Source organism: Streptomyces sp. NPDC060000 (assembly GCF_042737375.1).
In the GTDB taxonomy this organism is placed as follows: Bacteria; Actinomycetota; Actinomycetes; order Streptomycetales; family Streptomycetaceae; genus Streptomyces.
The window spans coordinates 1-57,671 of record NZ_JBHWUU010000037.1 but is presented as its reverse complement, the minus strand read 5'-3'; the positions used below and the strand labels follow the sequence as shown (position 1 = coordinate 57,671).

The window sequence follows — 57,671 nt, the reverse complement described above, 5'->3', positions numbered from 1 at the left end:
CGTCGCGCCGAGTGGCTCACCCGGATCAGCAGCGCCACGATCGCCCAGTTGGTGACGAGCGAGGAACCGCCCTGCGCCAGGAACGGCATCGCCATGCCGGTCAGCGGGATCATGCCGGTCACCCCGCCCGCGATCACGAACACCTGGAGCGCCACGATCGAGGCGAGACCGGTCGCCAGCAGCCGGCCGAACGGGTCGCGCAGGGAGAGGCCCGCCCGGTAGCCCCGCTCCACCAGCAGGCCGTAGAGGAGGAACAGGGCCGACAGGCCCACCAGGCCCAGTTCCTCGCCCGCCGTCGCCAGGATGAAGTCCGACTTCGCGGCGAAGCCGATGAGGACGGAGTGGCCGAGGCCGAGCCCGGTGCCGGACATCCCGCCGGCCGCGAAGGAGAACAGCGACTGCGCGAGCTGGTTGGGGCCCTGACCGGCCTCGATCGTCGCGAACGGGTGCAGCCAGTCCTCGACCCTGCTGTGCACGTGCGGCTCCAGGCGGCCGACGGCGACCGCGCCGAGCGAGGCGAGCAGCAGCCCGACGGCGATCCAGCCGGTGCGGCCGGTGGCGACGTAGAGCATGACCACGAACAGGCCGAAGAAGAGCAGCGACGTGCCGAGGTCCCGCTCCAGGACCAGCACGCCGACGCTCAGCAGCCAGATCGTGACGATCGGGCCGAGGACGCGTCCGGTGGGCAGCTGCAGCCGGTCGAAGCGCCAGATCCTGCGGCCCGCGTACGCCAGCCCCGTGCGGTTGGCCGCCAGGTACGCGGCGAAGAACACCGCGAGCAGCACCTTCGCGAACTCGCCCGGCTGGATGGAGAACCCGGCGATCCGGATCCAGATCCGGGCGCCGTTCACGGCCGGGAAGAGGATCGGCAGGGCGAGCAGGGCGAGCGCGGCCACCACACAGACGTACGCGTACCGCTGGAGCACACGATGGTCGCGCAGCGCGGCCACGACCATGATGAACAGGGCCACTCCGAGCGTGGACCACACCAGTTGGGTGGGCGCCGCCCGGTCGTTCGGCGTCTCCAGGTCGAGCCGGTAGATCAGCACCAGGCCGATCCCGTTGAGCAGTACGGCGATGGGGAGGAGGAGCGGGTCGGCGCAGGGGGCGCGCAGCCGCACCGCGAGATGCGCCAGCAGCGCGAGCACGCCGAGCCCGGCGCCGTAACCGGCGGCGCCGGGCGGGACGGTGCCGTTCTTCGCGAGACCGACGGCGCAGTAGCCGTACACGCAGAGCAGTACGGCCAGGACGATGAGGGACAGTTCGACGCCACGGCGCCGGGGGAGGCGTGCCGCGGGAGCGGGCGCGTCGGCCGCCGCCACGGTGGCACCGGCACCGGCACCAGGGCTGGTGCCCGTATCGGCGCCGGCTCCCGTCCCTGCTCCGACTCCGGCTTTCGTCATGTCCGGAACCTACCTAAACATGGCTCCCTGCGAGCCTTGGGTGCTTTCGGTGTCGGTGTCGGGTCAGCACCAGCGAGGTGTCGTCCCGATGGTGGCGATGTACCGCGCGGAGCCCCAGGCCCAGGTGCCGTCCGTGAGGAGGTACCAGAGGGAGTTGCCCTGGACGTTCTGTCCGGGAGTCCGGCAGAAGATCGAGACGATCTCGCCGCGATGGGCCACACGGATCACCTGGCTCGCGCGGGTGGGCGCGCTGCGCAGCAGCAGTTCGTTCGCGGTGACGCGCCCCCGGTAGCGGCGGGAGTCGTTGCCGTTTCCGCCGCCGTTCTGCCAGTTGTCGCCGCCGTCGCCACCGTTCTGCCAGCCGTTGCCGCCGCCGCCGCCGTTCTGCCAGTCGTTGCCGTTTCCGCCCCCGCCGTTCTGCCAGTCGTTTCCGCCGCCGGACTGCCAGGGTCCGTTCTGGGTGCCCTGGCCGCTCTGATTGCCGTTGCCGTTGCCCTGACCCTGGCCATTGCCCTGGCCATGACCTTGACCTTGGCCGTTGCCCTGGCTATGACCTTGACCTTGGCCGTTGCCCTGGCCCTGGCCGTTGCCCTGGCCCTGGCCGTTGCCCTGGCCCTGGCCCTGGCCCTGGCCTTGGCCATGGCCATGGCCTTGACCGTTGCCCTGGCCTTGACCGTTGCCTTGGCCGTTGCCCTGACCTTGGCCTTGACCTTGACCGTTGCCCTGGCCTTGACCGTTGCCCTGGCCGTTGCCTTGGCCGTTGCCTTGGCCCTGGCCGTTGCCTTGGCCCTGACCTTGACCTTGGCCTTGTCCCTGGCCCTGACCTTGGCCTTGGCCTTGGCCTTGGCCTTGGCCTTGGCCTTGGCCGTTGCCCTGGCCCTGGCCCTGGCCCTGGCCATGACCTTGACCGTTGCCCTGGCCCTGGCCCTGGCCCTGGCCCTGACCGTGGCCGTGGCCGGTGCCGTTCTGGTCGTCTGCGCCCTGGTTCTGCCAGTCGTACGAGCCGTCGTCCTGACTGTTGAAGCCGTTGTCCTCGCCGTCCCAGTTGTCGGCGAGGGCCGGGGTGACGGCCGCGGTGACGGCGAGGGTGCCGGCCGCGGTGACTATGGCGACACGGGTGAGAGCGGTACGCAGGGACATGGCGATACCTCCATGAAGAGGGTGGAGCTGACTAATCGCCACATTAGGAGCGGTTCGCGCGTGCCGCCCGTCACGCTGCGCCATCGGGGAGGCCGCTCGCGGCAGGAGCACTCTGAGGGAGCGTCAGCGTCGCCACCGCGCCGCCGTCCGGTGCGTTGGCGAACGTCAGCCGGGCACCCAGCACCTCCGCCTGACCGGCCGCGATGGTCAGCCCGAGGCCGTGCCCCTTCGCTCCGCCCTCGGTCCGGAACCGCTGCGGCCCGTGCGTGACGAGGTACTCCGGATAGCCGTCCCCGTGGTCCCGCACGGTGACCACGGGCCCGTCCACCGTCAGTACGACGGGCGACCGCCCGTGCCGGTGCGCGTTGGCGAGCAGGTTCCCCAGCACCCGCTCCAGGCGTCGCCGGTCGGTCTCCACGCACGCGTCCCGGACGATTTCCACCTCGGTGCCGGTCGCCGAGGTGCCGGAGCCGTCGGAGGCCCCGGCCGCCCGCACCACCCGGACCGCCAGCGCGCCCAGCGCCTCGGCGTCCAGCTCCAGCCGCTCCCGCCCGGTGTCCAGGCGGGAGATCTCCAGCAGGTCCTCCGTCAGCGTGCGCAGCGCCGCCACCCGGTCCTGGACCAGCTCGGTCGGCCGCCCCGGCGGCAGTAGTTCCGCCGCCGCGTGCAGCCCGGTCAGCGGTGTGCGCAGCTCGTGCGCCACGTCGGCGGTGAACCGCTGCTCGCTCTGCAGCTTGCCCTGGAGCGAGGACGCCATGGAGTCCAGCGCGACGGCCACGGCGCCCACCTCGTCCTGCGGCCGGCCCGGCTCCTTCGTACGGGGGTCGTCCACGCGGGCGTCCAGGTCGCCGGCGGTGATCCGCCGGGCCACCCGCGCGGTGGCGTGCAGCCGCCGGGTCACCCGGGTCACCGCGACGGCGCCGACCAGCAGCGTCGCGCCGATGGCCAGCACCGACGACCACAGGATCGCGGTGTCGAGGGCCTCGATGGTGCGGGCGCTCTGCGAGTAGTCGACGCCGACCGCGAGGGCCCGTCCACCGTCGGCCGGGCCCGCCGCCCACATCGTGGGGCGCCCGTCGTGGTCGGCGACCATCGTGCCGCGCTCCCCGGCCACCGCCAGCCTCCGCAGTGACGCGGGCAGCCCCGGCGGATCGAGGCTCGCGCCCCGTCCGAGGGTGTCACCTGCCTCGAAGGCCGTCGTCGCGTCCTTCAGCCGGGACAGCGCGAGGTCACGGGCCTGCCCGACGGTCTGGTTCGTCACCGAGACGTGCACCAGGACGCCGAGCAGGGCGGCCAGCGCGCAGCACATCACCGTGATGAAGACGGCGGCCTTCACGGCGAGCGTGCCGGCCCACGAGGGAAACGCGAGCCTCATCGGCCGCTCGCGGAGCCGGAAGCGGAAGCGGAACCGGCGGTGGAGAGGGAGGCGGAAGCGGAAGAAGAGGCGGCGGTGGGGCTCGGGGCGGCGTCGGGGCCCAAGGAGGCGGAGGGCCGGGACGAGTACTTCCGGTTCCCGGTGCGCAGCATCTCGTCGTGGGTGAGCAGCATCGCCCGCTGCTGCGGGTCCCAGGTCCACTGGAGGCGGTACTCGTAGCCCGCGACCTCCGACGGGGCACGGATGATCACGGACCGCCCGGCCAGCTCGACCCCGCTCACGGCGTCCTCGTAGGCCATGACCTTCACGAGTCTGTCCTTGCGCACGGTGTAGACGCGGACGGCCGTCAGCTTGCCGGGCAGCTGCCTAAAGCCCAGCGTCAGATCGTCGTGGCCGTCGCCGGTGAGGTCCCGGTAGTACGCCTTGAGCACGGGGCACCGGCTCCCCGCCGCCCCGCTCCTGCCGCAGTCGGCCATGCGGCGGGCCGTCTCGGCGTAGGTGCCGGCGCTGTAGTCGCCCGGATTCGCGGCGATCTCCTGGCGGACGACCGCCACCGGGTCCACCTTGCGGATGTCACCGCCGGGGACCGTGATGCCCTTGACGACCTCGGTGTCCACCTCGCCGATGTCGAAGGCGGGGCTGGAGGCGGGGGTCAGATCCGGCCACAGCTTGTCCGGGCTGATCGCGGTCGGAGTCGCGCCCGCACCCTGGAGGTCACCGGCATCGCCGCAGCCCACGGCGACCGAGGCCAGCAGGGCGACGGCGACGGCGGCGAGCCCTCGCCGGGCGGGACCGGAGGGGCGCGAGGAGCCGGAGGAGCTGATGGGGCGACTGCGAGGCACGGGACTCCTGGGACTCCTCCGGGGATACGACGGTGTCAGGCCCCTACACCTTATTTGTAAGGAAGTCCGTTTTGCGTACCGGTGGGCCGGAGATGGTGAGGCGTTGAGGTCCTTGCCGGGGCGAAGGGTTCCTGATCATGGTGAAACGATTACTCGGCCAGTTCCTCCAGGAGCCTGGCCGTCGGCAGCCCCGCCCGCAGGTACTCCACGAACAGCTCGTTGTGCAGGGCCCACGGCGAGCGCCGTGACCGTATCAGCCGGATCGCCTCCTCGGCCGGGCGGCCCCGGCGCACCAGAGTGTGGGCGACGACCAGGCCGGAGCGGTTGTAGCCGCTGTAGCAGCGGACGAGGACCGTCCGGCCGTCGTCCATCGCCTCTCCCGCGGCCTGCGCCAGCCGGATCACCCCGGCGAGCTGGGTCCCATCCAGCGGACCGTCGGGAATCGGCCACACATGATGACGTACACCGGGGTCGGGCCCGTGTCCCTGCCGGGCGCGCGTCAGCGTCTGGACGAGATCGAACTCGCCTCGCACCACGGCGGGTTCCACTGCCCCGGAGGGTCCCCGGTACTCGTGTCCGCCCATCCACAGGCCGGGCACGATCTCGTTCCACGGACGGTCCGGAACCGGTACCTCGGGTTGCTTCCTGCGGGTCCGCAAGGGCGCCTCCCCAAACGCGCTGTCCAGTGCTTGCCCAACTCGCCTCGGGGGTAACCGCCTCCTTGCCCCGCGGCGCCCCTCCTGTTCCCATGGTCATAGGGGTGATGGTGCATGCATGGACTGCGCGTCATACCGACCTGGCGGCATGGCCAGGAGCGGCTCTACGTCTGTCTCGAGGACGGCAGGAACATCGCCTGGTACGACCGTGAGGCGGCCAGGATCAACCTGATCGGCGACGATCGCAGAGAGGACGTCCTCGATGTCCTCGGCCCCTTCGTCACCGGCCCGGTGACGGTCGGGCCGCCCCCGGTGCCCACCCCCGCGGAGCTGGCCCGCCTGTTCCTCAACCCGGACGACGACCTGGCGCCCAACCGCCCCGGCGAGGCCCTGCTGATCGACCTGGACCGCGACCCGGGCCCCGCTCACCGCCTCAGGGCCGACCCGCGCCGTCATGCCCTGGCGGCCGAGCAGACCGTCGGCGAGGCCCTGGACCGCCTCGACGGTGCCGGCTGGCACACCCTGCACTCCCTCCCCCTGCCCGGCGGGGACCGCGTCCACCACCTGGCCATCGGCCCGGCCGGCCTGTTCGCGGTCCACGCGCTGTACGCCCGTAAACAGCGGGTCCGGGTCGCCGACCCCCTGGTCACCCTGGGCCGCCGGGACCCGGAGCCGCTGCTGCGCCGGGTACGCGCCGACGCCGACCGCGCCTCCTACGCCCTGACGGCCGAGGTCCGCCCCGTGCTGGTCCTGGTCGGCGCGACGGACGTCCTCGTGACCGTCCCTGCGCGCGAGGTCCGCGTCCTGGACGACACCGGCCTGACCGACCTGGCCCGGCTCGGCGGCGTACTCAAACCGGCGGACGTCGAAGCGCTGCACGCGATGGCCCGGGACCGGGGGACGTGGACGCGCGTGTGACCCGCCGAGGCAGGAGGTGCCGGTGCGCTGTCGGCCCGTCCGGGGGTGCCCCCTCCGGGGGAGCGTGAGGACGAGGCCCGTCCAGGGCCGAAGCGAAGCGGGGCCCAGGGGGCGGCGACTCCCTGAGGACGGGACGGGACGGGACGGGACGGGCGGGGCGGCGGGGGCGGCCGGGGGCGAGAAGAAGAGCGGGCCGGAGTGCTCGCTCACGGCACCGCCCCTGCCCGCGCGGCATCGAGCAGTGGCGCCAGCAGGTCCCCGTAGTCCTGGAGGCGCGGGGCGATGTCGGGGGCCGCGAACGTGAGCGGGCCGGCGGACCGGCACTCCTCGACCTCCTCCCAGGTGACGGGCGCCGACACCGTCGGCTCGGCCCGCGCCCGCAGGGTGTACGGCGCCGCGGTCGTCTTCCGTGCCGCGTTCTGACTCCAGTCCACGAACACCTTCCCCGGCCGCAGACTCCGCGTCATGCGGTGCAGAACCAGCCGGGGCATGGCCTCCTCCGCCTCGACCGCCAGCTGTTTCGCGTACTCCGTGACCCGTTCGGAGGAAGCCCCCCGCACCGCCGCCAGCAGATGCAGCCCCTTCGACCCCGATGTCTTGGGATGCGCCTCGATCCCGTCCGTCGCGAGCCGTTCCCGCAGCCACACCGCGACCTCGCAGCACTCGACGACGGTCGCGGGGGCGCCCGGATCCAGGTCGAAGACGAGCCGGTCGGCGACCTCGGGCTCCTGGATCACCCACTGGGGCGTATGGAACTCCGTGACGAGGTTCGCCGCCCAGACCAGACTCGCCAGATCCTGCACGACCACCATCCGGGCGGGCCCCTCCGACCTGGGCACATCGGCGGTGGTGACCCACTCGGGCGTCCCCGGCGGCACGTTCTTGGCGAAGAAGACCTGCCCGTCGGGCCCGTCCGGGTAGCGCAGGAAGGACAGCGGCCGGTCCCGCAGATGGGGGAGCAGGGCGCCGGCGACGGTCGCGTAGTAGTGCAGCACCTCGCCCTTGGTGAAGCCGGTCGCCGGATACAGCACCTTCTGCAGATTGCTGAGCGCGAGCCGTCTCCCCTCCACCTCAGTGATCGGCGTCATACGATGAGAATCACACGAAACTATTGGCTAACGCCTCATATTAACTGCAAACATCTCAAACGCCCGAAACCCCCATGGCGACTCTGTGGCCGGAAAGGTGCTGCACGTGAGATCCATCTGGAACGGTGCCATCTCCTTCGGTCTCGTCAGCATCCCGATCAAGCTGGTGAACGCCACCGAGAACCACTCGATCTCGTTCCGCCAGATCCACACCGAGGACGGCGGCCGCATCCGCTACCGCAAGGTCTGCGAGCTGGACGACCACGAGGTGAACTCGGCGGAGATCGGCAAGGGGTACGAGGACGCGGACGGCACGATCATCCCGGTCACCGAGGAGGATCTGTCCCACCTGCCGCTCCCGACCGCGAAGACGATCGAGATCGTGGCCTTCGTCCCGGCCGACCGGATCGACCCGCTCCAGATGGATGCCGCCTACTACCTGCAGGCGGGCGGTGCCCCGGCGGCGAAGCCGTACACGCTGCTCAGGGAGGCCCTGAAACGCAGCCACAAGGTGGCGATCGCGAAGTACGCCCTGCGCGGCCGCGAGCGCCTCGGGATGCTGCGCGTCGTCGGCGAGGCGATCGCCATGCACGGCCTGCTCTGGCCGGACGAGGTCCGTGCGCCGGAGGGCGTGGCCCCCGACACCTCCGTCACCGTCCGCGACAAGGAGCTCGACCTCGCGGACGCCCTGATGGACACCCTCGGCGAGGTGGATCTCGAGGACCTGCACGACGAGTACCGCGAGGCGGTGGAGGAGGTCGTGGCGGCGAAGGCGGCCGGCGAGACACCCCGCGAGATGCCGGCCCCGCCGTCCAGCGGCAAGGTGCTGGACCTGATGGCGGCCCTGGAGAAGAGCGTGCGGGCGGCCAAGGAGTCGCGCGGCGAGAAGCCGGGGCGGGGAGCTTCGGAGCCGGGGGAGGAGCAAGGGAAGGGACAGGGGGAGGCGGCGGAGGAGGAGCCGGAAACGGAGGCCCAGGTCACCCACCTTCCGCAGCGCCGGTCCGCTCGTACGGCACCCAAGCGGACGGGTGGCAAGAAATCGACGTCGACGGCGAAGAAGACCACGGCGGCGCCGAGGAAGTCGACGGCGAAGTCGACCCAGGCCGCGAAGAAGTCGACGGCGTCGAAGAGCACCGCACAGACGAAGAGCACTTCAGAGACGAAGAGCACCGCACAGACGAGGAGCACGGCCAAGAAGGCCACCGCGAACAAGACGACGGCGAAGGGGGCGACGAGGGGGACGACGGCGACGAAGAAGACGGCCGCGAAGAAGGCGACGCCCCGCAAGCGCACGGCCTGACACCGCCTGACACCGTCCTGCTCTCACCACCCCCCTCCTCCTCACCCCTCTTCGCTCTCCGCCCCTCTTCGCCCCCTTTCGCTCTCCGCCCCTCTTCGCTCTCCTTGCCCGCCGCGCCCTCCCCGCGCTCCTGTCCCCTCCCTCACTTGCGAGGAACCGTCCAGGTCGGGCGGCCTACCCGGCGAGCCTCCCGGGCCTCGGCCGTGCCGTCCTCCCCGCCGCTCCCGCCGCTCCCCTCGCCCCGGCGGCGAGGGAGGGCCACGCACGCCGTCCCCACCGCCAGCCCCACTGACGGCCACACCGGGAACTCGCCGCCGTACGCGAACCCGTGTCCCGCGAAATACGTCAGCGTCCAGACGCTTACGCCCAGCCCGGCCCATATGCGCCAGGCCGCCACTCCCCGGAGCCCCGCGCCGGGCCGCACCCGCGCGTCCAGTGAGGCCAGCGCTCGTTCCAGCGGCCGCAATGCCCACACCACGCCGGCCAGGACGCTCCCCAGCACCAGCAGCCACGGCACCCGCAGTGCCCACCAGCCCGGCGATCCGTAGCGGGGTTCCGGGGCGAGCCCGGTCAGATAGAAGGCGGCGGCGACGATCAGCACCGGCAGCATGTGCCAGAGGTAGAGCGTCATGCTGCCGGCCCCCAGCACCCGCACCGCCCGTCGCACCCCGGCCCGCTCCAGCACCCGCCGTACGACCGGTGCGACCAGCAGCGCCACCCCGACCTGAGCCAGGCTCCAGGCCAGCAGGGCCGCCGACGGAGGATTCGTGTTGCTCGGCTGCTGCCCGGTCACCAGGATCAGACTCACGGGAAACGGTCCGGGCCCGACGAGCAGGGCGAACCCCGCCAGGCCCCCCACCGCCATGGCCGGAGCCCAGCCGCGCGCCCGCCGCGCCGTCGGCGCGCCGCCGCCCAGCAATCCGTCCCGCCAGCAGAAGCCGAGCTGGTGGACGACACCCCACACGAGCAGGTAGTTGAGCGCCCCGATCGCCTCGACGACCGGGCCGCGCGCCGACGCGTCGCCCGCCGCCACGAGCGCGCCGACGCCGAACCCCGCCGCGCCCATGCCCACCGGGACGCGCACGCCCCACCGCTCGTGCAGGGCGTACAGGACCGGCGTCAGGGCGCTGATCAGCAGGTACACCGGCAGGAACCAGAACTGCATGGCCATTGCCCACCCGACCAGCGCGAGGGTGGCGGGGTCCACGCCGAGTGCGGAGCACACACCGACGGCGAGCAGCACGAGGCCGCTGTACACGGCGGTGGGCAGCAGCAGGCGTACCGCTCGCTTCCCCACCCATCCCGCGGCGGTCCCGCCGGCGGCCAGGGCCCGCGACCAGGAGCCCGCGGCGGCATGCCCGCCGGCGAGGAAGAACAGCGGCATGATCTGGAAGCCCAGGGTCAGCCACTGCGTCCAGGGCAGGGTGGCCAGCATTTCCGGCGCGGTGATCTCGCCGTCCGGATGCCGGATCAGCCCGGTGATCAGCCAGTGGCCGAGCACCACGAGCAGGATCGCCCAGGCCCGCAGGAAGTCGACGTACCGGTCTCGACTCATGCGTCGCATGCTGCCGTCCGCCCAACTCCCGCACGGCGAATAGTCCTTGTCGCAACCAACCCGTGCCCGGGACGACACCGACCGTCCCGGCACGCCCCGGCTCGCCGCCGCCCGCGCGTCCCGATCCGCGGACCCTCCTCCGCCCGTCTTCGTTCGCTCGTCCGCCGATCCGCGGGCCCTCCTCCGCCCGTCTTCGTTCGCTCGTCCGCCGATCCGCGGGCCCTCCTCCGCACGTCCTCGTCCGCTCGCCCGCCGGCCCCGCATGTCTTCGTCCGCACGTCCTCGTCCGCTCGCCCGCCGGCCCCCCACGTCTCCGTCCCCACGTCCTCGTCCGTCGGCTCCACCCGCCCGTCCCCGTTCGCGTCCGCACGTCCTCCGCGGACGGTGAATGCGCACCGCTTCTCGCGGTCCCGCGGCGTTGAAGTCCGGGAGCCGCGACTGCGCGTCAGCATCTTGACGGCCCGGATGTTACCGGTAACATCGTTGTCCGTCGGAGCATCAACCGCAGGCCCACGCCGAGGTGGGCCGTCCGCCCTCTGGAGTCCGTGTGACCGACCACCCCACGGCGCAGCACCCCCCGGCCGGCTCACCTCCGCCGGCCGTCGAGGCCGGCACCGGTACCGGCATCCACGTCAGTACCGGCGTCGCCCCGAGTACCGGCGTCGCCCCGAGTACCGGCGTCGCCCCGAGTACCGGCGTCGCCCCGAGTACCGGCGCCGGCGCCGATCCCGTCTTCACCAGGTCCGCCGTGGCCGCCTCCTGCGTCGGATTCATGCTCTTCGGCGCCCTCCAGGCGTTCTACGGGCCCGCGATCCCGGCGCTGCGGGACGAGTTCGGGCTCTCGCCCTCCGCCGCGGGGCTCGCGCTCAGCGCGCACTTCGTCGGTGGGGTCGGCGGAGTCCTCCTCTTCGACCGGCGGTACGGCCGCACCGGCAACCGGCGGATGCTCGGCGCCTCGTACCTGCTGATGGGCGCCGGCGCGGCGGGCTTCGCGCTCGCGCCGAACTGGCCCCTCGCCCTCGCGGCGGCACTCCTCGCGGGGTTCGGCTTCGGCGGTCTCGACTACGGCCTCAACCAGCTGTTCGCGGTCGGCTTCGGCCACCGTTCCACCGCGATGCTCAACATCCTCAACGCCCACTTCGGCATCGGCGCGGTGCTGGGCCCGGCCCTGATCGGGGCGGTCGGCGCCGAGCACTACCCCGTCGTCTTCCTGGCCTTCGCGCTCGCCAACCTGCCCCTGCTGTTCTGTCTGCGCGGCGTACGCGACAGTCCGCCGCAGCCGCCGGAGCCCGCGCGGCACTCCGCCGCCGGTGAGGTGTCCGGGCCGGCCGGCCGCGCGCTGCGCTCGGTCCTCGCCGTCTTCGTCGTCCTCTACGTGCTGCACGTCGCCATCGAGGCGGGTGTCGGGGGCTGGGAACCCACCCACCTGGAGACCGTCGGCCACAGCGCCGGGATCGCCGCCACCGCCACTTCCGTCTACTGGCTGATGATGACCGTCGGCCGTTTCCTGGTCGCCCCTCTCGCGCTCCTGCGCCGGCCTGACCGTGTGCCTCCTCCTGGCGGCCGTACCGGACCTGGCGCCCTTCGCCTACGCCGGCGTGGGCCTCTTCATCGCCCCGATCTTCCCCACCGGACTGCCGTGGTTGCACCGGGCCGCGCCGTACGCCCGCCGGGCCGGCGCGCTCGTCATCGCCGCGTCCCTGATCGGCGGTGTCGCTGCGGGCCCGTCACTCGGCAAGGTCATCGAGTGGTCCGGCGTCCGAGCGGTCCCGCTGCTCCTCGCCGCGGTCTCCGCCGCCTGTCTCGCGGCCACCCTCTGGCTGACCCGGGCGACCCGCGCGAAGCCCGTGACCTGACCACCCCGACGCGCCACGGCCGGGAACCCCTCGGACGCATCCGAGGCCGACGGCCACCTCGACGTTCCCCGAAGCACGAGCATCCGCACGCCCGCCCCGACGAAGGGACCCGTATGCCAGCCCTGACCACGACCTCCGACGGTTTCCTCCTCCACGGCGAACCGTTCCGCATCCTCTCCGGCGCGCTGCACTACTTCCGCGTCCACCCCGACCAGTGGGCCGACCGGTTGCGCAAGGCCCGTCTCATGGGCCTGAACACGGTCGAGACGTACATCCCGTGGAACCTGCACCAGCCCGAGCCCGGCACCCTCGTCCTCGACGGACTCCTCGACCTGCCCCGGTTCCTGCGCCTGGCCGCCGCGGAGGGCCTGCACGTCCTCCTCCGGCCCGGCCCCTTCATCTGCGCCGAGTGGGACGGCGGCGGTCTGCCCCACTGGCTCACCACCGACCCCGAGATCCGCCTGCGCACCAGCGACCCCCGCTTCACGGACGTCGTCGACCGCTACCTGGACCTCCTCCTCCCGCCGCTCCTGCCGTACCTGGCGGCCTCGGGCGGCCCGGTCATCGCCGTACAGGTCGAGAACGAGTACGGCGCCTACGGCGACGACATCGCCTACCTCGAACACCTCGAGCACTCCCTCCGCTCACGCGGCGTCGAGGAGCTGCTCTTCACCTGCGACCAGACCGACGGCGACCACCTCAAGAACGGCGTGCTGCCCGGCGTCCTCGCCACCGGCACGTTCGGCAGCCGTGTGGAGCAGTCACTCGCCCGACTGCGCGAGGCGCAGCCCGAAGGCCCCCTGATGTGCGGGGAGTTCTGGATCGGCTGGTTCGACCACTGGGGCGGCCCCCACCACGGAAGGGACGCCGAGGACGCCGCCGCCGACCTCGACCGGCTCCTGACGGCGGGCGCCTCCGTCAACATCTACATGTTCCACGGCGGCACCAACTTCGGTTACACCAACGGCGCCAACCACCACCACGCCTACGTGCCCACGGTCACTTCCTACGACTACGACGCCCCGCTCACCGAGAGCGGCGACCCGGGCCCGAAGTACCACGCCTTCCGTGAGGTCATCGCCCGCCACGCGCCGGTCCCCGACGAGCCGGCTCCCGCCCCGTCGCCCAAACTCCCGCCGACCACCGTCCGGTTGACCCACCGAGCCCCTCTGCTCCCGCTCGCCGACCGCCCCGTGCACGCCACGGACCCCCGTTCCGCCGACGAGCTGGGCCGGCGCGCCGGGTACACCCTGTACCGGACGGCCGTCCCCACACCGGGGACCGGCCTGCTGCACTTCGCCGGCGGAGTGGGGGACCGGGCCCAGGTCTTCCTGGACGGCGCCCCGGCGGGCGTCCTCGAACGCGAGCGCCACGAAGAGACCCTGCCCGTCCACGTCCCCCGCGCCGGAGCCGTCCTCGAGGTGCTCGTGGAGAACCAGGGCCGGGTCAACTACGGTCCCCGCATAGGCGTCCCCAAGGGTCTGCTGGGCCCGGTCACGCTCAACGGCACGCCCCTGCACGGCTGGGACTCCCACGCCCTGCCCCTGGACGACGTGCCGGTCGCGGCCGACTTCGCGCCGGCCGGGACGTCCATGTCCGCCGAACCGGCCTTCCACCGCGGCACGTTCGAGGTGACGACCCCCGCCGACACCTTCCTCTCCCTCCCCGGCTGGACCAAGGGCCAGGCCTGGGTCAACGGGTTCCATCTCGGCCGCTACTGGAACCGCGGCCCGCAGCGCACCCTCTACGTCCCGGCCCCCGCCCTGCGCCCCGGCACCAACGACCTCGTCCTGCTCGAACTCCACGGCACCACCACCCCCGACGCCCACCTCACCGACGCCCCCGACCTGGGCCCGAAGACGCCCTGATGCGGCACGACGCGAGCCTTCCGCCTCCCTCCGCGCCGCCACCGCGCGGCCACCCGCCCTGCGCGGATGCCCCACCGTCCCCGACCCCATCGAGGTGGCCGGCCGCCGGCTGATCCGGACGGCAGCCCCTGGTTCCCGGTCGCGGACGAGTTCCGCCGCTCCGGTCGCCAGGCCCGGCACTGCGGCCCGTCTCCCGGTCGCCGCGGTACCGGGCACCGCCGGGGTGCGGCACGCCGAACGGGCCACGACCCGCGCGGGGAGGCTCGGCGGCACCTGACCTGACCCCCGCCTCCCCGTCCGCCCGGCCTATCCTGTGGGTCCGCCGGGCGGCCCAGTGCGGCAGGCCCCGGACCAGTCCCGAGGAAGAAGCCCCACCATGACCCGAAGCGCCGCCGACGGCCCGGCCGGCCCGGCGACCAGGGGACGCAGCAGACGCAACTTCGCGGGCTCGCGTCCGGTCATGGACGACGTCGCGAAACTGGCCGGAGTCTCCAAGCAGACGGTCTCCCGGGTGCTCAACGAGCACCCGGCCGTCCGCGCCGAGACGCGGGAGGCGGTCCGGGCGGCCATGCGCACGCTCGGCTACCGCCCCAGCAGCAGTGCCCGCTCGCTGGCCAGCGGCCGCACCCGCATGCTCGGCGTGATCTCCTTCGACGCGGCCCGGTACGGCCCCGCCTCGACCCTGACCGCCATCAACACGGCGGCGCAGGAGGCCGGTTACCTGGTGAGCTCGATCGCGCTGGACACCGCCGACCGGGACACGGTGGTGCGGGCCGCGGACCGGCTGTCGGCGGAGGGCGCGGACGGGGTGATCGCGATCGCGCCCCAGGTCCGGGTGGCCCGGGCGCTCGCCGAGGCCCACCTGGACACCCCGCTGGTCGTCATGGACAACGACCTGGGTGACGGCACCCCCATGGTCACCTCGGACGCCCGCACCGGCGCCCGCAAGGCCACGCGGCACCTGCTCTCCCTCGGCCACCCCACGGTCCACCACCTCGCGGGCCCGACGGGCTGGACCTCGGCGGACCGCCGGGCGGAGAGCTGGCGCGCCACCCTCGAGGCGGCCGGAGCCGAGGTGCACGCCCCCCTCGTCGGCGACTGGAGCTCGGACTCCGGCTACGACCTGGGCCGCGAACTGGCGAAGGACCCGTCCGTCACCGCGGTCTTCGTGTCGAACGACCAGATGGCCCTGGGTGTGCTGCGCGCCCTGCACGAGGCGGGCCGCCGGGTCCCGGAGGACGTCAGCGTCGTCGGCTACGACGACATCCCGGAGGCCGCCCACTTCCTCCCCCCGCTGACCACGGTCCGTACGGACTTCACGGACATCGGCACGATCTCCCTCCGCATCCTGCTGGACCGCATCGACGACCCGTCGGCACCGGGCAGGCCCCTCACACTCGTCCCCGTCGAACTGTGCGTCCGCCACAGCACCACCGGCCCTCGCTGACCACGTCCGGCCCGGGGCGGGCGGCCTCCGCTCACACACCCCCCGGCGACGTCAGGCGTGCGCGCCCCGCGTGCCCGTCGCGTGCAGATACTCCAGGGCGTCCAGTACGACGGTGTTCCAGTGCCAGGCCAGCCAGCGGCCCACGTCGAGGCCCGTCTGCCGGAGCGCGGCCAGCTGGGCGTGGGTGAGCTCGGTGAGCGGCCGTTCGTGGTGGGAGGACACCATTCCCAGCGGCACGCCCACCCCGTTCACCAGCGGAACGCTGTGCGCGGCACGACTGCCCGTCTGGAGGATGGCGTGCCGGGAGGCCTCGTCGAACACCTCGTCGGTCGCCACGTCCCGTACGGTGATCTGCCGACGCTGGGTGGCCGCCTGCGAGCACGAGGTGGTCGGGGCGTCGACGAAGGCGAAGAAGTCCGTGAAGTACTTGTTGAGACCGGTGTGCCGGGCCAGGCGCAGTCGGCCGCTCTCCGCCAGCTGGACGTTGCCCATCGGCGTCTGAGTGATCGACAGCACCCGTTGCAGGACGGCCTTGACGACCGCGCCCTGACTGGTGCCGTTGCCCTCCACCGGCAGGCCGGGAAGCCAGGGCCGGGCGGGCCGCGCCCGGCGCGGGAACCAGAGCCTCGTGTCGTGATCGGGGGCCGGCGTGCGCACGACCGCGTCGGCGAGGGTGGAGAGCTTGATGTTGAAGCGCTGGGAGACGCCCCGCAGCAGCGCGAACGCCTCATCGGTGGAGCCGAGGCCGTAGCGCTGGAGCAGTAGGCCCTCGGCGCGGGCGACCCCGGCACGGCCGAACAGACGGTTGCGCAGATCGAGATCGTCCTGCTGCCACCGCTGTGCGCCTTCCTGCCCGGATCCGGGGTCGGGCGCGTAGGCCGGTGAGCCTTCTTCGGCCGGGTGCTGGGACAGCTGACTCATACCGAGGGTTCCAATCCGCGAGGTGGCCGACGGCGACCCCGGCGGTCGGCTCCCTGGGGCGCCGAGAACGTACCTGTTCGCCAGGCACTGTGAACGAACCTGATATCCGCGATCGTGCCGGATAAACCCGATCGCTCCCTTATCGCGCCGTTGCCGCCATGTGGCCGCTGCCGCCACGGGGAGGTGGGAGCGCCGGACCGCTGGGAGCGGCGGGGCCGTGGGTGGGACGGGCTGGTGGGAGCGGTGGGGCCTTGGTGGGGCGGCGGTGGGAGCGGCGGGGCCTTGGTGGAGCGGGGCGGTGGGAGTGGCGCGGCCTTGGTGGAGCGGGGCGGTGGGAGGGAGTGGGGCGGTGGGAGTGGCGGGGCCATGGGTGGAGCGGACCGCCTGGCCGCCGCGCGGTTCCCGTGGATCAGCTCATCGAGCGCATCGACGGCCTCCCCGAGCTTCGCCTGGAAGTCGAGGCCGCTCTGGCGGCGCCACTCGTCGGAGCCCGCGCACGCCCGTGTTGCCGAGACTCTCGACTCCGCCCCTGCCCAGGGGGCTCATCGCTCGTGCCACCCGTCAAGCAGACCCGGCGGCCCGGGTCTGTTCGGCAGCGAGCAGGCCCTCAAGGTGCCTCCGCTCATTGTCGAGCGCAGCGAGCATCCGCGCGCGACGGCGTTCGAAGTCGTGCTCGACCTCGACGCCGAGGTCATGTCGCAGGGCGACCCGCAGCAGGTACACGCCGTTGGACAGCGGACCGCTGAACCAAGCCTTCGCCCGGCCGTACGGCACGCCTTGGGCGGGGCTGCTCGGCAACTGCTTCACCACGGAGTACCCGACTCCGAGCGCCCTGTTGAGTGTCGAGGCTACTTCCAGGACGCCCTTCGACAGTGCCATCTGGGCCTGAGAGTATTCCTCCGACCAGGCTTCCTTGGCGGCGTCGAGAGCTGTCGACTCAGGATTCTCACCACGCTCGGCTGCGCGGACCGCGTCTTGGGCAGCGACCCGGTATGCGCGAGCCGTGGCGTTCAGACGGGCGTAGAGATCACGCCGGGCCTGCTGAGCTCGGTCGTGGCGATCCTCCGCCCGTTCACGATCGGCACGCTGGTTCTGCTCCCGATTGGCACGCTGGCTGAGCACCGCCCCACCCAGAGTTCCACCCAGCGTCCCTCCGACACCGATGAGCGCGACGGCAAGCGTGGTCACATCCACGAGAGAACCCCCCAACTCGTCCATTCATCTGCCCACGGGCAGCGGCTGCCCACACCACGCCGACCCCGGCAACGCCCGGACTCCACCCGCCGCACGGTCCCCGACCGGCCGTCAGGATGCGGACCTGCGCACGCGGCGCCGGACGCCCCTGAGTCCGTGACGTCAGCCGGGCCGAGGCGCGATGGACACCGCACGGTAGGTGTACCCGTCCTGCCTGAAGCCGGGAGCCTCCCACTCGAGGTCCACCTGCTGTCCGGGCGAGAGGGCGCGGAACCCAACCATCCGAATGTCGGAGTAGTGGCCCCAGCACCCGCCAGGTGTCTCGGGAGAGTCGAGCACTCCCCACCCTTCCTCGTCGTCCCACTCACGAACGGTCGCAGTCACCATGGGCAAGACGTTACGGCTCCGTCCGCGCCAGGAGTACTCCGCCTGGGACGCCACTGCGATCAATTGCGACTGACGCCGTCGCCGGCTCCTGCACACGGCCGTGATGCGACCTCGTGGACCGGCTACTGTGACCCGCCTGCGCGGGGTCGGCCGTCCCGATGGGCGGAGGGCGTCGCGGGCCGTGCCGGCCCGGCCTTGGCCGGCTCGGTGCGGGGCGGGCCGGGGTGCCAAGATTGCGTGCATGGGAGTTCTGTTCGGCTATTTCGCCGCCGCTGACGATGAGGACGCGGTCCGGGCCGTCGTGCGCGAGGGCGACGAGCCCACCGCGACGGGTTATGACGGTTTCGACGTCAATGCCATGGACCCGACCCTGGATCTGCTGCCGGCCGAAGTACTCCTCACGGGCCGGACAGCCGAAGCGGTGCGGGCCGACCCTCGCCACGGCCACCTGGTCGCCATGGCCGATGACGGCCGGCTCGTCTGCCTGTCGCTCACGGACGCTCTGCGCGATGCCCTCGCCGTAGCCGACCGGTCGTTGCTGAGGGGTATCGCCGTGGAGTGGGCCACATCAGACGTCTTCCCCACGCCACCGGGTCCGGACGGCCTCTCCGCGTTCCTCGATCAGGCGACCGACCTGGCGGGCAGGGCGGTTGAGCGGGGGCATGGTCTCTACTGCTGGATCTGTGTCTGACTGCCAGGACGCCTACCAGAGCCGGCCGCGCATCGAACACTGCAGTACGCAGACGTCCACCGCAGGACGCAGACGGCAGCGCACATCTCCCGACTGTGGTGCCGGGTTGGCGGGTTGGAAGTGGCGGGTTGGCGGGTTGGAAGTGGCGGGTTGGCGGGGTGGCGGGGTGAACGGCTGGGCGCCGGCGTTGGGGCGACTCCGGGTCTCGTCCGACGGCCGATGAACCTGTGGTCACGTCTCAGGCCGCGAAGCGCCTCGTAGAGGCCACCACGGGCGCCGAGCACGGGCTGATCGTGCTGAACGGAACGAACCGGAGGGAGACGTGACGTGACTGTCCCGTGGGGACTCCTGATATCCACCGGTTGAGGCATCGCCGCCACCGCGGTGGGTGTCGATTCACAGCGGGTCGTACGAGACGCACCAGAGGTTCGTCAACGAGACCAGCCGCTCGCTCGATCCCTCCCAGGAGCACCTCGTGCGCGCATCGGGCGGACCGCCATCGTGGCACGGCGTCGAGGCCGCTTGGTCACCCGGGCGCGGGGCTCCCCGACAGGTCGTCCGTGCTTACAACTCGGCGGCAGAGCGTCAGCACCGGGCCCTGGTCGCCACGGTGGGGCGGCATCCTCCCGCACATACGCGCAGACCCCGTCCTCAGCTTCCCACGGCGCCAGGGCTGATGCGTTCTCGGTCGGCGAGATGAGCTGATCGCCTGGGTACGCGCTGTCACCGGTGAGTGTCTTGGCGGTCCACCTGCCGTCCTCGCTGTCGGCCCAGGTTGACGCGGCCGACGTCGGGAAGGGGCCGTCACCTTTGGCAGGGCAAGGACTTGGTCGGCGCGTACAAGCAGCCTGCCGTAGTGCTGTGTGACGTGTCGCCGGCTGTCTCGCCGCCCTGCCCGCCCGTGAACGAACCGAAGTATGCGCCCAACGTTGCCTTATGGCGCTCAGGTTCCGAACGGACGTCGCGGTGGTTCAAGTGCGTGCCGTGTCGGTTTTCCTAAGCTTCGACGGCAGAGGGAACACCCGGGCTGTTCCTGGACGGGTACACACCAAAGGCGAGAAACTCGTGAACCAAGAGAATTCGGACGCGTGGCCGTCATCGCAGGTACCGGCGCCGACATGGACATCCCCAAGGGGGTGATCGGCAGTGTGCGGATCGGGCCTGCCCAGGCCCGCCGGATCAAGGTGATCGTTTGCCACCGGGTCACCTCGGTGTCCGTCAGTACCAGCAACGCCCACACCAGCAGGGGCGCGTGGCGGCTCTCCATCCGGACAGCCGTGCTCCAACTGGAGCCCGCTCGCTGCTGATCAGCCGGTTCCACACCTTCTGCGCGCCGAGCCCGGACGTGGCTGGGCGACCCACAGGGCTGACGCGAAGAAAACCATCCTCACGCCGAGACCCCTTTAGACGGCGTCTTAGTGCATAAGCATAATCAGCTCCTTGATCGTCGAGGAGCTGATTTTCTGAAATCCGGTGGTCGGACAAGGCCGCCGTGGAAAGCGGAGACATGACGGACAAGAATCCTTATGACTATGTCGTGGTGGGAGCGGGGACAGCGGGATGCGTGATTGCCTCCCGGCTTTCGGAACGCCCCGGCGTGCGGGTGTTGCTGCTGGAGGCGGGAGCCCGGGACGCAACCGAGACGATGGCATCTCCTTGGGGCTTCCTGGGGTTCGACCCGTCATCCCTCTGGCTGGGCGCCTCGACCGTGCAGGCCGGTACAGGCAGGACCGCTGACGTGCTGCGCGGCAAGGCGCTCGGCGGATCGTCGAGCATCAACGGCCTCTACCACCTGCGGGGGCACCGCTCCGGTTACGACGAATGGCCCGGCCTCGGTGCTCCAGGCTGGGGTTTCGACGATCTGCTGCCCTATTTCCGCCGCAGCGAGAGCACTCGCGGCCGTGATGCCTCCGTGCGGGGCACGGACGGACCGGTCGTGGTCGCCCCGGTCCCGGAACCCCATCCCCTGGCCACGGTGGGCGTCGACGCCGCGGTGGAGGCCGGGTTCGCACGCGCCGATGACATCGGCAGCGGGCTGGAGACCGGGTTCGGGTGGAGTGACATGAATCTGCCCGGCGGCGCCCGCCAGAGCGCGGCCGACGCCTACATCCGTCCGTTCCTCGACCGGCCGAACCTGGACGTAGTCACGGACGCGACCGTGCAGCGGCTGCGCACCACCGCGGGCCGCTGCACCGGCGTCGAGTACACCATCGGTGGGGAGCACCTGTCCGTCGACGGCGCCGAGGTGGTACTGACCGCGGGAGCCATCGGTTCCGCACACCTCCTGATGCTGTCGGGGATCGGCCCGGCACAGCACCTCGAGGAACACGGCATCGACGTCGTCGCCGACCTGCCGGGAGTGGGCTCGCATCTGCAGGACCATCCGATGGCGGGCGTGGTGTACGAGGCCATCCAGCCCGTACCGTTCGTTCCTGCCAACCCGCCGGCCGAAATGATGGGCCTGCTGTACAGCGACCCCGCCGCGGCCCGGCCGGACCTTCAGGTCTACATCGTCGCCGCACCGCTCCCGTCGGCATGGGGCCAGCCGCCGGCCAACGGCTACTCCATCGCTTTCTCCGCGATGGCTCCGCACAGCAGCGGCACCGTGCGCCTGGCGGACGCCAGTCCCGGCAGCGCTCCCGTCGTCGACCCCGGCTACCTGAGCGACGACCGTGACCTGGAGATCATGCGCAGGGGCCTGGCCCTGGCGCGCCGCATCGGGGAGGCCGACGCGTTCGCCGACTGGCGCAAGCAGGAAGCGGTGCCGGGCTCCGGGACGAGCGGCGAATCCGTGGACGAGTTCATCCGCAAGGCCACCGGCCCCTACTTCCACTTCACCGGCACCTGCCGCATGGGAACCGACGCCGATGCCGTCGTCGACCCTGCGAACCTTCGCGTGCACGGAATAGCCGGACTGCGGGTCGCCGATGCCTCGGTGATGCCGTCCATCCCCTCGGCCAACACCAACGCGACCGTCTACGCCATCGCCGAACGGGCCGCCGAACTGATCGACTGAGCCTTCTTCAGCGTCCACGGCGCTTCCACAACGCGTGCGTCCCCGACGCCTGGACCGCCGGCAGCTGGTCGGAGTCCTCGACCAGCTGCCGGCCTCCTGCTTGCCGAACTCAAGGCGGCCGGCGAACTCGACGGGTCCAGGGCCTGTGTGGACGGCTGCCACATACACACGAAAGAGGCGGAGTTGACGCCGGTCCGTCGCCGGTCGGCCGGCGGAAGGCGGGCAGCAAACACCACCCAAGGGCGACCCACGGGGCGGTGGATCACCCCTCAGCTCGCCGGGAACCGCCGAGTTCCCCAAACGACCGAGGGCCCCGCGGGCACCGTCGTCAAGGTCACCCAGGTCCGCGCCCTCATCGACAACATCCCGCCGCGGTCACATGCCCAGACCGCCCACAGCGCCGCCCTGCCTTGCTCGGGACACGAGCAGGCGGCATCCGCTGAACTGCGGTCGTACCTCTGGTCACGCGCTTTCGGCCGGCCCGTGGCCCGGCGGGTGCCGGTTAGGCGGGAGCGAGGCTGCTCCGGTCGAGCGGGCGTACTCGGTGGGAGTCTGACCGTAGTGCTTCCTGAAGGCCCGGGTGAAGTGGCTGCTGTCCGCGAACTGCCAGTGTGCGGCGAGTTCCGAGATACTCAGGCGACCTGACGGCGCGGTGAGGGCGAGCCGGGCCTCTTGCAGTCGCCGATGGCGGATGTAGGCGGCCACTTGCTCTCCCACCGCGGCGAATGCCCGGTGCAGCGTACGGACGGAGACGTTGAGTTCACGCGCGAGCATCGCAGGAGAGAGTTCGGGATCAGCGAGCCGGCGGTCCGCGAGGTCCTTGGCTGCCTGGGTGAGCGCGGGAGCCAGCCGGGGTTCTACGTCGTCGAACCGGCCCTTCGCCACCGCCTTGGCCAGCTCGATCAGGGTGCCGTGGGCGGCTTCCACACCGGCCGGGCTGAGGTCTGCCACGGTTAAGTGGATCATGTCCGTGAGGGCCGTCAGCAGGCGTATCTCGGCCGAGTCCGCGGGCCCGGTGATGGTCCGGTTCCCGAGCAGGGGTTTGAGCTCGCCGGGGGGCAGGACGAAGAACTTCGCCGTGAGGTGCGCCGACGTCTCGAAGGCCGACAGGCGCCCGACGTGCCGGACGAGGAACTGCCCGGCCGATACGGTCTGCTCGCCGGACCCGGGCGGGCCGCCCAGAGTCCATGCGCCGCGCTGCACTACGTACATCGCCACCAGGTCCTGATCGCCGGCCGGGGCGTCCGCGGTCCGGGTGGCCGACGCGGCGTGAAGATCGGCGATCGCCGCGCCGTGCACCTTGGCCACGTTGCCCTTGATCCGGAAGTCACCGATCGTGTCCGGGCTGAAGGCGGGCAGTTGGAAGACATCGTCGCCGACCTGCGTCTCCCACCCGCGCCGGAAGGCGTCAAGTCCCCGCGGTGCGGCGTCCGGGGCGGTCGAGTCCACTGCGAACACCCCGCGCGCGTCGTCGACCTCCGCTCCAGTACGGTGCATCACTCTCCGATCCCCTCACATTCATTGCTTCAACGCCATCCTGTGGTGCTCGTGTTCCGTACGGACGTCGCCGTGGCTCATGTGGGCGCTGTGCCAATCTTCCTACAAAGGGTCGGCATGGCAGCGTTCGAGGGGCAGAGCTGATGTCTTCTGATTCGGCGAGATGAGCTGACCGCCTGCGTACGCGCCGCCGTGGTCGGTTCACCCAGTTCGGCGACGAGTGACGCGACCCCTGGTGATCAAGGTTCTCGAACCCTTTGATCGCGAACAGGGGTCGCGTTCGCGTGCCGTCCTCCCTGATCGGTGTCCCGCAGCGCCACCGCGCGGACACCGATTCCACCTGCCCGGAACCGTCACAACTCACCTGCCTGGCAAAGCTGTTGGGCCGGATACCCGATCCCCGCCGGATCCGGGGCAGCCGTTACCGCCTGGGCTCCCTGCTCGCGTTGTGCCTGGCCGCCGTCCTCGGCGGAGCACGTCCCCGGCGGCCATCGCCCGCTTCGCCGCCGACACCGACTCCGACCTGCGCGAACAACTCGGACCGACCTCCAGCACGCCGAACGCCTCCACGCCGGGACGACTTCTGGCCCGCCTGGACGACGCCGTGGGCGCCGCCGTGGGCGCCTGGCTCGCCCGGCACGCCGCCGACCCGGTCGAGGAACTCGGCGACACCCGGGCCGGCCTGGCCGTCGAGGGCAAGACCGTGCGAGGTCCCGCACCGACGGCGCAGCCGTCCACCTGCTCGCTGCCGCGCGCCACGCCTGCCAGACCGTGATCGCCCAGCGCAAGATCGCCGCGAAGAGTAACGAAATACCCGCCTTCGCCCCACTACTGAACCGGATCGCCTCGCGCGGCGTCGCCGTCACCACCGTCGCGCTCGACGTTGACAACCAGGGCCCCGGCGTTCTCCCCTGGATGTCCGGTTCATGATGATCTTGTGATGCCGTAGAGGGCGAGGACTTGGTGTTCGTCGGTGTGGGCGCGTCGGGCGAAAATGATGTTGACGTGCCCGGCCAGCTTGATACTTTTCGGCATTTCGGGCGCCGCGCTTGCGGTTTCCGGCTTTGCCACCCCGGCGGCGGTCTACGGCTTTCAGAGCGGAACCGGTACCGGCGATACCGTGGTTGAGGCCAGCGACGGCCTGATACCTGGGCAGCCCGTCATCCACAAAAGGGGTGACGGCGTCAACCCGCCAGCGGAGCTGGGTAACCCTCCGAGTGGGGCGTGGTAAAGCTGGAAATCAAAGATTCGGCCGCTCAGCTGAAAGGGAATACCTGCCAGGATGTGACTCATGGTACGTGGTGCTATGGGTACGATCTGGTGTCGGCTGGAAAGAGGTGCTACTCGACTATATCGCGGATGTGAAGCACAAGACAACGGTCAGGGTCCAGAACGTCGACCATTCAAGTGGCTGGGTGGCGAAGGGGGAGACTTCCTACGCTAGCTCAACACAAGGCGCGGCATGGACATGCTATGCATATTACAATAATGCATAAATGATTCCGCCGTGATGAGGGTTGATCTCCCTCGGTTGGGCCATTACTCCGGGTCGCACACGGGCCCGGAGTAATTCCGCATTAGGGCCGGAAGGGGAGAGAGTGAACTTTTGGGGTGCTCGGGCCGCGTCGTTTGCGATGCCACTCGGGCTTGGCTTGTTGCTTGGCCTGATAGGGCCTACCGTTGAGCATTGGGGCGGCCGTACAGGTGTGGCCGTGGGCGCCGTTTTCACCGGTGGGTGGCCATGGGCCTGTTACGCGTTTCTGGTGGGTTATTTCCGGCGGTCTAAAATCGAATCGGTTGTTCTCGCGCCTCTGGGGCTGGCTATCGGTGTCGTGACCTATTATTTGAATAAGGGAAGCTTGGCCTCCCTGGGTGGACTGGATTCCTTAAGTGCGGGATCATCCGGAATTGCCCTCTGGGGTGTGCTGGCATTCTTCTTCGGATTACCCCTTGGGCTCCTGGGGAACATCGCGCAGGTGCCGGGCATCGGCGGCCTGGGCTTCCGGCTGCTTACTCCCCTGGTGGCTTTTTATGAGACTTCCATGCGTCTGGAGATGGAGTCGCGCGGGCCGAGTCAGGTTGTTCTGGGTACCTGGACCACCGTCCGGTTCACGGCTGTTGCCGTTGCGGTCGCTCTGGTGGGCCACACGGTCTGGGGTTGGTGGAGGTCTCGCCGTATTCGTTCCGCCGGGGTGGGCGTTGGCTAACCTCGCGCTTTCGCGACGTGGGGTGTCCGAGACTTGATCAAATAAACGGAGAGTGCTCCTGACCTGCAGCGATGGGACTTGTCTAAGGTCCTGTTGGCTGCAGGGAAAGAAGCACTCTCCAGGTGAAGAAGCGTATCGGGTCGTACCCGCGTGTCCGCATCGAGGGCGACGGCCGGACGGTGGTCTCGCAGGCCGGGGGCGTGCTGCTGGTCGAGACCGTCCGCAAGGCCGGCCTGGACACCGCGATATCAGCGGCGCTGACGCCGTGGCGGAAGGCTCGGGCGGTGCACGATCCGGGCAAGGTCCTGCTGGACGCGGCCCTGGCAGTCGCACTGAGCGGGGACTGCCTCGACCGCACGGCCCAGAACCGGATCTGGCTGGAGATCGTGCAGATCGCTCTCGACCTGCTGGCCTGGATGCCGATGCTCGCCCTGACCGGCGAAGCCAGGCTCTGGGAGCCCCGCCGACTACGGCTCCGCCTGTTCACCACGGCCGGACAGCTCGTGACCACCGGCCGTCGGCGAATCCTCCGCCTGGCCCGGCACTGGCCCTGGACCGGTCACATCATCGCAGCCCTCGACCGGCTCACCCAACTGCCCGACCCCGGCTGACCAGCAGATTCCCCGTCCCTTCGACAGCACCTCAACACCCGGAACAGTGGAATCCGGCGCCCCCCGAAGCGACACTCGGGTCTTCAGCCTGCACAGCTTCAGCCCACGGCACGAAAACGGTCCACCGACTCCGTCGGCGGACCGTCAAGAAAGATCGAGGCTAGCTGACCCAGATACCTTCAGGTGACAGGCGGCGCGCGAGCTGGCGGCCGGCGTCGCTGATTGGGGTCGACCAGGACACGTCGCCGACCTGGCAGCCGAAGTCCTCGGCGAGTGCATGCACGAGTTTGGAGGCGATACCTTGGCCTCGGTATGAGCCTGCAGTCCAGATCAGGTCGATACGCGGTCGAAGAGTGTCGTCACTAGCGCCAGACGTAGATTCATCGAGGAGATCCAATCGGCTGTGCTCGTTGGTGTCCGTACCAACTAGATAACCGATGACATACTCGTTTGCCTTCAGTAGGAACGCCCGGTCGTTGTTGGGTGCTTCTTCAGGTTCGCCTAGGTAGGACCATGAGTTGAAGTCATAATGGTTCTCTCTCATCGGCATACGTCCAGCCTTGGCTGCGAGCTTCCGCCAGGAGATGGGTGACTGAGGAGTGACCACCGCTAGATTACCAGGCCACATCAGGTTCTTGGGAACGCGGATGCCGAATGCCCAAGCTGCGTGGTGGGCGGTGTGCGCCTTACCGTCGTCCCATTGATCCCTCAGTGGCATTCCGCAGGGGCAGTCGTTATCAGTTGATACGTCGACGTCATCGAAGTGGATTGGATTTGCGCCGTGGCTGAGATCCTGGTCTCTGCCACCCACCCAAGGGCGGATGGGCGCATCCTCCGGCTCGACGTACCCAGACCAGCGATCGACCCACTGGGGGTACCGATCGGGGTACATCTCCCGGATAGTCTTCTGGACGGGCAATAGCGTCGGTCGAATCCATACACTCCCAGTGGTCGCTCGCCCGTTGAGGCGTAGTCCCCAGTGTTTGGACTTGCCTCGCAGAAAATTGAGAAACGTCTGTGGTGGCGACTGGAAGTCGATGCCTCGAACCAATTCCCGTTCGCCGGGAGCAAGCCACTCGTCAACGGGGAGCTGAAGTCGATCGGCGAGTGCGTGGAGTTGGCTGTATTCGTTCTCTAGTTCCGCTAGACGCAGTGCTTGGATCGTGGCCTCGACCTGTGAGAATTGAACAGGCAAGGTGATCCAGCGCGCGCCTTCCCCCCAAGAGAAGCTCCCCGGGTAGCCGTCGTACCAAATGCGGTCTGTGGACGCGAGACGCACGCGATCGAGAGCTTCTTTGTATGCGGAGGGCAGTTCGGGCTCTTGCCCCCGTGTAGTCGTGGCATCAACGTAGTTGTCGCGATCGAGTTCGACGCTTGCGTACCAACGGTAGGCCCGGACGGTGATCTTCCGGGATTCGGAGGGGCGGGCGTTGCGGTCTAGGTAGATCGTCCGCTCGGTCATGCACGGAACTCCGTAGCTGTGGTCAGATCGGCTATCGAGGGTCATTTCAGCCGGTCTGAGGCGCCAAGGGAAGAGAGCCTCAACCACGTACCGGCGTGTGTGGGACGAGGCGCGGCACCTGGCGCTCACGCCGAAACAAGTGGCCTCGCCGCTGCCTGCTCGACCGTACGACCTGCGGCACGCCGCGCTCTCCTCGTGGCTCAACGCCGGCGTGGACCCCACCGAGGTTGCGGAGCGCGCGGGCAACAGCGTCGAAGTGCTCCTCAGCCGCTACGCGAAGTGCCTCGACGGTCGGCAGGATGTCGCCAATCGCCGGATCGCCGAACTCCTCGGTGAGGACGACAGCCAGGAGGACGAGCCCGGCAACGGGCTCTGATCGCGACACACCTCCGACACACGCACTGCGGCATGATGGCCCCTGGACCACGGTCTGGGGGCCTCGTCGTTTTCCGGGGTTGACCTGCTGATTCCTGGTCGGCGGCCAGTCCACGCATAGTCCACGCACCCGACATACGGCCGCTCCGAGCGGCATACGGCTGCACATACGCCAAGACCCCGTCCTCAGCGAAAGCGCTGGTGGCGGGGTCTTTGGGCACCTAATACAAGGTGCCCCCGGCAGGATTCGAACCTGCGCACACGGCTCCGGAGGCCCTTTGGGTCTCAGACAATATGGCTGGTCAGGGCCGCGCAGGTGCTCGTTCGGCAGGTGCCCGGCCACAGATAGTCCATGAGGACGTGACCACTGCCGTAGGAGTTCGATCCGAGCTCGCAGCGGCTGCGGTCATCGTCTGGTGGGACAGCCGCACAGAGACGATGGTCTACGTCCTCGTCCGGCGGCGTTGGGGCCCCATGAGTGAACCATGGGACGGCGGCTGCTGCCTCTGGCAAAGTGATCGGCACTGCTAGACGATTCCCGTGAGGAACTTGTGAGCACGCTCGTTCAGCGCCATGGCGAGGGCGGCCGACCTTACCTCTCGGACTGGTGTTCGTGCAGCGAGGGTACGGCCGCAGTCGGCGAGGGTGCACTGGAGGCCGGCGGGGCTACAAGGGTGGAGTGCGATTCGGAAAGTTGGCATTGCCGTGCCACGAAGACGGTCGAATTGGTCCCCAAGGGGGACGCACCCCGGACGTGGCGCCGTCCTCATGATGATTGCCTATCGCCCAAGCGGGGCCGGATGGCAGTGCGGCAAGATGCACGTGAGGACGCGGAGGGGGTCTCATGGACGGGAAACTCTGTGATGGCTGGGTCTACTCGCTCAGTGGGCAAACGCTCTGTTTCACGGGCAAAGTGCTCATAGATGACGAGTGGGTAATCCGAAAGGACTGCACGGACATTGCCCAACAGCTTGGTGCGAGCTGGAAACCGGACTTTTCCCGCAAGATCACAGTCTTCGTGCACGGCGATCTCGCTAGTCAGGCCGTGACCGACGCTCACCGCGAGTACAGCAAGAAGCTCGTGCGCGCCGCATGGGAACGCGACCGGGGATACCACGTATGCGTCGTGGATGGGGATGGCTTCGCAGACCTTATCGGTGGCCACCCCGCGCGTTGCCGAGAGTTGCAGAGGGCGCGGGGTGCATACGATCACGTCCTCGTCTTGCCACAGGCTGGGGATGGGATCTTGGGCGGCCCACTTCGGCGACACACAGTCGGGCACCACGGTTCTGGTGCGCTGGCCCTCGACCTTGCCCACCTCGACAAGGGTACTGAGGCACACGAGTCGACGATTGCGGCACTCATCGAGTACCTGTCCCGCCAACACATCGAACTCCGCGCGCACGCTCGCAATGCCCCTCGATTCGACGCGGGATGGTCACGCGATGATGACGTCTTCATCGCCGAGGTAAAGAGTTTGACCGGCGCAAGTGAGGATCAGCAGATTCGACTGGGGATCGGACAGGTTCTCGACTACGCCCATCAGCTTCAACTGGCAAGGACATATGGTCGAATACGTCCCGTCCTGGTGCTGGAGAAGCAGCCGACCGACCCCAGGTGGACCTCACTCGCTGAGGCCAGCGGGATCCTCCTGACATGGGCCCCGGGTTTTGCAGGGTGCTGAAGCCTCAGATCCTCCCGCTGGGGCGGTGTAACGGGCGTTATCTCGACACTGCAAAACGACGCGCATTCTGACGGAGTGCCAGGTGCTTCGTGTTGGTCCGTACCCCTGGGACTGCAATAGCGGTTCCCTCGCCAACCCACCGCCCGTCATGAGCCGAGACCACCTGCTACTGGTCGAGAGTCGACCCGCTCATGCTTCTCTTAAGGCCGTCCGTCTCGCCTGGTGCCCCGCTAGAGTCCCTGCATAGACGGGGCAGAGGGGGCATACGTGGCTGCTGTCGACTTGGGTCAGCTTGGGGAGACGTGGGCGCGGGGGGCCGATGGCTCAGTTGGCTACGGCAGCGAGTTCGCCGCACAACTGATGACCTATACCCGGGAGGTGCTGGACGAGTGGCAGCACACTCGTAGGTGGCAGCCGGGCAAGCAGCTGCGCGGCCTCTCCCGGAGCACCGCTCGCGACTACAGAGGGCGCTTCCTCCTGGAACTGCTGCAGAACGCTCATGACGCGCACGCCGATAACCGGAGCGACGGGCGGGTGCACGTCCTACTCGACGAGGACGAAGGCGAGCACGGCACCCTCTATGTCGCCAACGCCGGCAACCCCTTCACATGGGACCGTGTGGATTCTGTATCGAAGCTCTCCTGCAGCGACAAGGTGGTGGGCGAGGGAATCGGCAACAAGGGCGTCGGGTTCCGCAGCGTGTTGCAGATCAGTGCCGCACCCGAGATCTACAGCGCCAGGCCCGACGGCGGCACCGCGGCCGTGCTAGACGGATACTGCTTCCGCTTCGCCACGTCCGACGACCTGAACCTGCTGCTGGCCGACGCCGAGCTGGTGCGCCGGGCGACCGAGGAGTTTCCGCCATTCCAGCTCCCGTTCCCGGTGTCCGCGGTCCCCGAGACCTGCGCGAAGCTGGCCCTGGCCGGCCATGTCACCGTGATCCGGCTGCCCTTGCGTAGCGAGACGGCATGCGGCGAGGTACGCCGGCGGATCGATGAGCTGGTCAGCTCAGGCGCTCCGCCCATGCTGTTCCTGGACCGCCTTGAGTGTCTGGTGCTGGAACGGCGTGCCGTTGACGTGCACGAGCGGACCGAACTGACGCGCCGCGAGGAGCGGCTGCCCGCGGTGCTGGAGGTTCCGGCCGCAGGCGCTGCACCGGCCGTGTCGCTGACGCAGGTCGATCTCGGACCGGCCGGCCGATTCGTGCTCGTACGCGGCACGGTGCCTGCTGCCAGGCTGAGGGCCACGGTCGCGGAGGCCGTCGACGACGAGGGGCTGGACGACTCCTGGGCCCAGTGGTCCAAGCCTGCCGTCATCGAGATTGCCTTGCCGGTCGCGCCAGCCTCATCCGGGCGTGTGTACACCTTCCTGCCGCTCGGCGACGACGTGACCGCTCCACTGGCCGGCCATCTCAACGCGCCGCTCTACACCAAGACCGACCGCACGGGTTACGACGGGGAACACCCGCTCAACACCATGCTTCTCGATGCCGCGGCGGAGACCTGTCTCACCGCCGCCACGGCGCTCCGAGACAGCGCAGCACCTGACGCGACCCGGTTGGCGGTGGATCTGGTGAGCTGGCAGCCGAAGTGGGCCGCGCGGCTGGCCGCTGCCTCCCGGCGTATTCAGGGGCGAGAGCTCGCCGACACACCGATCGTGCCGATGCTCGGCCCTGCCGGATCCTCGCCGGCGTGGGCAGCGCCTCGAGCCGTCGTTCTGTGGCCTGAAGTGGATCTGTCGGTGCTCACCGCCCGGGCGGCAGGTGAAGCTGGCCTGGCAGTGGTCGACACAGCTCTGCCGCGCGGGCCGCGCGCACGCCTCGCCAAGCTCTGCGAAGCCCTGCGTTGCCCGCTGGAACCGTCAGTGGACGCACTCGCCGGCCACGTCGAGCGGATCGCGGCCACGCTGCCGCTTCCTGGGCCCGACGACCCCGTCGATGTGTGGGACGGCGTGTACGCGGATCTGCCCCACCTCTTCGAAGGCCGCGGCCGGGTGCTGCAAGGCCGCAGACTGCTGCTGACGGCCGACGGGACGTTGGAGCGTACAAACGGCACGGCAGCGGTCGACTCCGCCTCTGCCAAGGAACGCCGCCGATCCCGGCGCCAGGCGTTCTTCCCGCCAGCCAGGGGCCTCTCCGGTCTCTCCGGTGCCACGGCTGCCGCTCCCGACGGCAACCTGGCGGTACCCCCAGCCCTGAGCAAGCGGCTGTTCTATCTGCACCCGGGACTGACTTGGATCGAAAGCGAAGGGCAGGTCCGCCGGCAACAGGCCCGCCTCTTCCTGGAACAGCACCGTCTCGTACGCCGGTTCGACGTGGCGGGCCTGCTGGAGCACGTACGGCACGCACTCTCGCAGAGCAAGGACCGAAGGCTGCGCGATCAGGCCCTACGCTTCGTCTTCCATCTGCACTGTTCTCGTCAGTCCTCCGGTGCGCTGCGCCTGCGCGACCTCGGTCTGTACGTGCCGTCGGAGGACGGACCGCTCATCCCGGCGGCCAGCGGCAAGTTCGGGCCGGGATGGTCCGGCTCCATGGGGGAGGATCTGGCGCGTGTGGCCCAAGAGGGGCGCGAGGAGAGCGCGTCCCTGCGCTCGCTCGCCCGGCAGTTCATCGCGATGCCGGACGCGTTCGTGCGCCGTAGGGAGACAGAGGCCGACTGGCGGGCGTTTCTTGCCGAGCTCGGCGTCACCGACGGCTTCCGTCCGGTCTTCACGACTACCGCCGACACCACGGCGGAGGGTTCGCAACTGACACCAGCCCACCTGGTGCGCATGGCGAAGGTGCCCGTCGCCGTCGCGGAGCAATGGCAGCCGCACATCCACCGCAACGGCGAAACCGCCCAGTACCCCTACACGCCGTACAAGGGGAGCCCTGCCTGGCGGCTCCCGGGCCAGGAGATCGTCGGCCAGCTGAGCGAGCCCGCCCGGCTCGCCTTCGCCCGCCTCGTGCTGCACGGTCTGCCGCGCTGGCAGGCCAGTTGCTTCACCAGCACCTGGCTCAGGGACCGGCCTGGCAACAAGGACCCCCAGGAAGTACCCACCCCGCTGGACGCCTTCGTACGGGAGCAACCCTGGCTTCCGGTGCGCGGCCGCGGCCGCACGGTGCGCTTCGTACGCCCCCGGGAAGCCTGGCACTGCCCGCCCAGCATGGAGGAGGAGCCCCTTTTCGCGCCGACGATCGCTCGCCAGGTGAGCTCCCTGCTGGAATCTCCGGAGGTGGTGGCGAAGCTGCGGTCGTACGGCCTTCCGACGTGGAACGACCCCCGGGACAGCGACAGGCTTGTCGCGGCCCTGGCCGACTTCGTCGCCGAACGCGCGGTCGGGCCCGAAGACCGCCCTGCGGTGCAACGCGCGAACGAGTACGCGTGGCGGTCCCTGGTCACCCGAGCCCGCACGTCCGCCGCGCCCGGCAGTCCGCCCATCACCCAAGGCGCCCTGCTCGCGGAGTCGGGAGAGCTGCTGACCGCCGTGCCCTTCGCCGACCTGCGCGACGGGAACAGCACGCTCTATGTCACAGACGAACGGGCAAGCGTCAAGACCCGCATCGCCCAGGAGATGGAACGCCCGCTGCTCGTGGTGCCGGGCCTGGCCAGGGAGATCGTCGATCTGCTCGGGCGCTGGGGAGCACGGTCGGCACGTCATGTGGACGAGGCCCGGTTGGAAGTCATCGTCGACAGGGAACCATTGGACCGGTCGGAGACTGGGACACAGCTCGTCTCCGTCCTGACCTGGCTGCCCTTGGTGCTGGCGGCCTTGGCCGATCACAGTCCGACAGGGATCCGGCCGACCGAAACGTCCCTTGCGGAGCTGGTCGCGGGCGCCCGGCGGATCGGCTCGCGCACCTACCGGACGCTGGAGATCCGGCTAGACGAAGAGGAGGTGGCGTTGCCGAGCCGGCTCGGCGGAGTCCTGCCGCTGCCCGACGACGACCGCCCTCTGCTCCTGCAGCGGGCCCAGCCCGAAGACTGGAACGGGGTGGCCCGGCTCGCCGAACCCGTCGCCCACCTGACCGGCCGCCCCGACCTCGGTGTCCGGCTGAGACTGGTGGCCCGCGAGCTGGAGCACCTGCACGCCGATCTCCGCGAGCCGGGGGAGGAGGAGCTCGGTCAGGCACTCGGTCTGTCCCCGAACCAGTTCGCCGAAACCGTGCAGCGTTACGAAGGCACAACCGCCGCCGTCGTCCACCGCTGTCATCCGTTCCTTGTCCACTTCCTGGGACGTCGGCGGGGCGACGCCCTAGTCGAACCACCTCCCCGCGACACCAGGGAGTTCCAGGCGGCGCTTGAGGCACACGCGGTGGAACTGCCGGTGGAGGCCGCCGTGCTCCTGACCAAGGCACGGCGGGCACGCGACATCGACGAACTGCGTGAAGCGCTCGGCGTCGGGTTCGCGGAGTTCAATGCCACCCTGGCCGGGCTGACTCCTCCGCACACTGTTATCAGCCACGCGGACGCCCACCGGGAGGCGATCGAGAAGCATTTGCAGCGACATCGGGGAGCGCTTCTCGACCGTCTCCGACTTGCTCGACTCCGGCGATTCGACGCCCGTGAGGCTCAGCCGGACTGGCGGCAGTTGCGCACGCTGGAGGGAATCGAGCCCCCCGCGGAGTGGAACACCACGCTGGAGACGGCGACACCGCAGCAGGTGCGCGCTCGGGTGGAGGAGGTCCTCGCCGAGCGGCTGGGCTCGCGACTCCCAGCGGAGGGCGCGGACCTCCCTGCCTATACGGCCCTGCTTCCCCGGAACCGAGCGGCCATCAGGACGGTCGTACCCGATCTGGTCGCCCTGATCCGTGCCTGCAGCCGTCCGCTGCCCGCCGCACTCGACCAGGGAGACCCGGCGGAGGCGGTGACTGAATTCCTCGACGAGGCCGGCGCGCTGGACTTCCGTCTGCTCGGAGCCGATGACATCGCCGCCTGGCTTGCGGCGCTCGGGCACTGGCCGGCTGGCATGCCTGCCAGCGCGGAGCCTGCCGTCCAGGGCGTGACAGCCGCCGAACTCGAAAGCGGCCGCATGGCTGCCGACTCGGTACGGGCACAGCGCGAGCACCGCCAGCGGATCGTCAGCATCGGCGGGAAGGAGCTCGATGTGCACACCGGTGACTTCGGCGAACTCACCGCCGAGCTCCAGCGAGCGCTCGATGCGGATCCGCAGCTCCTCGGCAACCGCAACGTCTTCGCCTCGCTGACTCCCATGGGGCCGGGGCGACGGGGAGCGTCGGCCGCTGGCCGTGGTGGCGGCAGAGGAGAGCCCCGAAGGCTGTCGGCCGCGCAACGAGAGGCGATCGGCTACGCCGGAGAATGGTTCGCCTATCAGTGGCTCTGCCGAAACTACTCGGCCACTAACGAAACCAGCTGGGTATCGACGAACCGCAGGAAGTTCTTCCCCGGACTCCCTGGGGACGACGGGCTTGGGTACGACTTCCGTGTCGGCAGCGGCCGTCAGCCCTTGCTGTTCGAAGTCAAGGCCAGTCAGGGCGAGGGAGGCCAGATCGAACTCGGCGAAAGCGAGGTCCGGGCAGCCCAGCGGAACACCGGCAGCGACCGCTGGCGGATCCTCATGGTCACGTCGATCCTGGAACCCTCCCGGCTCCGGGTGGCGATGCTTCCCAATCCCTTCAGCGCGCGAGGCCGCGATCTTTACCGGGAGGAGGGCGGCGCGCTGCGCTTCTCGTACCGCTTGTGAGATCAGCTTGGCTAGCCCCTACACCCACCTGCCTACTGTGGCCCAGTGCTGGTGGTACCAGACATCGCCACAGACCGAACCTCACGACATCGAGCGATGAAGAACTACGGAACGCTCATAAAATGCCTTCTCGGCTTGTGCTCGCGCAGTTGGAGAGCAGGCTCCACCGACTCACGTGCTTTGGGCTTGACGCCGGCGACGCAGAGCGAGGCCCGGGCACGCCTCCGGACGCCTAGTTCGCCGATGTGAGCGGCGCGGTCAGATCGTCCTCAATGGCGACCAGCTCGGCGATCTTGTTGGCAATGTCTGCCATCGAATCATCCGCCGTGTTCAACCCGTTTCGGGAGGCAAGCAAGGGGCTAACCTTCCGGAGTTCGTCGTAAGTCGTCTCGTGCACGACAGGGAGCAGCAGGTCACGTGCAAGGAGCTCCGAGAGCTCCTTGTCAGAGACGCCCCTGCGGTCGACGCGTTTCAGTAGCGCAGGGGTGACCAGGACGAGACCCGTACGCGACCTCGCCAGGCCCCTGTCGATTTCCCGCATGAACGGTTGGCCGAGCACAATGTCCTTCTCGCTGAACCAGACCGACACTCCCTCTGCTTCCAGCAGGTCGTGCAACTCCTTAGCAGCACCGCGCCGGTCATCCCAGGCGTGGCAGAGGAAGACATCGCGAAGGTCTGGCTCCTGACGCGCGCGCAACTCGACGGTGCGGCGAACGGGAGTCAGCGCCCGCACCTCGGCAGGCGTGTAAGTCACGGATGAGGTGCTCGGTGACCAAGGCGGCCGCGTTCTGCCGCTAATGGAGCTGCCCCTACTGCTCGAGCCGCCCCCGCTACTGCTCCGCGACGTGTAATCCGGCTGCGGGTAGTAGGGCCGGGGCGATGAGTACCCGGAGCGTCGGCCGCTGCACGCAGGGCACGCCGCAGCTGCGCTGGCGGTTCGATGGCCCCGGACCGGGGCCGTACAAGAACTCATAACCACACGGTAGTCGACGCGGCCCCTGGAGCCATCTCGTTGACGCGTAGCCCGGGGGCGCCGGCACATTCCAGCATGTCGCGATTCCCCGAAGGGTAAAGACGGTCACCCGCCGGATCATCGGGATCTGTGAACGCCAGGGCATCTCGGTTCCTCGGCGACCGCGTCTACCTGGGCGCCACCTCCTGGACGACCACACCGGTCAGACGCCCACCCTTGCCACGCGTGGTCGTCGAACAGCACACGGTCTACCGCGCGCTCCCCGCAGGGGGGCGCCGGTCGAACGCGGCCTGGCCAGACTGGAGTCCTGGCACGTCTTCCGACGAGTCCGGTGCAGCCCGAATGGGAGCTCGTCAATTGCCGCGGCCCTCCTCACTTTGGAGCGGCAACACTGAAACAGCTCATAGACTCAGCTCTTATCGGACGCGAAGTGCGTCCATCGAGAGGGGAGATGCACGCAGTGCTCGAGAGGATCAAGGAGTCCTTGCAGGGGGCGGACGACATTGGCTTCGAGATCCAGGAACGTCCCGATTGGTTGCGAGTAGGTCTACTTTGCTCGCCTCTGTCGCTGCTCTTTGAGCAGACACCTGGCGGAGATGTCTTCACATCCCTGCACTGCCGCGCCTCACGAACCTTCAGCGGAGATCGGACCGACCTGCACGACGTTTACTCGTTGCTGGCGGCTTCCGTTTTTCGGCACGCAGGTGCCTTTTCCGCGATGCTGATCGATATTGAGCATCCAGCCACGGGGATTCCGGGTGAGCTCTCCGGCCGTTACCTTGTCCCGGAGCAAGGGGCGGGCTACTTGTTGCCCCCGGATGAAGTGGGGCTTGGTTCTGCGGAAGAGCTGTTCGGGCATCTAGCCTTGTTTGAACGTCTAGCCCATAGGGCAACCACTCTTTGGCACCCTCAGCATTCATCGCCCATGGATGACGGTTATGACCCGAATCGTCAAACTGACCAAATCTGGGCGAGAGGTGTCGCTGAACAGTTGCAGACGGAGGCATCGGAAGAGGATCTCTTTTTTCAGAGGGACAGCACTGACTGGCTCTACTACCGGACTCACGACGGATCGGTTGCCGTGGTCGAGTCTGCAGAGGTTGCCCATTTCCTAAAGGCGGTGCGGGTCGATCCAGGCGAAGAAATTGCAGGGATTAACGGATTCCTCTATACCGGCAAGCACTTCCATCATTACGTTTCTCGAGAAATTATCCACGTCGCAGATCGTGTTCTTGAGCTGGACGGAGTGCTGGTTGGAAGCAGTAGTCCAGCCGCCAGTGCGACCGTTGTTCCCCTAGAGGATAGTGTTGTCCTATCCAGCGGAAATCGTGCTGTCTTGCTACGTCATGAGAGCGGCGTTTCCGGATTCTCGCGTGAACGCTCTCTGGTTCTTGAGCGGAATCGCATTGAACAGGAGAGACTTTTCCCGCCCAGTGAGTTCACCTGGTCCGAGGAAATCGACGGCGGAAGATTCGAGCGACTGATCTACGACTTGCTCGAGTGTGAACCGGGTGTGCGCGAGGTCCGCGCGATCGGTGCTTCGCGTGAACGCGATGGTGGCCGAGACGTCGTTGCATCTTGGGTCACGCCACCCGCTACCGGTGCGGCAGTCGTGGAAGGTGAGGCGGTGGTAAGAGAACGCCGCGTCATCATCCAATGCAAGGCCCGCAAGCGCAGCGTTGGCCGGTCTGATCTGGGCGGCGGAATCTTGGACACGCTATTCATGTACAAAGCCGAAGGGTATTTCCTTGCCACGTCAAGTCAGCCAGCAGTAGCAACCATCGACCTTCTGGAAGAAATAGCGCAGCGTGGTGGCTACTTCACTGGTTGGTGGGGAAGAACAGAGATCGAGCAGCGCCTGCGACGTAATCCGCAAGTTCTAAGGCGATATGCGGATATCGTCCAGCCGGTTCCGTAGCGTTTTTGGGAGGTGCGGCCCCGCGTAAGCCGGTTCACCGGCTCGGGCATCACGTAAGGTTCGGTGCTGTCGCATGCTGGCCTGTCCGTGGAACCAGGGGACGCCGATGACACAGCAGCTCTGGAGCAGCCAGAGGCATCAGACCGCCATCGGCCGTGTCGGTCTCTCACTACCGGCCCGTCGCGCCGTCGGCGACCTCCAGCTGGAACCCGACACGGAAGTACTGGACTACGGGTGCGGACGTGGCGGCGATGTACGTGCACTGCAGCACCTCGGCTTTGATGCCGCGGGGTGGGACCCGGTGCACTTCCAGGACGGGCGGCGCGAGCCGGCCGAGGTGGTCCTTCTCACCTATGTCTTGAACGTCATTGAGAATCCCGCCGAACGACGCGAGACGCTCCTACGAGCGTGGGACCTCGCCAAATCGGTGCTCGTCGTGTCCGCACGGTTGAGGTGGGAGCGCAACCAGATCAAAGGCACGGAGTACGGCGACGGCATCCTCACCCAGCGCCGCACCTTCCAGCACCTCTACGCCGCCGGCGAGCTTCGCGACTACGTTGAGGAAGCCACTGGTGTCCGCTGTGTGTCGGCGGCGCCGGGCATCGTCTATGCCTTCAAGGACGACGCGGCCCGTCTCAGCTACCTCGCCCGCCAGGTCGCCCCTGACGGGGGATGGTTGGCCTCTGAGGACACCGCTTCGGCGATCACCTCGGTTGTCGCTCATCTCGAACAGCGGGGCCGGATGCCGCAGCTTGAGGAAATGCCGCAGCCCACTATCAGCCTGCTCGGCCACCTGCGCCCCGGTGAACTGAAGCGCCTTGCCGAGCAGGAAGCCGACCCCGTGAAGGTGGAGCGGAGCGCCGAACGCGGAGCCCTCGACACTCTGCTCTTCCTCGCCCTGGAGCTGTTCCATGGCCGAGGCCCGGTGAGCAGTCTGCCCCTGCCTGTTCAGCTGGACATTCGTGCGTTCTTCCCCTCATACACCGAGGCGTGCCAGCGCGCCGATCGCCTCCTGTTCAAGCTGCGCGACGACGCCTACGTCCGCCGAGCGATGAACGGCTCTATCGCAGGCAAGTTCACCGCGACCGCCCTGTACGTGCACCGTCGGGCACTCCACCGGATCCCGGCCGTGCTGCGGCTGTACGAGCAGTGCGCGAGTATCGCTGCAGGCCGTCCCGGCGAGTGGTCCGTCGTCAAGCTCCGCCACCAGGGCCGGGGCGTCAGCTGGCTTGACTACCCCGAGTTCGACACCGACCCCCACCCGCGTATCGCGGCCTCGTACGCCGTCGACCTGAAGACCCTCAAGTCCTCCTTCACCTCGTACGCAGACTCCACCAACCGTCCCCTCCTGCACCGCAAGCACGAGTTCCTCGCCGAGGATGACCCCGACGGACCCAAGTACCGGAGGCTCACCGACGCCGAGGTGCGCGCCGGCCTGTACGAGAGCCCGCACCTGATCGGCACAGAAGAGGGCTGGGAACGCGAACTCGTACGCTGCGAACGCGAGTTGCGAGGCCACCGGCTCGTACGGCGAACCGTTGGCGGGTGAGCGTGGCCTGGCCCTCGGCGGCCGTGTGATTGTGAGTGGCGTGTGAGACGGTCCACTTATGACCACCACCAGCACGGAGGGCCCCTGCCAGCCCCCGTACCGAACGCTGTCCATGCTCGCGCTGGCCGACCCCGAGGACCACGTCCGTGAGCTCACCGACTGGATGGAGCATGCATCCGCCCGTACTGAAGCGCACGGCGCGCAGAACGACTGGGACAACGCCTACAGGTGGCTCCGCCTTGCCCAGGGCCTGCGCACGATCACCTTCGACATGTCCTACGACGACGGCGGCATGTGCTCGGCAGGCATCGACTTCGACGGCGTCTGGACGGAGATGATGGAGGGGTGGCAGCTGCACCAGGTTCGCCTCGGCTACCTGCGGGCAGCGCTGGAAGGCTTCGTCCGGTTGCTGCACCCTGATGCCGCCGACCCGGGGCAGGTCATCGAGGCGGCGGAACAACAGCTGCAACACCACGCCGAGGTGTGGCCGCTGCACGCACGCGAGGTCGCTGAACATCTCGGCGGGCACAGCCCGGACCGCGTGGCGAGCGGCAAAGCGTCGGTCGCGGCAGGAGTGGTTCAGGCGATCGACCTGCACGAGAATGCCGTGCAGGGCCGTGCGGGCATCCCCGAGCCGGCCACCGACGCGGATGCGAGGATCTTCGCCGCTGGGCATGCTGAGGTTTGCGCGGCCAAGGAAGCCTGTTCGGTGCTGCTGCTGGGCATTCAGTTGCTGATGGCGGCGGCGACGAACGAGAACCGCGTCGCCGTTTTCGACGACAAGTACCTCCTCGACGGCAAGTGGGTTCCAGACTCCTCGGGCGGCAGCCGCTGGGTGGACGAGGAGATGCTCTACAGCGAGTACCTGGCGGTCCTTCATCTTGAGCCCGGTGAGCCGCCCGAGCTCTGATCCAGCCCCGCCCCGTGGTCTCCGACGGCCCCCTTGGGCGGCCATCCGGATGCACGACGGGTGCGGGGCCGGAGCCATGGCTTCCGGCCCCGCACCCGTCATGACCGATGTGGTGGTCAGGTCATGCACCAGCCGGAGTCGCACGCCCCCTCGTCCTCGGCGCCGTCGTCCCTCGGGCTCTCCTCGGGGATGGCCTGAGCGAGCGGAACGCCGTACCTCGTGAGATACACCGCATCCCGTCCCAGCGCGTCCCTGCGGCGGTTGATCGTCTCTTCCAGCCGGACCGACAGGGCGAACAGCTCGGGCTCGTGCCGACGCTGGTGGTGCCAGGCGCCGACGGTACGGAAGGGGCAGAAGAAGCAGGAGCTCTTGGGCGGCACAGGCAGGCCAGCCTCCGCGATGATGCGTTCGCAGTCGTCCCTGCGCAGCCCGAGATCAAGGAGCGGGTACTCGATGACCTCGTGAGCTTCCCGCCGCCGGCGGTTGGCACGATGGATCTCGTCGAGGGATATACCGATGCCGATCGTCGCCGGCTCCTCCGCGGTGGCGCCGTGCTCCCGAAGCCACCGCCCCACCACCTTGATCTTGAAGTCCGCCGTGCAGTTGCGGCGGCCGGGAGCACCGTTTGCCATGCGAACCGGGATGGGGATCGACCGGGTTTCCGGCCGGTGTAGCCGCTGCATGAGGGTTTCCGTAGCCCCATCGCGTCGCCGGCGCTTGAGCTCATGGATTTCCAGTCCTGCACGTGCGGCGTACGGGATGGCGATCTCACGCACATACGCGAGGGTCGCCGGATGCTCGCTGTCGTCTCCGACGTTGGCGAATAGGAAGGTGCGAAAGTCGATCTCCCCACCAGCGGCAAGCACGAGCAGGGCAGTGCTCTGGACGCCACCTCCGTAGGAAACAGCCTTCATGGGGCGGCGGTTTGGTTCGCTGGCAGTAGTTCGAGGGACGGAGTCGGTGGGGTGGGGGTGATGGGCTCCAGTGGTCTGCTGCAGCATCGACATGTGAGAGACAGTATGGATAACATCCAATCTATGCAAGTGTTTCTCTCATTATGGTCGGCCAGCACGGAAGCAGTACGGGGGATGAGTCGACATGTGCAGGATTTGGGGGACGGGTTACGGCCGAGGCTTGATGGTGACGGAAAGCCCCTGCGCTAGGACGGAGTTCAGGAACTCGGCTGCGGCGTCATGCTCAGCACTGGTGAACGTCTGCGCAGGAGGCGGCGAGGGGCGAGGCGGGCGTGCCTTGGGAGGGCTCAGCCGTCGGCCGCGAGGTTTTTGGGGAGCACGCTGTCCGGCGCGGAGCGCGGTGACTTCGGAGGCCACGATGGTTCGCTCCCGCTGTCGCCCGTCTTCCAAGATCGTTTCAAGGAGCCAGAGCGGAGAGCCGGAGACGAACAGGTCGGCCTCGGCGATCCGCTGCCGGTTGCGCCAGCGGGAGATTGCCTGCGCGTCCTGGCCGAGAACGCGGGCTGCCTCCTGGATACCGACTACGACCGGGAGTTGCTCCTTGTCTTGCAGGTCGTGGCCGAGGGGGATAGCGGCTTTGTACGTCTCCAGCCGTTCGTGATCGACTTTGCGGTCGCCCTCTCCGTCGAGTCGCATGACCGTGCTCAGCAGCCAGTACGGATTTCCCGACGCGATCAAGTCGGGCTCGTCGAGCGTGCCCTCTGTCCGCCACCTCTGGGACGTCTGCCGCTCCACGTGGAAGAGGAACGCAATCTCGGCGTGCCCGAGGAGAAACGGGACGCGTACCTCTGCCATGAGACGGCCTTCCCCATCACCTGTGCTCGTGTCTGTCGGCGATGCGCTGGCGGACACACCGTGGTTGTGATCTTAGGCGTGCTCAATGCCAGGTCGCAGCTCCCACGAGCCCACTTCGGTGTAGTACCGGCCGAAGTGCTGGAGCCAGGCCGCGAGCGTCTCGGTAGTTCTGCGCGCCTGTTCCTCTGTATCTCCTGTTCGCTCGGCAATGGCCCGCTGGAGCTCGATGTTGCTAAGACGCTGTTCCGCGGTCAGCCGATCGAGTTCCGGGATCGCGTGTAGGCGGACCTCCACCTCAGTGTTGAAGGCGTCTTCAGTGAGGCCGGCGGGAACATCGAGCATGGCCAGGTCGCGCACAATTCCGGCCTCGACCAACGAGGTAAATCTCTGGCGTCCGCCGTAGAAGGCGTAGACGTTCTCCGGTCTCCTTGTCTCCGGGAACCAGTACGGGGCTGCTTCGTCCTCGGAGGGCGGAGTGATGCGCTCGCTCCTCAGGAGCTCGGCCTGCTGCCTTACGAGAGCTGCGGCGTGGGGTGTGGCTATGGTGGAGCGGGCGTTGATCTGGCCGAGGACGCGCTGTACTTCGGGGTGGTCGAGCGACACCTCCAGCAGGAGCTCCACGTTGGCGTTCGGTACGCGTCCTGTGGCTTTGCCGGTCAGATTGGCGGAGCCAACCAGGCAACGGCCGCCAGCCCGGTAGAGCTTGGCGTGGAGAGACGGACACAAGGCAATGGAAATGCGCTCATCGCTCTGGGCAGCTTCGATGATCTCCGGGTCGGAGACCCCGGCGGCAACTTCCGCCGGGGTCCAGCGAGTGACGCACGTGATCTTCTGGACGGCGGAGGGCACCGCGGCGATGGTCTCCTCGAAGATCGCCTTCTTGATGAAGGGGGCGATGATGACCACCTCCTCGGCGGCGTCCTCCATCAGGTCCGCGATTTGCTGCCAGACATGGTCCGGCTGCGTCACTCCTCTTCACTCCCGTCCTCGATGAAGTCACGGGCGTACCGGCCCCAGTCGCTCCGGGCATCCGCGATGACCCGGCGTGCCTTCTTGTTGGGGATCTCATCCTCCATCCGTGCCCAGGAGAAGATCAGCAGCTTGAAGGTCTCGGTCGCGCGGGCGAGCCGCTGGCGGAGTTCTGCTTCGTTCGCTTCCTCGGGCACGTCCTCAAGCACGGCCATCAGCTTGCCGTGTAGGGGGTGCTCGGTGTTGAAGGACACCTGGAGCATGCCGGCGAGCAAGTCGATGTTGAAGAAGGCGGATGAGTCCTGGGGGCTGGAGATCCAGCGGACGCGCCAGTCGTTCTCCATGGCCTCGTCGACCAAGGTCTGGGCGGTGTCTTCGTCGACGTGGTGTCGCTCGGTCAGTGCGGTCAGCTGCTCCTGGCGCTTGTCGGCTTCCGTCGCCTCCTCGGCGAGGAGGTCGGTCGTACCGGTGTACCCGTCCTCCTGCCGGCGCTTGACGGCGTCCGTGGCCTTGGAGGTGACGTCCTGGTCGTACCGCTTCTTACCCTTCCGGTCGCCCAGCGTCTGCTGCTTCAGCTTCTTGCGCATCTTGCCCAGGAGGCCCTTGAGGTACTGGGCGAGGTCGATCAGCGGCAGGCGGGGGTCGCCGAGTTCCCGCAGACGGTCCTTGAACTGCTTGGGTGTCTCGTCGGGATCCTGTTCGGCAGACCAGTCGAAGTCGGCGAGTGATGAGAACACGACGGCGGTCTGCTTGTTGTTGGTGACGCCGAACACCTCGTCGAGCTCGGGCGGGAAGTCCACCTCAACGCCCCACCACCGCTCCACGGGGTCGTAACCGATCGCCCACGAGGTATCGAGGTCGAGCTCGCGGCCCTTCCGGACCAGCGAGACGCCGACATTCCGACGGGCGTGCTTCCCCCACTTCTGGTCACCCGGGGCTCGGTTCGGGTTGGCATCGCCGGGCCACGGATGGCCGGAGACATCGGAACGGCGGGCTTCAGGCCGGGCGATGGATGCGCGCACCGTTACGGTGTGCTGTGTGCCATCGACCGTGATGGGGTAGCGGTAGACCCCGGGTTCGGCCTCGTTGCCCATGTGGAACGGCTCGAACATGGGTGAGCTGTTGAACGGCGCGGGCGTACCGGTCTTCGCCATGAGGTACAGAGGATCGTTGGGCTCGGCGTAGTAAGCGCCGTTGTCCCCTTCGGTGACCTTTTCGATGACCTTCCCATCGCGAACGGGTGCCATCTTGATGTCCACGGAGCCGTCGTGCAGGTAGTGCCGGTACACACGACCGATCAGCTCGGCGGTGTTGCGTAGGGTGGCGCCGGCACTGTGCCATTTGACGCGGTCCAGGTCCGTCCAGACGACCAGGGTGCCGCTGTTACCCAGCGGCACCTCGCTCAGGTCGTCCCAGTACTCCGGCACGCGGCGAGGTACGGGGTCGGGAACCTCATCCTGCCCGCTGGTGATCTCGTCCAGGTCAAGGTAGGTGTACAACGCGTTCGCGGGGCTGTTCTTCCACGACCAGACCTCGACCTTGGTGCACTGGGACATGCTGGAGTTGGGCAGGCCCATGCCGAAGCGGCCGATGCGGTTGCGGTCGTCGCCGAGGCCGTCTCCGTATTTCAGAGCCCGGCGCAGGAGTTCGCTGTCCATGCCCTTGCCGTCGTCGAGAACGGCGATCTTGTCCACCCGGTACCTGGTCTGGGTTGCGCCCTCGATGGGGCTCTCGCAGGCGAAGACCTGTACCAGCGTGGCTTCGGCATCGATGCTGTTGTCGATCAGCTCGGCGAGCGCGTAGGCGGTGTTCTTGTAGCCGCTGTCGCGCATGGCCTTGACGGTCAGCGAAGGGCTGACGATCCGGTAGTTGTTTCCTTCGCCGGTCACGCTGTCTCCCATACGTCTTCCCAGTTGGTGAATGCTTCGGCGACGTCGCCGAACCCGGGGAGCTCCGGGTCGACGACGGTGACGATCTCGCAGGTTTCGGTTCCGCCGGCCTTGGGGCCGCGGATGACCCGGCCGACCATCTGGCTGTAGAGCACCAGGGACTTGGTCGGTCGGGCGATGACGGCGGCGCTGGCCGCGGGCGCGTCGAAGCCCGTGGTCAGAACTCCGAAGTTGCAAAGGATCATGGGGCGCCGCGCCGTGCTCTTGAATCGACGGATGGCGTCGCTGCGATGCCGCGGCGAGGACTCGCCGGTCACGAATACCGCGTGGAGGCCAGCCGCGGAAAGCACGGATGCGATGAGGCGGCAGTGCTGCACCGATGCCGCGAACACGAGGATGCGGCGGTGCTGTTTTTCAAGGAGGTCCATGATCGTCTGGACGACCTTGAGGTTCCACTGCTCATCCTTCGCGAGCTCGGCGATGATGCTGTCCGGGATCTCGAACGCTCGCGCCAGGCTCTGCTGATCCCGGGCCGACAGATGCATGCCGGCTTCCGCGGCTACTGTGCGCATGACCGGTTTGGCCAGGTAGCCCTGTTCGATGAGGGCCGTCACGGGGTTCGTGTATCCCTCGATTTCCAGCATGACCTTCTGGCGGGAAAAGAAGTCGGCGAGTTCTTCGTCCTTGGCGATGTCCGCCCACGTGCGGCCCGGGGTCGCGGTGAGACCAAGCAGGCTCGAATCGTGACGTACCGTCAGGTCGTCCACCACGCCCTGAAACGTGGGGGCGATGATCTGATGGGCCTCGTCGAACACAGTCAGAGTGCTGCGGGCGGCCAGCGTGCGCAGGAACTGCGGGTTCGATTTGGCGATTGAGACGGCCTTCTCCAGCCCGAGGACGACCAGACCGTCGGTGACATCTGCGAGATCCGGTGAAGCACTACCCCACACACGGAGAACCGGCAGGGGGCGGTCGCCGACCTTGCTCCAGGCGCGCTCGAACTCGACCGCGGCCTGCTCTAGCAGTTCCTGCCCGTGAGCCAGCCACACCACCAATGTGGGTCCGTGCTGCCTGAGGTGGTCGCCAATCATGCTCATGCCGGTCCGCGTCTTGCCCACGCCCGTCGGCAGATGGAGTACAACCCGGCGGGGGCCGTCGTACAGCAGCTCCTTGGTCCGGCGCGCTGCGCGGAGCTGATGCGGGAACAGGCCGTAGTCGGGAGTCGTTTCCCGCTTGAAGGAGGGGAGCTGAGGCTGCGCGCGCTCGACCGTAAAGCCGAAGAACTCCAAAAGTGCCCTGCGCTCGTCAGGTGTCCACTTCAACGAGTTCAGGTACTCCAGCGGTTGCCCGTCGCTCAGCGACCCGAGCCGCTGCGCGAGCTCCCTTTGTTTGGGTGCGGGAATGAGACCGATCAGCGCCCCACGCTCGTCCTCGTCGGCGAACAGGAGCTCGGCGTCGATCGCGATCGCTGCGACAGCTCGCAACCGCCCGTCACCGGCCGTGCCTCCTTCGATGAGGTCGAGGAGGCTGCACAGCTCCTTGCCGAGGTGTCGGCGGATGTAGTCCATGGGGGCGTTTGCCAGGAGGGCCTCGATCGGCATTCCCGGTGACCACGTCGTCACAGCCTCACCTGACCGAGGCGGCTGACGGCGAGCCGTGATCCGCTCGCACAGGACCGACCATCATCGTGAAGTTCCTCTCCAGGTCGACGCACACCAAGCACCGCCCCGACGTGCGTAGTTACTGCAACGCTGCAGCGTGCGGGCCACCCTAATCGGAACCACTGACAACAGGAGCGTCTTGAGGTGAAAAGCCTAGCCAGGGACGGCATTTGGCCACACGGTTGCCCGTCTGCCCGTCTGCCCGTCTGCCCGTCTGCCCGTCTGCCCGTCTGCCCGTCTGCCCGTCCGTCCGCGAAGCGGATCTTGTGACATGCGGCTTGTGCATGAGCGCCTAATGTAGAACTTTTGTTCGGTAAATGGCTTGCGACACCACGCGTTCGGGTGATTCAAAGAGTGGATCTTGACTCGCGGCTAGGCTCGCGGCGAGCTCCTGGTGGAACCCGGGATGCGGGAGCAGGCTTCCACCAGCAGTACATTGGTGTGTGACACGAGCGAGGTGGGGTGGCAGATGATGAACGGGCCGAATGGGTCGTATACGTCCTATTTTGACTACAACGCCACCGCTCCGATTCGGCCCGAGGCGCTCGCGGCCGTCGTCGAGGCCATGCAGTCGGTGGGTAACGCCTCAAGCATGCACGAACCGGGACGGCAGGCGGCTCATCGGGTCGACGGCGCCCGCCGTCAGCTGGCCGACCTCCTCGGCTGCTCGCCTGGCGAAATCATCTTCACCTCCGGGGCGACTGAAGCGAACAACCTGGCCCTCCGGGCCGCATGTAGCGCCGGAAATCCCGTGGTTACAAGCCCTGTTGAGCATCCGGCTGTCCTGGAGACAGCTCGCGCAGTCACCGCTGAGAACCCCGAGGACCTCGTGCTCCTGCCGGTCGCCAGTGACGGCCTGGTGGATCTCGACGCCCTCGATCAGGTCTTCGCTACGCGTCGTGGAGGCGTGGTCTCGCTGATGGCGGCGAACAACGAAACCGGGGTCCTCACCGATCTCCGCGTCGCGGCCAAGGCGGCCCGTGAAGCAGGCGCGCTCGTCCATACCGACGCCACGCAGATCATTGGCCGCCTCCCCGTGGACGTTGCTGAACTCGACGTCGACCTCTTGTCGCTGTCTGCCCACAAGTTCGGCGGACCGCAGGGAGTCGGCGCCCTGTATGTACGGCGTGGGTCCCCCCTCCCTCACCGGCCGCTCCTCGTGGGCGGCGGACAGGAGCGAGGCTGGCGCGCAGGCACGTTGAACGTGGCAGGGATCATCGGCATGGGGGCAGCGGCCGACGCGGCGCGCCACGGTCTCGGCGAGGATGTCGAGCGGATCGCGGCCCTGCGTGACCGCCTCGAAAGCCTCGTGACCGATGCCCTGCCCGGCTGCCGTATCAACGGCCGTCGCGATCAACGCCTGCCCGGCGTGACAAGCATTACTTTCCCCGGGGTGCCTGCGGATGCGGTCCTGGCGGCCATGCCCGACGTGGCTGCCTCGGAGGGCAGCGCGTGCGCGTCCGGCGCTCCGACGCCGAGCCACGTACTCCTGGCGATGGGGCTGTCCCGGGAGGACGCCGACAGCACGATCCGCTTCTCGCTGGGCTACGCCACCACGAATGCTGAGATCGAGCATGCCGCGCACGCCGTCAAACGTGCCGCGACGCAGGTTCGCGCCGCGCTGGCCGAAGCCCATGGTCCTCGCTGACTGTTATCCCGTTTACCACCGCGTTAGAGCAATCGCATTGGACACAGAGAGGTCCCGAATGTCAGACAGCCGGCTTGGGGAAGCCGCCCATTTTGCCTTCGCGCGACACGAAACGTTCGCGCCCCGCTTCGGCTGGCTGCACAAGGCATACATGCAGGTCAAACGCGACCAGGGTGCGTTTCTCGCGGACGACGCGCCAGTGTTGTTCGGTGTGGGCAAGAACATGGTCAACGCCATGCGCTACTGGTCGCGTGCGTTCAAGCTGACCCGCGAGCACTCGCCCGCGCAGCGCACTCAGGCCAAGTTCTCCTATCCCACCTGGGAGGCCCGCTGGCTTCTGGACGAGGACGGTGCGGACCCGTATCTGGAGGAGAACGGCAGCCTGTGGCTGCTGCACTGGTGGCTGGTCTCTTCCCGCCCCGGGGCCAAGAGCCATGCGCCGGCCTGGTATACGGCCTTCCATCTGGCGCCGTTCTCCCGGTTTTCGACCGCGGACATGACGCAGGTGGTTACCCGGCATGTGAACTTCTCTTACGACAAGAGCCCGGAAGAGGCGTCAATCGTCCGGGACATTGACTGCATCACCAAGATGTATGCGCGCAGCGCCCCTGAGAAGGCCGGCTCGCCGGGCAGCTACGAGGACCTGCTCGCCTGCCCCTTCCGTGACCTTGATCTGCTCACCTTTGTCGGGACGCGTGGCAAGCCCGAGTGGCAGTTCACCAGCGGGCACCGCACCTCGCTTCCTGCCCGGGTCCTGGCGTACGCCTGCCTGGACTACGCTGCCAAGTTCTCCCGCCAGGCCAACTCGATCTCCGTTGCCCGCCTTGCCAACGAGCCTGGCTCCCCGGGGCGCGCCTTCCGTGTCCGGGAGAACGAGATCGTCATGGCGTTGCAGAAGATCGCCGCGGACCACCCGCAGCTCAACCTGACCGAGGCCGTGGGACAGCGCAGCCTCGCCTTCACGGCCGACCCCTTCGAGCTGGCCTGGGAAGTGCTGGACGAGCAGTACGACTTCGTCACCCGCCGTCCCGGATTCCCCACCCGTGAGGAGTGGGCTGCCAAGTTTCCCGAGCTCGCCAAGGCCGAGCAGAAGGAACTCGCCACGAAGGCCACGGACGCCACCGAGGCGGCCGACACCACCGAGATGCTCTTTGCTGAGGAGACCGCGTGACCACCGCAACCCCCACGCGGACCCCGAGCAGCCCGGCGAACTCCGCCCCGCAGTTCCCCGCCGGCATCGAACTTGTCGGCTCTCAGATGCGCTCGACCAACCTTGAGCGCGATGTTGAGGACGCCCTGCACGACCCCTACGTCGGCGCACGGGCCGTCGACGTTCTGGAGCGCATCGCGAGCGCTCTGGCTGACCAACGCCGCACCCGCGCCTGGTCGTTCACCGGTCCCTACGGCTCCGGCAAGTCCACCCTGTCCAACATCATCGACGCTCTGCTGGGGCGAGATGCCAAGCGGCGCAGCGAGGCCGAGCGCATCCTCGAAGAGGCCAGCCCCGCTCTAGCCCAGCGCCTTGCCACAGCACGCGACGCCATCGCCCCCGAGGGATTCCTCGGCGGCGTGGCCACCGCGCGCCGCGAACCCGTCGTCGCCACGCTCTCCCGCGCCCTGCACACCGCGGCGGCGCGACGCTGGGGCAAGCGTGTCCCGAAGGCCATCGCCGCCGCCCTGCAGGCGTGCGCCGACCCGGACAACGCCGGGGCCAAGGAGATTCTCGGGGCCGTCACGGCTCTGACCGCGGACGGCCAGCAGCCTCTGCTCCTCGTCATCGACGAGTTCGGCAAGACGCTGGAACACCTCGCCGGTCACAACGAGTTCGCCGACGCCCAGCACGACCTGTTCCTGCTGCAGGAACTCGCCGAGAAGGCGGCTGGCCCCAACGGGCTGCCCGTCTACCTGATGACCTTGCAGCACCTGTCGTTCATGGACTACGCCTCACGGTCCAGCGAACTCAAGACCCGCGAATGGGCCAAGATCCAGGGGCGTTTCGAAGACATCACCTTCGTCCCCCACCACGGTGACTCGCTGCACCTGCTGCGCCGCCGCCTCGACCGCTCGGCTATCAACTCAGCGGGGCAGGCCCTGATCGCCGCGTCGGCCGAGGCGTCCGCGGACATCTGGACACAGCACGGGCTCGGTGTTCTGGCCGAACTCGGCCCCGCCCACTTCGCGGACCTCTACCCGCTGCACCCGATCACGGCCCTGGCTGCGCCGATCCTCGCCGCTCAGATCGGCCAGCACGACCGCAGCCTGTCGGGCTTCCTCAACAGCGGCGAGCCCAACACCGTCCACCACTCGCTGGCACGGCACAGCAACCAGAAGGCGGAGCACGCCAGCACGGTGCGACTGCCGCAGCTGTACGACTACTTCCTCAACTCCGGGCGCACCACTCTGCTCGCCTCCGCCAACGCGAGCCGGTGGATCGAGATCGACTCGCGTATCCGGGACGCCAACGGCCTCCCGGATGCCGACCAGGACGTGCTGAAGACCATCGGCGTCCTCAACCTGATCGACTCCGACGGGGCGCTCAGCGCCACGGCGCCGATGATTCACTTCGCGCTTCACGACCCCACGGACGTCGCCGACCCCGACGCCTTCACGGCGCTCGAAGAGCGGCTCGCCGACCTCGTCAGCCGGGGCTTTGTGGTCCACCGCGAGTTCAGCGGTGAATACCGGGTCTGGCAGGGCACGGACGTCGACATCGACAGCCGGCTCAAGGAAATCATCAGCCGTTTCGATGATGCCTCGGTCATCAACCGGCTCGGTAGCCTCGTCCCGCAGGCATTCGTGGCCGGCCGCCACAGCCAGGTCACCGGCATGATGCGCGTGTTCTACACCGCGGTAAGCGGCCCGGAGACCAAGTCCGTCGCCGCCCCGGACGAGCTGAAGGAGCCTGCCGACGGCCTCGTCGTCTTCCACCTCGGCACCGACGCTGACCGGCCCAATGTCCACTCGCCTCTGCCGGTACTCGTCGGCACCACCCCCAACCCCGACGTGGTGGTCAGCACGGCCACCTACCTCGTCGCGCTGAAGGAACTCAGCACCCAGCAGGACATCGACCACGTCGCCCGGCGAGAAGTCATCGAGCGGCTAGTGCAGGCCGAGGCCGAACTGCTGGAACTCCTGCAGGATGCCTTCTACCCACCGTCCTCCGAAGCGTCCTGGAGCCTCTGGCACACCGGAGTCGCCCCAGATGAAGAACCCGCCGCTTCCGGCCTGAAGGCCCGCAGCCTGAGCGGCTTGGTCTCCCTCGCCTGCGAGTCGGTGTACCCGCACACCCCGCACATCCGCAACGAGATGCTCGGCCGCCACGTCCTGACCAGCCAGGCCGCCCAGGCCCGCGGCATACTGCTGACGGCCATGCTCTCCGCCTCGGGCAAGGAGAACCTCGGCCTCATCGGGTACAAGGCCGAACGGGCCATTTACAGCGGCGTCCTGGCCTACCTTGGCCTGCACCGCGAGAACGGGGTAGCCCAGGCCGAGAGCCAGCAAGAGAGCCTGCTCCCGTACGGCTTCTCCCCGCCCGGCGAGGGTCACGAGCACGCACAGCCCGCCTGGAACGCCCTCAACGAGGTGCTGACCAGTGCCACTGAGCGGGTCAGCATCGAAGGGATCATCCGTGTCCTGATGAGCCCACCATTCGGGCTCAAGGCAGGCGTGGTCCCGGTCTTCCTGGTCCCAGCCCTGGTCATCCGCCGCCACGACGTCGCCCTGTTCGAAGAAGGCACCTACCTTCCGCGACTGACAATCGACGTGGTCGAGCGACTCGTCAAGGGCCCGGGACGCTTCTCGGTGAAGTACACGCCGGCCGGAGACGGCCAGCGCGGCGGCATCATCAAGAAGCTGATGGTGTCTCTCGGCGTGGAGGCACCGCGCTCCAAGGCCCTGCGTAACCCCGACCTCCTCTCCGTAGCCAGCGCACTGATTGTGCGTGTGGCCGACCTGCACAGGTACGCCCGCACCACCAAGAACATCTCGGCCGACGCCCGCACGGTGCGCACGGCGATCGTCGGAGCGCTGGATCCCGACGATCTGATCTTCCATGCGCTGCCGAAGGCGCTCGGCTTGCCCGAGATCCCGGCCCACACGCGCGTCAACGCGGAAGAGGCGAACACCTACGTCGAACGTCTCACCGCGGCGGCCGACGAACTCGTGGCCATCGACAGCCAACTGCGGGCCGAAGTCGTGAGCGTCCTTGCACAGGAGTTCCGCCTGCCGGCCGAACTGCCGGAGCTGCGCGCCCAGCTCGCTTCCCGGCTGCGAGGCTTCGTCGGCGCGGTGCTGACTCCGGAACTGCGCGGCTTTGTCGACTTCGTCCTCAGCGACAGCCTTGAGGACGAAGACTGGCTCGAGCCCATCGTCGTACGCCTGACCAACTCAGCCCTCGGAGACTGGGACGATCACGAAGCCAAGGTTTTCCCGCAGAAGGCCCGATCGATGGCTGCGGCCCTTGACCGAGTCGGGCACCTGCACCACGCCGGGAACGAGGTCCGCGGCCGGGAAGAGAAACTCCACGCCCAGTTGTTGACCTTGACTGACAGCGCCGGCGTGGAACAACGCACCCTGATTTACGTACCGGAACAGGCCCGCAGCGAGGCCAGCAGCCTTGCCGCCGACGTCCTGTTGCAGGCCGAGAAGGCCCTCGGGCCGGACGGAGCGAGGATCCTGCTCGCGGCCCTCGCTCAGCGCGTGACCGATGCCGCGGCAGCGGCGAGTGAAAGGAAGGCACAGGGATGACCGACGGAGCCGACACGCAGAAGGTCCGGCACGTTCTCGGTATCTCCGGCGGCAAGGACTCCTCAGCGCTCGCCGTCTACATGCGCAACCGAGTCCCGGAGATGGAGTACTTCTTCTGCGACACCGGTGCCGAACTCCCGGAAACATACGAGTACCTCAACCGGCTTGAGGCCGCCCTCGGCAAGTCCATCGTGCGACTGAACGCCGACCGCGACTTTGACCACTGGATGGAGGTCTACCAGGGCACCCTGCCCAGCCCCCAGATGCGCTGGTGCACCAAGAACCTCAAGATCAAGCCCCTGGAAGACTGGGTCGGCGACGACAAGGTCATCTCCTACGTCGCCATCCGGGCCGACGAGAACCGCATCGGCTACGTCAGCACCAAGCCGAACATCGATGCCGTCTTCCCCTTCCGCGAAGAAGGCATCGACAAGGAAGGCGTCATGCGCATCCTGGACGAGGCAGGCATCGGCCTGCCCGGCTACTACGAGTGGCGCACCCGCTCGGGATGCTACTTCTGCTTCTTCCAGCGCAAGCACGAGTGGGTTGGCCTCAAGGAACGCCACCCCGACCTGTACGCCAAGGCCGTGGAGTACGAGGACAAGGTCCGCTACCGGCATACCGCCATGAAGGGCCGCAACTACACCTGGTCACAGGGCGAGTCGCTCCCGGAACTTATAGAGCGCAAGGACGAGATCGAAGCCAAGCACGAGGCAGCCCTTGAGCGCGCGGCCAAGCGCATCAAGCCCAACCGTCCCTTGCTAGAGGTTCTCTCCGACGCACTTGACTCAGACGACGACGAGGCCGGCTGCTCCGTCTGCCACCTCTGACGCGCAATCACACACAGCGGCCCCAGCAGCACGAGCTGGGGCCGCTCTTGCTTTCCCGACTTCAAATCGAGCTCGTCTCGCTTGTGGTTGTGGCCGCGCCCAGAGTCTGCCCCCACGATAAGTCGAGCTAATCCGTGATGAACTGACGTAACGTCACGTGTAGGGCATAGTGGACACATGGCGCTCCTGCTACCTCTGTCGACCACTCATATGCCACCATGAGGGACGCCTCACCCACAGGCATGGAGCGATAACGGAGGGAAGTCGAGGGTATGGGGACTCGCGAAATTTTTGACGCGGCGCCGTGTGAGTTTTTTCAGTTCCTCGGTGAGCCCAGTCGAGGGCTCTATCTCCTCTGTGATGGTGCGCATACACCTGGGAGAGGTCCCAGATCGGGTGCCTTCTCGGTGGCGTCGCGCACGGCCTTAAACAGCTTTCTGAGTTCGAGGAATCGATGTGTTTCCTCGGCATCGTAATCGTGCCTCGCGACATCAACTAACGACCGTTGAGCCGAAATGTAGGTAGCAGGTCGCGTCGAAGGTGATTCCCCATCTGATCTGACCGAACCTGCTGGACGGAAAAAGGGACTACGTATGCCTACGCAGGCCAAGGAAATATTCGAGGCGCAGAGCAAGAGCGTCCGCGAGCTGCTGTCTGACAATGGCCTGGGCCTCTACCTGCCGCCCTACCAGCGTCCGTACGGCTGGGGCAAGGACAAGGTCGAGAAATTGCTCGACGACACACTGCATGGCCTCAAGAATCTAAGTAAGGCGCCGGATAGCTTCACCTTCTTGGGGACCGTCATCACCATCCATGATGTCAACCATGTCACGGTGAAGCCCATCGTCAAATCCGAGGTCCCGGCCAAGGTCCTTACCGTGATCGATGGGCAACAGCGTTTGTCGAGCCTTCTTATCCTGCTGGTCGGCCTGCACAACCTCATTCGTCAGCGCGCATGGAAGGTCTTCAAGGGGAAGACGCCAGATCCGACCAACAGTGCTCAGAATCACCTTTACTCGGAAACGAGCGACATGCTGCAGATGCTCGCGGCAGCGTTCTACGAGCGAAAAAACTACGGAATCAAGCCGCCGATCTATCCGCGCCTCATCCGAGCCTTCGTTGATCAGTGGGCCAGGGATGAGAAGCTGAAGAAATATGAGTCACCGATTGCCAACCTTATCTATCAATACTCGTTGCTAGCCGATAGTGAGACAACTTCTAGGCCGACCGACTTCAAGCCGACGGCGCGTCAGAACGCGGGTGAAGGCGAAGGTGATCTCATCAAGAGGTACAACGAGATCCGTACGGGGTTGACCAAGCTGTCGCAGCGAAAGGCCATCGAGGAGCTGGAGGATCTGCCGCCTCTAGCAACCCTTGCTACCAACATAGAGTTCCAGCGTGCGCTCTTCAACCACGAACTCGATCCCGAGCTTTGCGCTTGGTTGGGGGAGTTGGAAGACGAGCCCGAGGCTGAGCTGATGCGACTCGTCATGTTTGCCGCCTATGGCTTGAACCGTATCGCTCTCACGGTCGTGCAAGGGAAGGACGAGGACTATGCCTTCACGATCTTCGAGTCACTAAATACCACGGGCGAGCCTCTGACCGCCTTCGAGACCTTCCTCCCTCGGGTGGTGATGGCAGAGAAGATTCAGGAGTACCAGGACTCGGATGCACACGCGTACATGAAGGCGGTTCAGGGCTACCTGGACCGCTTCGACGTCGGAGACAAGCTTCAGAACGCAACTCGAGACTTGCTGGTCACTTACGCGTTGGCAGAGACGGGAGAGAAGCTCTCCAAGCGCCTCCCGGATCAGCGGGTCTACATGCGCGATACCTTTGAGCGCCACAAGGACTCGGCCGATGACCGAAGCGCGTACTTGCGCCACCTACGCGACACTGCGGCCTTTGTCGGGAATGCCTGGGAGCCTGCGAACAACTCTCCTCGCGCGCTACCAGGGCTAGAAGCGACCGCCATGACGGACACCGTGAAGCTGTGCCTGTCCTTCCTTAATTCACTCAATCACACCATTGCCATCGCGCCGCTCGTGCGCTTCTACTCCGAGGCTGTCCACGCGGACGAGGGGGAAGCGAGGGGAAAACGCGTCGCCGAGTTCGAGAAGGCGATCAAGGCAATCACTGCCTTCACGGTCTTCTGGCGAGCGACCCGCCGCGGCACGGGCAACATCGACAGCCAGTACCGTGCGGTCATGGCCGGGGTGGACTCGCTCACGGGCATGGGACCGCTCGCTCGCCAGCGGGCAGTGCCCGGTGCATCGAAGCCTGATCCGATCGTCGACGCCGAGGCGCTAAAAAAGGAACTTGTGGCGCGCTTGTCGCACTCTAAGCACGGCGCTATCCCAAACTTGCCCTCGTTCCTGGCAGATGCTTCCGCGCTGCCGCTCTACAGAATTGCCCGCCCGCTGACGCGTTTCCTTCTTTTGGCTGCATATCACGACACAATTGAAGATCCGGAGAATCCGGGTCTGATCATCCAAGGCAAGGCGGGGGTCGCCTCATGCTTCACCGCAGACGGTTGGGATGACGAGAAGCACCTCACAATCGAACACATCGCACCACAGCAGGCCACGAGTGGGTGGGATAAGGAGTTCTACAGCGAGAAGGAGACCGTCCATAAGCTGGGCAATCTGGTCCTGGCACCGGGCGCTGCCAACACGTCCCTCAGCTCGCGGCCTTGGACTGAGAAGAAGGTCCTGTACGCGGCACTCGGTGCCTCGACGACCGACGATGCCAAGTCGATCCTCAACAGTTCTGGCTTCACTTTCGCGCAGACGACTGAAGATCTAGCGTCCCTGTCGCGCTACCTTCCGCACCTGCGGGCACTGGGTAAGCGTGAGGACGAGTGGAATCCGACGTTCATGGATCAGCGTGCTGACGTCCTCCTGCGTCTGGCCTACACGCGACTCAAGGGCTGGCTCGGCCTAGAGCTGTCTGACTCCATCAGTGATCAGGTGGTCCAGGTCAAGGATGTAGAGGTTGAGAACAATGAGCTCGACGAGACTGAGGATGCCGGTGGAGCGGTTGGAGCGGCGTAACATTGTGGGCCAATTGGCCGGCGTTACGGCCCGAATTTCGCGGGGTAATGAACCCGCTAGTTTTCCAGCCTGACTTCGCCATCTTGCGGCGGGCTTGGCTACATTGCATGACAAACAATCACTTCGAGTGTGCAGCCGGTCGGCTCCGACGGAGTTCGGCCCGGTTGGTACGTTCGGCCATGCGCACGGCCACCTTGAACACTGCACCCAGAGAACCGTGCGGGCGGATCTCAAAGGTCGCGCGGATTCCATCGCGGTGCCGTTGCTTCCGGGTACGAGGTCGGCGGAGCGGCTTTGGGGTGGCGCTGCTTTGGCGCGAGTGATCATGGCCCCGTAAGCTTCCGGCGCGTCGGGCAGTCTGTGGACCTGCCCGCTAGAGCACGACGTTGGGGCCATGATCTGCGAGGCTCGCGCCAAAATGGCTCCGTAAAGCCGTGGAGCCGACCGCCTCAGCCACGACGTACTCATTCTCTGACGTTTAGGCGGCTGGTTGTTCTGCGCGGCACGGGCGCTGGCCGGGCTGGAGCGGGGCGGAGACAGGAGCGCAGGCCCGGCCGGGGGCCGTGCCGCGCGCGGGGAGC

General features: G+C 67.9%; 39 protein-coding genes and 2 pseudogenes (1 of these 41 running past the window's edge). 23 read left to right on the top strand and 18 right to left on the bottom strand.

The features are described 5' to 3' along the window. The 5 genes from ACFWBB_RS20645 to ACFWBB_RS20625 form a co-directional block, all read right to left on the bottom strand. Positions 1-1,403, bottom strand: the 5' portion of a protein-coding gene (locus ACFWBB_RS20645; RefSeq protein WP_385274174.1) for an FtsW/RodA/SpoVE family cell cycle protein. 181 nt of this gene lie to the left of the window's left edge; 1,403 of the gene's 1,584 nt are visible here — the first part of the coding sequence; it begins with the start codon at positions 1,401-1,403; its stop codon lies beyond the left edge, outside the window. Positions 1,404-1,466: 63 nt separating this feature from the next. Next, positions 1,467-2,543, bottom strand: a complete 1,077-nt coding sequence (locus ACFWBB_RS20640; protein ID WP_385274171.1) for an SH3 domain-containing protein — start codon at positions 2,541-2,543, stop codon at positions 1,467-1,469. Positions 2,544-2,613: 70 nt separating this feature from the next. Next, positions 2,614-3,918 carry an ATP-binding protein gene (locus ACFWBB_RS20635; protein ID WP_385274168.1) on the bottom strand — a complete coding sequence of 435 codons (1,305 nt, stop codon included), beginning with the start codon at positions 3,916-3,918 and terminating at the stop codon, positions 2,614-2,616. Then, complete coding sequence (locus ACFWBB_RS20630) at positions 3,915-4,760, bottom strand: hypothetical protein (protein WP_385274165.1); 846 nt, start codon at positions 4,758-4,760, stop codon at positions 3,915-3,917. Before ACFWBB_RS20630 ends, ACFWBB_RS20635 begins: the two co-directional genes overlap by 4 nt. A gap of 149 nt (positions 4,761-4,909) precedes the next feature. Next, positions 4,910-5,419: a dual specificity protein phosphatase family protein gene (locus tag ACFWBB_RS20625; protein WP_385274162.1), complete on the bottom strand. Its 510-nt coding sequence runs from the start codon at positions 5,417-5,419 to the stop codon at positions 4,910-4,912. A gap of 111 nt (positions 5,420-5,530) precedes the next feature. Between ACFWBB_RS20625 and ACFWBB_RS20620 the strand changes: the two genes are divergently transcribed. Beyond that, positions 5,531-6,334: a nuclease-related domain-containing protein gene (locus ACFWBB_RS20620; RefSeq protein ID WP_385274159.1), complete on the top strand. Its 804-nt coding sequence runs from the start codon at positions 5,531-5,533 to the stop codon at positions 6,332-6,334. A gap of 206 nt (positions 6,335-6,540) precedes the next feature. On the opposite strand, the gene ligD is transcribed toward ACFWBB_RS20620, so the two are convergent. Continuing rightward, on the bottom strand, positions 6,541-7,422 hold the full coding sequence (gene ligD, locus ACFWBB_RS20615) for a non-homologous end-joining DNA ligase (protein ID WP_385274156.1): 882 nt from the start codon (positions 7,420-7,422) through the stop codon (positions 6,541-6,543). Positions 7,423-7,519: 97 nt separating this feature from the next. Here ligD and ACFWBB_RS20610 point away from each other — a divergent pair, with 97 nt between their 5' ends. Continuing rightward, positions 7,520-8,722, top strand: coding sequence for a Ku protein (locus tag ACFWBB_RS20610; protein ID WP_385274249.1), 1,203 nt, complete (start codon positions 7,520-7,522; stop codon positions 8,720-8,722). Between the two features lie 142 nt (positions 8,723-8,864). On the opposite strand, the gene ACFWBB_RS20605 is transcribed toward ACFWBB_RS20610, so the two are convergent. After that, complete coding sequence (locus ACFWBB_RS20605) at positions 8,865-10,277, bottom strand: acyltransferase (protein WP_385274153.1); 1,413 nt, start codon at positions 10,275-10,277, stop codon at positions 8,865-8,867. A gap of 772 nt (positions 10,278-11,049) precedes the next feature. Between ACFWBB_RS20605 and ACFWBB_RS20600 the strand changes: the two are divergent. The 3 genes and pseudogenes from ACFWBB_RS20600 to ACFWBB_RS20590 form a co-directional block, all read left to right on the top strand. Continuing rightward, a pseudogene (locus ACFWBB_RS20600) lies at positions 11,050-11,754 on the top strand (MFS transporter); the annotation flags it as partial. Between the two features lie 492 nt (positions 11,755-12,246). After that, positions 12,247-14,001, top strand: a complete 1,755-nt coding sequence (locus ACFWBB_RS20595; RefSeq protein WP_385274246.1) for a beta-galactosidase family protein — start codon at positions 12,247-12,249, stop codon at positions 13,999-14,001. A gap of 376 nt (positions 14,002-14,377) precedes the next feature. Further along, on the top strand, positions 14,378-15,448 hold the full coding sequence (locus ACFWBB_RS20590; protein WP_385274150.1) for a LacI family DNA-binding transcriptional regulator: 1,071 nt from the start codon (positions 14,378-14,380) through the stop codon (positions 15,446-15,448). Between the two features lie 51 nt (positions 15,449-15,499). Here ACFWBB_RS20590 and ACFWBB_RS20585 read toward each other — a convergent pair whose 3' ends face one another. The 3 genes from ACFWBB_RS20585 to ACFWBB_RS20575 form a co-directional block, all read right to left on the bottom strand. Beyond that, a complete protein-coding gene (locus tag ACFWBB_RS20585) occupies positions 15,500-16,369 on the bottom strand; it encodes an ANTAR domain-containing protein (protein ID WP_385274147.1) in 870 nt (289 codons plus the stop codon). 561 nt (positions 16,370-16,930) lie between these two features. Beyond that, a complete protein-coding gene (locus ACFWBB_RS20580) occupies positions 16,931-17,563 on the bottom strand; it encodes a hypothetical protein (RefSeq protein ID WP_385274145.1) in 633 nt (210 codons plus the stop codon). A gap of 162 nt (positions 17,564-17,725) precedes the next feature. After that, the gene (locus ACFWBB_RS20575; protein ID WP_385274142.1) at positions 17,726-17,950 is read right to left on the bottom strand and encodes a cold-shock protein; all 225 of its coding nucleotides are present in this window, start codon (positions 17,948-17,950) and stop codon (positions 17,726-17,728) included. Positions 17,951-18,191: 241 nt separating this feature from the next. Between ACFWBB_RS20575 and ACFWBB_RS20570 the strand changes: the two genes are divergently transcribed. The 3 genes from ACFWBB_RS20570 to ACFWBB_RS20560 all read left to right on the top strand — a co-directional run bounded on the left by ACFWBB_RS20570 (position 18,192) and on the right by ACFWBB_RS20560 (position 21,657). Beyond that, positions 18,192-18,641 (top strand): hypothetical protein, encoded by a 450-nt coding sequence (locus ACFWBB_RS20570; RefSeq protein WP_385274139.1) that lies wholly within the window; start codon positions 18,192-18,194, stop codon positions 18,639-18,641. Between the two features lie 1,088 nt (positions 18,642-19,729). Continuing rightward, positions 19,730-19,948: a hypothetical protein gene (locus ACFWBB_RS20565; RefSeq protein ID WP_385274137.1), complete on the top strand. Its 219-nt coding sequence runs from the start codon at positions 19,730-19,732 to the stop codon at positions 19,946-19,948. A 200-nt stretch (positions 19,949-20,148) separates the two neighbouring features. Beyond that, positions 20,149-21,657 (top strand): GMC family oxidoreductase, encoded by a 1,509-nt coding sequence (locus tag ACFWBB_RS20560; RefSeq protein ID WP_385274134.1) that lies wholly within the window; start codon positions 20,149-20,151, stop codon positions 21,655-21,657. Positions 21,658-22,119: 462 nt separating this feature from the next. On the opposite strand, the gene ACFWBB_RS20555 is transcribed toward ACFWBB_RS20560, so the two are convergent. Then, positions 22,120-23,154, bottom strand: a complete 1,035-nt coding sequence (locus ACFWBB_RS20555) for a helix-turn-helix domain-containing protein (protein ID WP_385274131.1) — start codon at positions 23,152-23,154, stop codon at positions 22,120-22,122. 448 nt (positions 23,155-23,602) lie between these two features. On the opposite strand from ACFWBB_RS20555, the gene ACFWBB_RS20550 reads away from it, so the two are divergent. The 4 genes from ACFWBB_RS20550 to ACFWBB_RS20535 all read left to right on the top strand — a co-directional run bounded on the left by ACFWBB_RS20550 (position 23,603) and on the right by ACFWBB_RS20535 (position 25,972). Continuing rightward, positions 23,603-23,929, top strand: a complete 327-nt coding sequence (locus ACFWBB_RS20550; protein WP_385274129.1) for a hypothetical protein — start codon at positions 23,603-23,605, stop codon at positions 23,927-23,929. Next, positions 23,926-24,084 carry a hypothetical protein gene (locus tag ACFWBB_RS20545; RefSeq protein ID WP_385274126.1) on the top strand — a complete coding sequence of 53 codons (159 nt, stop codon included), beginning with the start codon at positions 23,926-23,928 and terminating at the stop codon, positions 24,082-24,084. Before ACFWBB_RS20550 ends, ACFWBB_RS20545 begins: the two co-directional genes overlap by 4 nt. Before the next feature lie 782 nt (positions 24,085-24,866). Then, positions 24,867-25,361 (top strand): hypothetical protein, encoded by a 495-nt coding sequence (locus ACFWBB_RS20540; protein WP_385274123.1) that lies wholly within the window; start codon positions 24,867-24,869, stop codon positions 25,359-25,361. Positions 25,362-25,483: 122 nt separating this feature from the next. Continuing rightward, entirely contained in the window at positions 25,484-25,972 is a 489-nt protein-coding gene (locus ACFWBB_RS20535; protein ID WP_385274120.1) for a transposase, read from the top strand. A 160-nt stretch (positions 25,973-26,132) separates the two neighbouring features. Here ACFWBB_RS20535 and ACFWBB_RS20530 read toward each other — a convergent pair whose 3' ends face one another. Next, positions 26,133-27,434, bottom strand: coding sequence for a GNAT family N-acetyltransferase (locus tag ACFWBB_RS20530; RefSeq protein ID WP_385274117.1), 1,302 nt, complete (start codon positions 27,432-27,434; stop codon positions 26,133-26,135). 76 nt (positions 27,435-27,510) lie between these two features. On the opposite strand from ACFWBB_RS20530, the pseudogene ACFWBB_RS20525 reads away from it, so the two are divergent. From ACFWBB_RS20525 to ACFWBB_RS20515, 3 genes and pseudogenes are all read left to right on the top strand, one after another. Then, positions 27,511-27,810, top strand: a pseudogene (locus ACFWBB_RS20525) (site-specific integrase); the annotation flags it as partial. 843 nt (positions 27,811-28,653) lie between these two features. Continuing rightward, positions 28,654-29,493 (top strand): BRCT domain-containing protein, encoded by an 840-nt coding sequence (locus ACFWBB_RS20520; RefSeq protein ID WP_385274114.1) that lies wholly within the window; start codon positions 28,654-28,656, stop codon positions 29,491-29,493. Positions 29,494-29,853: 360 nt separating this feature from the next. Next, complete coding sequence (locus tag ACFWBB_RS20515) at positions 29,854-35,175, top strand: sacsin N-terminal ATP-binding-like domain-containing protein (protein WP_385274111.1); 5,322 nt, start codon at positions 29,854-29,856, stop codon at positions 35,173-35,175. 232 nt (positions 35,176-35,407) lie between these two features. On the opposite strand, the gene ACFWBB_RS20510 is transcribed toward ACFWBB_RS20515, so the two are convergent. Further along, positions 35,408-35,929, bottom strand: a complete 522-nt coding sequence (locus ACFWBB_RS20510; RefSeq protein WP_385274108.1) for a toll/interleukin-1 receptor domain-containing protein — start codon at positions 35,927-35,929, stop codon at positions 35,408-35,410. Positions 35,930-36,608: 679 nt separating this feature from the next. On the opposite strand from ACFWBB_RS20510, the gene ACFWBB_RS20505 reads away from it, so the two are divergent. The 3 genes from ACFWBB_RS20505 to ACFWBB_RS20495 all read left to right on the top strand — a co-directional run bounded on the left by ACFWBB_RS20505 (position 36,609) and on the right by ACFWBB_RS20495 (position 40,525). Beyond that, complete coding sequence (locus ACFWBB_RS20505) at positions 36,609-38,066, top strand: restriction endonuclease (RefSeq protein WP_385274105.1); 1,458 nt, start codon at positions 36,609-36,611, stop codon at positions 38,064-38,066. A 106-nt stretch (positions 38,067-38,172) separates the two neighbouring features. Further along, the gene (locus tag ACFWBB_RS20500) at positions 38,173-39,615 is read left to right on the top strand and encodes a DNA phosphorothioation-associated putative methyltransferase (RefSeq protein WP_385274102.1); all 1,443 of its coding nucleotides are present in this window, start codon (positions 38,173-38,175) and stop codon (positions 39,613-39,615) included. A 58-nt stretch (positions 39,616-39,673) separates the two neighbouring features. Beyond that, entirely contained in the window at positions 39,674-40,525 is an 852-nt protein-coding gene (locus ACFWBB_RS20495) for a hypothetical protein (protein ID WP_385274099.1), read from the top strand. 116 nt (positions 40,526-40,641) lie between these two features. Here ACFWBB_RS20495 and ACFWBB_RS20490 read toward each other — a convergent pair whose 3' ends face one another. From ACFWBB_RS20490 to ACFWBB_RS20470, 5 genes are all read right to left on the bottom strand, one after another. Further along, entirely contained in the window at positions 40,642-41,439 is a 798-nt protein-coding gene (locus ACFWBB_RS20490) for a phosphoadenosine phosphosulfate reductase (protein ID WP_385274243.1), read from the bottom strand. A gap of 207 nt (positions 41,440-41,646) precedes the next feature. Next, positions 41,647-42,294, bottom strand: a complete 648-nt coding sequence (locus ACFWBB_RS20485) for a hypothetical protein (RefSeq protein WP_385274096.1) — start codon at positions 42,292-42,294, stop codon at positions 41,647-41,649. Between the two features lie 72 nt (positions 42,295-42,366). Further along, the gene (locus tag ACFWBB_RS20480) at positions 42,367-43,263 is read right to left on the bottom strand and encodes a phospholipase D family protein (RefSeq protein WP_385274093.1); all 897 of its coding nucleotides are present in this window, start codon (positions 43,261-43,263) and stop codon (positions 42,367-42,369) included. Next, complete coding sequence (locus tag ACFWBB_RS20475; RefSeq protein WP_385274090.1) at positions 43,260-45,152, bottom strand: ATP-binding protein; 1,893 nt, start codon at positions 45,150-45,152, stop codon at positions 43,260-43,262. The genes ACFWBB_RS20480 and ACFWBB_RS20475 overlap by 4 nt, the downstream gene beginning before the upstream one ends. Beyond that, positions 45,149-46,753, bottom strand: a complete 1,605-nt coding sequence (locus ACFWBB_RS20470; protein ID WP_385274087.1) for a DEAD/DEAH box helicase — start codon at positions 46,751-46,753, stop codon at positions 45,149-45,151. Before ACFWBB_RS20470 ends, ACFWBB_RS20475 begins: the two co-directional genes overlap by 4 nt. A 466-nt stretch (positions 46,754-47,219) precedes the next feature. On the opposite strand from ACFWBB_RS20470, the gene ACFWBB_RS20465 reads away from it, so the two are divergent. The 5 genes from ACFWBB_RS20465 (at position 47,220) to ACFWBB_RS20445 (ending at position 57,090) form a co-directional block, all read left to right on the top strand. Beyond that, positions 47,220-48,461 carry a cysteine desulfurase family protein gene (locus tag ACFWBB_RS20465; protein ID WP_385274084.1) on the top strand — a complete coding sequence of 414 codons (1,242 nt, stop codon included), beginning with the start codon at positions 47,220-47,222 and terminating at the stop codon, positions 48,459-48,461. Between the two features lie 58 nt (positions 48,462-48,519). Next, positions 48,520-49,632, top strand: a complete 1,113-nt coding sequence (locus ACFWBB_RS20460; RefSeq protein ID WP_382124094.1) for a DUF4007 family protein — start codon at positions 48,520-48,522, stop codon at positions 49,630-49,632. Then, complete coding sequence (locus ACFWBB_RS20455; RefSeq protein WP_385274080.1) at positions 49,629-53,207, top strand: ATP-binding protein; 3,579 nt, start codon at positions 49,629-49,631, stop codon at positions 53,205-53,207. The genes ACFWBB_RS20460 and ACFWBB_RS20455 overlap by 4 nt, the downstream gene beginning before the upstream one ends. After that, a complete protein-coding gene (locus tag ACFWBB_RS20450; protein WP_355765154.1) occupies positions 53,204-54,037 on the top strand; it encodes a phosphoadenosine phosphosulfate reductase family protein in 834 nt (277 codons plus the stop codon). The genes ACFWBB_RS20455 and ACFWBB_RS20450 overlap by 4 nt, the downstream gene beginning before the upstream one ends. A gap of 593 nt (positions 54,038-54,630) precedes the next feature. Continuing rightward, a complete protein-coding gene (locus tag ACFWBB_RS20445) occupies positions 54,631-57,090 on the top strand; it encodes a DUF262 domain-containing protein (protein WP_385274076.1) in 2,460 nt (819 codons plus the stop codon). Positions 57,091-57,671 lie beyond the last annotated feature (581 nt).

Bases quoted from the DNA above. Each gene is read 5' to 3' on its own strand.
- ACFWBB_RS20555 (WP_385274131.1), bottom strand. From the start codon at position 23,154: ATGCACCGTACTGGAGCGGAGGTCGACGACGCGCGCGGGGTGTTCGCA.
- ACFWBB_RS20560 (WP_385274134.1), top strand. From the start codon at position 20,149: ATGACGGACAAGAATCCTTATGACTATGTCGTGGTGGGAGCGGGGACA.
- ACFWBB_RS20450 (WP_355765154.1), top strand. From the start codon at position 53,204: ATGACCGACGGAGCCGACACGCAGAAGGTCCGGCACGTTCTCGGTATC.
- ligD (WP_385274156.1), bottom strand. From the start codon at position 7,422: ATGACGCCGATCACTGAGGTGGAGGGGAGACGGCTCGCGCTCAGCAAT.
- ACFWBB_RS20605 (WP_385274153.1), bottom strand. From the start codon at position 10,277: ATGAGTCGAGACCGGTACGTCGACTTCCTGCGGGCCTGGGCGATCCTG.
- ACFWBB_RS20530 (WP_385274117.1), bottom strand. From the start codon at position 27,434: ATGACCGAGCGGACGATCTACCTAGACCGCAACGCCCGCCCCTCCGAA.
- ACFWBB_RS20495 (WP_385274099.1), top strand. From the start codon at position 39,674: ATGACCACCACCAGCACGGAGGGCCCCTGCCAGCCCCCGTACCGAACG.
- ACFWBB_RS20520 (WP_385274114.1), top strand. From the start codon at position 28,654: ATGGACGGGAAACTCTGTGATGGCTGGGTCTACTCGCTCAGTGGGCAA.
- ACFWBB_RS20635 (WP_385274168.1), bottom strand. From the start codon at position 3,918: ATGAGGCTCGCGTTTCCCTCGTGGGCCGGCACGCTCGCCGTGAAGGCC.
- ACFWBB_RS20590 (WP_385274150.1), top strand. From the start codon at position 14,378: ATGACCCGAAGCGCCGCCGACGGCCCGGCCGGCCCGGCGACCAGGGGA.
- ACFWBB_RS20485 (WP_385274096.1), bottom strand. From the start codon at position 42,294: ATGGCAGAGGTACGCGTCCCGTTTCTCCTCGGGCACGCCGAGATTGCG.
- ACFWBB_RS20595 (WP_385274246.1), top strand. From the start codon at position 12,247: ATGCCAGCCCTGACCACGACCTCCGACGGTTTCCTCCTCCACGGCGAA.
- ACFWBB_RS20460 (WP_382124094.1), top strand. From the start codon at position 48,520: ATGTCAGACAGCCGGCTTGGGGAAGCCGCCCATTTTGCCTTCGCGCGA.
- ACFWBB_RS20515 (WP_385274111.1), top strand. From the start codon at position 29,854: ATGACCTATACCCGGGAGGTGCTGGACGAGTGGCAGCACACTCGTAGG.
- ACFWBB_RS20445 (WP_385274076.1), top strand. From the start codon at position 54,631: ATGCCTACGCAGGCCAAGGAAATATTCGAGGCGCAGAGCAAGAGCGTC.
- ACFWBB_RS20465 (WP_385274084.1), top strand. From the start codon at position 47,220: ATGCGGGAGCAGGCTTCCACCAGCAGTACATTGGTGTGTGACACGAGC.
- ACFWBB_RS20575 (WP_385274142.1), bottom strand. From the start codon at position 17,950: ATGGTGACTGCGACCGTTCGTGAGTGGGACGACGAGGAAGGGTGGGGA.
- ACFWBB_RS20620 (WP_385274159.1), top strand. From the start codon at position 5,531: ATGCATGGACTGCGCGTCATACCGACCTGGCGGCATGGCCAGGAGCGG.
- ACFWBB_RS20490 (WP_385274243.1), bottom strand. From the start codon at position 41,439: ATGAAGGCTGTTTCCTACGGAGGTGGCGTCCAGAGCACTGCCCTGCTC.
- ACFWBB_RS20640 (WP_385274171.1), bottom strand. From the start codon at position 2,543: ATGTCCCTGCGTACCGCTCTCACCCGTGTCGCCATAGTCACCGCGGCC.
- ACFWBB_RS20500 (WP_385274102.1), top strand. From the start codon at position 38,173: ATGACACAGCAGCTCTGGAGCAGCCAGAGGCATCAGACCGCCATCGGC.
- ACFWBB_RS20470 (WP_385274087.1), bottom strand. From the start codon at position 46,753: ATGCCGATCGAGGCCCTCCTGGCAAACGCCCCCATGGACTACATCCGC.
- ACFWBB_RS20570 (WP_385274139.1), top strand. From the start codon at position 18,192: ATGGGAGTTCTGTTCGGCTATTTCGCCGCCGCTGACGATGAGGACGCG.
- ACFWBB_RS20585 (WP_385274147.1), bottom strand. From the start codon at position 16,369: ATGAGTCAGCTGTCCCAGCACCCGGCCGAAGAAGGCTCACCGGCCTAC.